Origin of the sequence: uncultured Alsobacter sp., from assembly GCF_945952055.1 — a bacterium.
GTDB lineage: Bacteria > Pseudomonadota > Alphaproteobacteria > Rhizobiales > Beijerinckiaceae > Alsobacter.
This window is the reverse complement of record NZ_CAMFHB010000010.1, coordinates 57672-114437: the sequence shown is the minus strand read 5'-3', so window position 1 is coordinate 114437 and position 56766 is coordinate 57672. Positions and strand designations below refer to the sequence as shown.

General features: G+C 69.2%; 51 protein-coding genes and 1 tRNA gene (2 of these 52 running past the window's edge). 26 read left to right on the top strand and 26 right to left on the bottom strand.

What is annotated here, in order from left to right; all coding sequences use genetic code 11:
* The 5 genes from Q0Q47_RS10245 to glmU form a co-directional block, all read right to left on the bottom strand.
* Positions 1-350 carry the start of an ABC transporter permease gene (locus tag Q0Q47_RS10245; RefSeq protein ID WP_293858406.1) on the bottom strand. Its footprint begins 592 nt before the window's first position, so the window shows 350 of its 942 coding nt (coding positions 1-350); it begins with the start codon at positions 348-350; its stop codon lies beyond the left edge, outside the window.
* Positions 350-1129 carry an SDR family NAD(P)-dependent oxidoreductase gene (locus Q0Q47_RS10240; RefSeq protein WP_293858403.1) on the bottom strand — a complete coding sequence of 260 codons (780 nt, stop codon included), beginning with the start codon at positions 1127-1129 and terminating at the stop codon, positions 350-352. The genes Q0Q47_RS10245 and Q0Q47_RS10240 overlap by 1 nt, the downstream gene beginning before the upstream one ends.
* A 34-nt stretch (positions 1130-1163) precedes the next feature.
* Complete coding sequence (locus tag Q0Q47_RS10235; protein ID WP_293858400.1) at positions 1164-2708, bottom strand: FGGY-family carbohydrate kinase; 1545 nt, start codon at positions 2706-2708, stop codon at positions 1164-1166.
* 282 nt (positions 2709-2990) lie between these two features.
* Complete coding sequence (gene glmS / locus Q0Q47_RS10230; RefSeq protein ID WP_293858397.1) at positions 2991-4817, bottom strand: glutamine--fructose-6-phosphate transaminase (isomerizing); 1827 nt, start codon at positions 4815-4817, stop codon at positions 2991-2993.
* 167 nt (positions 4818-4984) lie between these two features.
* The gene (glmU, locus tag Q0Q47_RS10225) at positions 4985-6361 is read right to left on the bottom strand and encodes a bifunctional UDP-N-acetylglucosamine diphosphorylase/glucosamine-1-phosphate N-acetyltransferase GlmU (RefSeq protein ID WP_293858394.1); all 1377 of its coding nucleotides are present in this window, start codon (positions 6359-6361) and stop codon (positions 4985-4987) included.
* A gap of 389 nt (positions 6362-6750) precedes the next feature.
* Between glmU and Q0Q47_RS10220 the strand changes: the two genes are divergently transcribed.
* From Q0Q47_RS10220 to Q0Q47_RS10210, 3 genes are all read left to right on the top strand, one after another.
* Entirely contained in the window at positions 6751-8391 is a 1641-nt protein-coding gene (locus Q0Q47_RS10220) for a glucan biosynthesis protein (RefSeq protein ID WP_293858391.1), read from the top strand.
* Positions 8367-10547 carry a glucans biosynthesis glucosyltransferase MdoH gene (gene mdoH / locus Q0Q47_RS10215; protein ID WP_293858388.1) on the top strand — a complete coding sequence of 727 codons (2181 nt, stop codon included), beginning with the start codon at positions 8367-8369 and terminating at the stop codon, positions 10545-10547. Before Q0Q47_RS10220 ends, mdoH begins: the two co-directional genes overlap by 25 nt.
* Before the next feature lie 200 nt (positions 10548-10747).
* A tRNA-Lys gene (locus Q0Q47_RS10210) sits at positions 10748-10822 on the top strand.
* A gap of 57 nt (positions 10823-10879) precedes the next feature.
* Here the strand turns inward: Q0Q47_RS10210 and Q0Q47_RS10205 are convergent.
* The gene (locus Q0Q47_RS10205; protein ID WP_293858385.1) at positions 10880-11080 is read right to left on the bottom strand and encodes a hypothetical protein; all 201 of its coding nucleotides are present in this window, start codon (positions 11078-11080) and stop codon (positions 10880-10882) included.
* Positions 11081-11302: 222 nt separating this feature from the next.
* Here Q0Q47_RS10205 and Q0Q47_RS10200 point away from each other — a divergent pair, with 222 nt between their 5' ends.
* On the top strand, positions 11303-11521 hold the full coding sequence (locus Q0Q47_RS10200) for a hypothetical protein (RefSeq protein ID WP_293858382.1): 219 nt from the start codon (positions 11303-11305) through the stop codon (positions 11519-11521).
* A gap of 30 nt (positions 11522-11551) precedes the next feature.
* Positions 11552-11776 (top strand): DUF6719 family protein, encoded by a 225-nt coding sequence (locus tag Q0Q47_RS10195; RefSeq protein ID WP_293858379.1) that lies wholly within the window; start codon positions 11552-11554, stop codon positions 11774-11776.
* 41 nt (positions 11777-11817) lie between these two features.
* Here Q0Q47_RS10195 and Q0Q47_RS10190 read toward each other — a convergent pair whose 3' ends face one another.
* From Q0Q47_RS10190 to Q0Q47_RS10150, 9 genes are all read right to left on the bottom strand, one after another.
* Positions 11818-13104, bottom strand: coding sequence for a TadE/TadG family type IV pilus assembly protein (locus tag Q0Q47_RS10190; protein WP_293858376.1), 1287 nt, complete (start codon positions 13102-13104; stop codon positions 11818-11820).
* A 348-nt stretch (positions 13105-13452) separates the two neighbouring features.
* A complete protein-coding gene (locus Q0Q47_RS10185) occupies positions 13453-14514 on the bottom strand; it encodes an adenylate/guanylate cyclase domain-containing protein (protein ID WP_293858373.1) in 1062 nt (353 codons plus the stop codon).
* 19 nt (positions 14515-14533) lie between these two features.
* A complete protein-coding gene (locus tag Q0Q47_RS10180; protein ID WP_293858370.1) occupies positions 14534-15253 on the bottom strand; it encodes a dienelactone hydrolase family protein in 720 nt (239 codons plus the stop codon).
* 72 nt (positions 15254-15325) lie between these two features.
* Positions 15326-15772: a peptidoglycan-binding protein LysM gene (lysM, locus tag Q0Q47_RS10175; RefSeq protein ID WP_293858367.1), complete on the bottom strand. Its 447-nt coding sequence runs from the start codon at positions 15770-15772 to the stop codon at positions 15326-15328.
* 277 nt (positions 15773-16049) lie between these two features.
* Positions 16050-17333 carry a peptidoglycan-binding domain-containing protein gene (locus Q0Q47_RS10170; RefSeq protein ID WP_293858364.1) on the bottom strand — a complete coding sequence of 428 codons (1284 nt, stop codon included), beginning with the start codon at positions 17331-17333 and terminating at the stop codon, positions 16050-16052.
* A gap of 102 nt (positions 17334-17435) precedes the next feature.
* On the bottom strand, positions 17436-19049 hold the full coding sequence (locus Q0Q47_RS10165) for an ABC transporter ATP-binding protein (protein ID WP_293858361.1): 1614 nt from the start codon (positions 19047-19049) through the stop codon (positions 17436-17438).
* 1 nt (position 19050) lies between these two features.
* A complete protein-coding gene (locus tag Q0Q47_RS10160) occupies positions 19051-20199 on the bottom strand; it encodes an ABC transporter permease subunit (RefSeq protein ID WP_293858358.1) in 1149 nt (382 codons plus the stop codon).
* Positions 20192-21112, bottom strand: coding sequence for an oligopeptide ABC transporter permease OppB (gene oppB, locus Q0Q47_RS10155; protein WP_293858355.1), 921 nt, complete (start codon positions 21110-21112; stop codon positions 20192-20194). Before oppB ends, Q0Q47_RS10160 begins: the two co-directional genes overlap by 8 nt.
* A 237-nt stretch (positions 21113-21349) precedes the next feature.
* On the bottom strand, positions 21350-22939 hold the full coding sequence (locus Q0Q47_RS10150; RefSeq protein WP_293858352.1) for a peptide ABC transporter substrate-binding protein: 1590 nt from the start codon (positions 22937-22939) through the stop codon (positions 21350-21352).
* A 135-nt stretch (positions 22940-23074) separates the two neighbouring features.
* Between Q0Q47_RS10150 and Q0Q47_RS10145 the strand changes: the two genes are divergently transcribed.
* From Q0Q47_RS10145 to Q0Q47_RS10090, 12 genes are all read left to right on the top strand, one after another.
* Positions 23075-23494, top strand: coding sequence for a DUF4864 domain-containing protein (locus Q0Q47_RS10145; protein WP_293858349.1), 420 nt, complete (start codon positions 23075-23077; stop codon positions 23492-23494).
* 214 nt (positions 23495-23708) lie between these two features.
* Positions 23709-24338 (top strand): GntR family transcriptional regulator, encoded by a 630-nt coding sequence (locus Q0Q47_RS10140; protein ID WP_293858346.1) that lies wholly within the window; start codon positions 23709-23711, stop codon positions 24336-24338.
* Complete coding sequence (locus tag Q0Q47_RS10135; protein ID WP_293858343.1) at positions 24335-25288, top strand: alpha/beta hydrolase; 954 nt, start codon at positions 24335-24337, stop codon at positions 25286-25288. Before Q0Q47_RS10140 ends, Q0Q47_RS10135 begins: the two co-directional genes overlap by 4 nt.
* A gap of 18 nt (positions 25289-25306) precedes the next feature.
* Positions 25307-26512 carry a sugar ABC transporter substrate-binding protein gene (locus tag Q0Q47_RS10130; RefSeq protein ID WP_293858340.1) on the top strand — a complete coding sequence of 402 codons (1206 nt, stop codon included), beginning with the start codon at positions 25307-25309 and terminating at the stop codon, positions 26510-26512.
* 174 nt (positions 26513-26686) lie between these two features.
* A complete protein-coding gene (locus Q0Q47_RS10125) occupies positions 26687-27589 on the top strand; it encodes a carbohydrate ABC transporter permease (protein ID WP_293858337.1) in 903 nt (300 codons plus the stop codon).
* A complete protein-coding gene (locus tag Q0Q47_RS10120) occupies positions 27586-28422 on the top strand; it encodes a carbohydrate ABC transporter permease (protein WP_293858334.1) in 837 nt (278 codons plus the stop codon). Before Q0Q47_RS10125 ends, Q0Q47_RS10120 begins: the two co-directional genes overlap by 4 nt.
* Complete coding sequence (locus tag Q0Q47_RS10115; RefSeq protein ID WP_293858331.1) at positions 28419-29306, top strand: sugar phosphate isomerase/epimerase; 888 nt, start codon at positions 28419-28421, stop codon at positions 29304-29306. The genes Q0Q47_RS10120 and Q0Q47_RS10115 overlap by 4 nt, the downstream gene beginning before the upstream one ends.
* Positions 29307-29308: 2 nt before the next feature.
* The gene (locus Q0Q47_RS10110) at positions 29309-30307 is read left to right on the top strand and encodes a Gfo/Idh/MocA family oxidoreductase (protein ID WP_293858328.1); all 999 of its coding nucleotides are present in this window, start codon (positions 29309-29311) and stop codon (positions 30305-30307) included.
* 129 nt (positions 30308-30436) lie between these two features.
* On the top strand, positions 30437-31420 hold the full coding sequence (locus Q0Q47_RS10105) for a response regulator (protein WP_293858325.1): 984 nt from the start codon (positions 30437-30439) through the stop codon (positions 31418-31420).
* A gap of 36 nt (positions 31421-31456) precedes the next feature.
* Positions 31457-31960, top strand: a complete 504-nt coding sequence (locus tag Q0Q47_RS10100; protein ID WP_293858322.1) for a hypothetical protein — start codon at positions 31457-31459, stop codon at positions 31958-31960.
* A gap of 27 nt (positions 31961-31987) precedes the next feature.
* The gene (locus tag Q0Q47_RS10095; RefSeq protein ID WP_293858319.1) at positions 31988-34213 is read left to right on the top strand and encodes an ATP-binding protein; all 2226 of its coding nucleotides are present in this window, start codon (positions 31988-31990) and stop codon (positions 34211-34213) included.
* 622 nt (positions 34214-34835) lie between these two features.
* Entirely contained in the window at positions 34836-35276 is a 441-nt protein-coding gene (locus Q0Q47_RS10090) for a hypothetical protein (RefSeq protein WP_293858316.1), read from the top strand.
* 103 nt (positions 35277-35379) lie between these two features.
* Here the strand turns inward: Q0Q47_RS10090 and Q0Q47_RS10085 are convergent, their stop codons facing one another.
* Positions 35380-37305 carry a hypothetical protein gene (locus tag Q0Q47_RS10085; protein ID WP_293858313.1) on the bottom strand — a complete coding sequence of 642 codons (1926 nt, stop codon included), beginning with the start codon at positions 37303-37305 and terminating at the stop codon, positions 35380-35382.
* 324 nt (positions 37306-37629) lie between these two features.
* Between Q0Q47_RS10085 and Q0Q47_RS10080 the strand changes: the two genes are divergently transcribed.
* The 4 genes from Q0Q47_RS10080 to Q0Q47_RS10065 all read left to right on the top strand — a co-directional run bounded on the left by Q0Q47_RS10080 (position 37630) and on the right by Q0Q47_RS10065 (position 42437).
* Positions 37630-38235 (top strand): transglutaminase-like cysteine peptidase, encoded by a 606-nt coding sequence (locus Q0Q47_RS10080; protein ID WP_293858310.1) that lies wholly within the window; start codon positions 37630-37632, stop codon positions 38233-38235.
* Positions 38236-38425: 190 nt separating this feature from the next.
* Positions 38426-40132 (top strand): cation:proton antiporter, encoded by a 1707-nt coding sequence (locus Q0Q47_RS10075; RefSeq protein ID WP_293858307.1) that lies wholly within the window; start codon positions 38426-38428, stop codon positions 40130-40132.
* A 186-nt stretch (positions 40133-40318) separates the two neighbouring features.
* Positions 40319-41215, top strand: coding sequence for a DMT family transporter (locus Q0Q47_RS10070; protein WP_293858304.1), 897 nt, complete (start codon positions 40319-40321; stop codon positions 41213-41215).
* Positions 41216-41294: 79 nt separating this feature from the next.
* Positions 41295-42437, top strand: a complete 1143-nt coding sequence (locus Q0Q47_RS10065; RefSeq protein WP_293858301.1) for an MFS transporter — start codon at positions 41295-41297, stop codon at positions 42435-42437.
* Between the two features lie 15 nt (positions 42438-42452).
* Here the strand turns inward: Q0Q47_RS10065 and Q0Q47_RS10060 are convergent, their stop codons facing one another.
* Complete coding sequence (locus Q0Q47_RS10060; RefSeq protein WP_293858298.1) at positions 42453-42752, bottom strand: hypothetical protein; 300 nt, start codon at positions 42750-42752, stop codon at positions 42453-42455.
* A 369-nt stretch (positions 42753-43121) separates the two neighbouring features.
* Here Q0Q47_RS10060 and Q0Q47_RS10055 point away from each other — a divergent pair, with 369 nt between their 5' ends.
* The 3 genes from Q0Q47_RS10055 (at position 43122) to Q0Q47_RS10045 (ending at position 45765) form a co-directional block, all read left to right on the top strand.
* A complete protein-coding gene (locus Q0Q47_RS10055; protein WP_293858295.1) occupies positions 43122-43991 on the top strand; it encodes an HD domain-containing protein in 870 nt (289 codons plus the stop codon).
* Between the two features lie 175 nt (positions 43992-44166).
* Complete coding sequence (locus Q0Q47_RS10050; protein WP_293858292.1) at positions 44167-44856, top strand: helix-turn-helix domain-containing protein; 690 nt, start codon at positions 44167-44169, stop codon at positions 44854-44856.
* Positions 44857-44991: 135 nt separating this feature from the next.
* Positions 44992-45765, top strand: a complete 774-nt coding sequence (locus Q0Q47_RS10045; protein ID WP_293858289.1) for a hypothetical protein — start codon at positions 44992-44994, stop codon at positions 45763-45765.
* Between the two features lie 9 nt (positions 45766-45774).
* Here the strand turns inward: Q0Q47_RS10045 and Q0Q47_RS10040 are convergent, their stop codons facing one another.
* The 8 genes from Q0Q47_RS10040 to Q0Q47_RS10005 all read right to left on the bottom strand — a co-directional run bounded on the left by Q0Q47_RS10040 (position 45775) and on the right by Q0Q47_RS10005 (position 54201).
* Positions 45775-47655: an ABC transporter ATP-binding protein/permease gene (locus Q0Q47_RS10040; protein ID WP_293858286.1), complete on the bottom strand. Its 1881-nt coding sequence runs from the start codon at positions 47653-47655 to the stop codon at positions 45775-45777.
* A gap of 81 nt (positions 47656-47736) precedes the next feature.
* Positions 47737-48423, bottom strand: a complete 687-nt coding sequence (locus Q0Q47_RS10035; RefSeq protein ID WP_293858283.1) for a helix-turn-helix domain-containing protein — start codon at positions 48421-48423, stop codon at positions 47737-47739.
* Positions 48424-48718: 295 nt separating this feature from the next.
* The gene (locus tag Q0Q47_RS10030) at positions 48719-49522 is read right to left on the bottom strand and encodes an isochorismatase family protein (RefSeq protein WP_293858280.1); all 804 of its coding nucleotides are present in this window, start codon (positions 49520-49522) and stop codon (positions 48719-48721) included.
* 13 nt (positions 49523-49535) lie between these two features.
* Positions 49536-50300 (bottom strand): isochorismatase family protein, encoded by a 765-nt coding sequence (locus tag Q0Q47_RS10025; RefSeq protein ID WP_293858277.1) that lies wholly within the window; start codon positions 50298-50300, stop codon positions 49536-49538.
* A 32-nt stretch (positions 50301-50332) separates the two neighbouring features.
* A complete protein-coding gene (locus Q0Q47_RS10020) occupies positions 50333-51571 on the bottom strand; it encodes an MFS transporter (protein WP_293858274.1) in 1239 nt (412 codons plus the stop codon).
* Between the two features lie 443 nt (positions 51572-52014).
* On the bottom strand, positions 52015-52971 hold the full coding sequence (locus Q0Q47_RS10015; protein ID WP_293858271.1) for a LysR family transcriptional regulator: 957 nt from the start codon (positions 52969-52971) through the stop codon (positions 52015-52017).
* A gap of 70 nt (positions 52972-53041) precedes the next feature.
* Positions 53042-53485: a hypothetical protein gene (locus Q0Q47_RS10010; RefSeq protein ID WP_293858268.1), complete on the bottom strand. Its 444-nt coding sequence runs from the start codon at positions 53483-53485 to the stop codon at positions 53042-53044.
* An 11-nt stretch (positions 53486-53496) separates the two neighbouring features.
* Complete coding sequence (locus tag Q0Q47_RS10005) at positions 53497-54201, bottom strand: M14-type cytosolic carboxypeptidase (RefSeq protein ID WP_293858265.1); 705 nt, start codon at positions 54199-54201, stop codon at positions 53497-53499.
* 124 nt (positions 54202-54325) lie between these two features.
* Between Q0Q47_RS10005 and Q0Q47_RS10000 the strand changes: the two genes are divergently transcribed.
* Positions 54326-55222 carry an alpha/beta hydrolase gene (locus Q0Q47_RS10000; protein ID WP_293858262.1) on the top strand — a complete coding sequence of 299 codons (897 nt, stop codon included), beginning with the start codon at positions 54326-54328 and terminating at the stop codon, positions 55220-55222.
* A gap of 3 nt (positions 55223-55225) precedes the next feature.
* A complete protein-coding gene (locus Q0Q47_RS09995; protein ID WP_293858259.1) occupies positions 55226-56125 on the top strand; it encodes an alpha/beta hydrolase in 900 nt (299 codons plus the stop codon).
* Here Q0Q47_RS09995 and Q0Q47_RS09990 read toward each other — a convergent pair.
* Positions 56113-56766 carry the 3' portion of an aldo/keto reductase gene (locus Q0Q47_RS09990; RefSeq protein ID WP_293858256.1) on the bottom strand. Its footprint extends 348 nt past the window's final position, so the window shows 654 of its 1002 coding nt (coding positions 349-1002); its start codon lies off the right edge, out of view; it ends in the stop codon at positions 56113-56115. The two genes, Q0Q47_RS09995 and Q0Q47_RS09990, sit on opposite strands and share 13 nt — an antisense overlap.

Below are 56766 nucleotides of genomic sequence, written 5' to 3'. Positions count from 1 at the left end.
ATGATCAGCGAGGGAATGCGCAGGCGCGTCACCCCGAAGCCGTTGGCCGCGCCGAAGACGGTGGCGACGCCAAGCGCCGCGGCGACGGCGACCGCCGGCGGATACTGGATCTGCACGAGCCAGCCGCAGACGACGGCCGACAGGCTGGCGACCTCCGCCACCGAGAGGTCGAGCTCGGCCACCGTGAAGGCCAGCGTGAAGCCGAGCGCCAGGATCGCCAGGAAGCTCGTGTCCTTCAGCACGTTCACGATGTTCAGCGGCGTCGCGAAATTGGGGGCGAAGGCGACGAAGAAGGCGACGAGCAGGAAGCCCGCGAGCGCCGTTCCGTAGCGGCCGATCAGCTCGCGCATCAGGCCCCCCTGGCGATGGCGGAGAGCGGCGACAGGATCTCGATGCCGCCGGTGATGGGGATCAGAGCGCCCGTGACGAAGGCCGCCTGCGACGACAGCAGGAAGGCGATGACGCCCGCCACGTCCTCCGGCCGACCGAGCCGCCCCAGCGGCGTGCGCTGCCCGGCGTTCGCGACGAGCCCGTTGAAGCTGTCGCGGAAGCCCTGGCGCACCATGGGCGTGTCGATGATGCCGGGCGCCACCGCGTTCACGCGGATGCCATGCGGCCCGAGCTGCTGGGCCATGCCGGAGGTCAGCGTGACGACGCCGCCCTTGGCCGCGCCATAGGCGAGGTTCGCGCCGCCATTGGCGTGTGCGATGGACGAGATGTGGACCACGGCACCCCCCTGCCCCTGTGCGATCAGCCGGCGCGCCACGGCCTTGGAGAAACGGAACACGGCGGAGAGGTTGATGTCGACGAGCGTCGCCCACTCGTCCTCGTCCATCTCCACCATCGGGCAGGGCCGGGAGGCTCCCGCGCCGGTGACGAGGTTGTCGAGACGCCCGAAGCGCTCCACCGCCAGCGCGACGCAGCGCGCCGGCAAGGCATCGTCCCGGACGTCGCCGGCCAGCGTCACGACGGGGACGCCGCCAGCCTCGAGGTCGGCGGCCAGCAGGTCGAGGCCCTCCTGGTCGAGCGCCGTGAGGACCAGCCGGTGGCCGGCCCGGCCCAGCATGTGGCACAGCGCTGACCCGATGCCTCCGGACGCGCCGGTGACCAGCGTGACGGGCGCATCCATGGTCAGGCACCCTCGATGGCGCGGGACAGGGTCGTCATGACGGTCGATCCTTGGCGGGTGTGACGGGGTGTCCGGTGAGCGGGCCCGTGTCGCGCGACAGGGCGACGAGGCCGGCCGAGATGGGAGAAAGAGCATCCTCGGCTTGGCGGAACAAGGCAAACAGCCGGTCGTAGGCCACGCTCCGCTCGGGCGATGGCGAATGGCGCGCGGCCACGCGCACGAGCCGTTCCTGGGCCTCGCCCAGGGAGGAAAAGTGCCCCAGCGCGCTGAGCGCGATGGCGGCGGCACCCAGGATGCCGGGCTCGCCGGACGCCCCGACCACCACCGGCCGGCCGCAGACGTCGGCCTTGACCTGCCGCCACGCCGGGTTCGACGCCGCGCCGCCGCCGAAACGGATCTCGCGGACCGGGGCTCCGGCGGCGGCCTCGGCGCGCTCCAGCACGATCCGGTTCAGGAAGGCGATGCCCTCCATCATCGCCCAAAGCAGGTCCTGCGCGCCGTGCTGCCGGTTCAGCCCGACAAAGGCCCCCCGCAGCGACGGGTTCCAGTAGGGCACGCGCTCGCCCTGCAGATACGGCAGGAACAGGACGGGCTGGGGGTGGCGCGGCGGGCCGAGCAGGTCCGCCACGACCGGACCGACGTCGCCCGTCTCCCCGCCCGGCCGCAGCAGGCCGGCAAGCCAGGCGATCGTGTCCGCACCGTTCTGGCTGGGGCCGCCGATCTGGTGCAGGCCGCGCCAGTCCACCGTGAGCAGGCCCTCGGCGCGGTGGGGCTCCTCGCCGACGACGCCGAGCACCTCCGTCGTGCCGGAGAGGTTGTAGCAGAAGCCCGGCCGCATGGCGCCGAGCCCGACGACGCCGACCCAGGTGTCGTTGGAGGAGCAGGCGACGGGCACGCCCGCGAGGCCGGAGAGCGGCCCGGGAAGCCCAGGTTGCACCGGGCCGACGACCTGCCAGGGCTCCCGCAGCGGGGGGATCACGTCCGCCGGCAGACCGAGGGCGGTCAGGAGATCGGGCTCGCCGGACGGACCGGGCCGCGCGGCGGCCAGCAGCCTGGCGACCGACACGGGGTCGGCCGCGCGCACGCCGGTCAGTCGGAAATTGAGGTAGTCCTTCGGCTCCAGCACGCAGGCGAGGTCGCCGAAGACGGCCATCTCCTCCTGCTTCAGCCAGGCGAGCCGGGCCACGGGGTGGAAGGCATTGACCTGCGCGGTTTCCGGATGGGTTGGCGGCAGCGCCGCACCCAGGCTGGCGAGCAGGTCCTCGGCCCGGACGTCCTTCCAGGTCATCGCGTTGCGCAGCGGCCGGCCGTCACGGCCGAGGAAGACCTGCGTGCGCGTGACCCCGCAGATGGCGATGGCGCTCACCCGGCCGAAGGCTCCGGGGTCCTCCGCCGCGAGCCGGGACGCCGCCTCGACCAGCAGGGTCCACCAGTGCCCGGCGTCGACCTCCGACCAGCCGAGCCGGTCGATCAGCGTCGGCCCGAGGATGCGGGCCTCGGCGAGCGTCGCGCCGGTCTCGTCGACGAGGGCGGCGCGAAAGCTCGTGCCCCCCAGGTCGCAGGCGAGGACGACGGTCACGCCGGCCTTCCCGGCAATGGGCGCTGGATGCCGAGGCTACGGGCGCACGGCGTGGAGGGCCGAGCCGAGCCCGGCCAGGACGCGGAGAGGCAAGACGCGGAAAAGGACGTGCAAGCGGGAGTGGCCAAACGATTCACAAGCTCTGGAAAGCCTGCGAAGCAGGCGGGCCGCGCGGCCTGCCCAGAATGAGGAAGATCGAAGCGTTTGCAAGGACAGGTTTAAGCCCGGAAGGCTTGCCCCTTGCGGTCAGGGGCGCTCACCGGAGCGCCCCTCCTCCCCGGCTCATTCGACGGTGACGGACTTCGCCAGGTTGCGCGGCTGGTCCACGTCCTTGCCCAGGTGCACGGCCGTGTAATAGGCGAGCAGCTGGATCGGGACCGAGTAGACGATCGGCGCGAAGTGATGCGCCATCGCCGCCATGGCGATGGTGTCCATGCCCTCGATCGCCGCCTCGCGGATGCCCGCCTCGTCGGAGATCAGCAGGATCCGGCCGCCGCGCGCCGCGACCTCCTGCATGTTGGACACGGTCTTCTCGAAGACCGGATCGTGCGGGGCGATGACGATGACGGGCATCGTCTCGTCGATGAGCGCGATGGGGCCGTGCTTGAGTTCGCCCGCCGCGTAGGCTTCGGCGTGGATGTAGCTGATTTCCTTGAGCTTCAGCGCGCCCTCGAGGGCCAGCGGGTAGCTCGTGCCGCGCCCCAGGTACAAGACGTCCTCGACCTTGGCGAGGCGCGTGGCCACCTGCTCGATGGCGCCCTCGCGCTTCAGCGCCTCGGCGATCTGCCCGGGCACCGCGATGAGCTGGGTCGCCAGCGCGGCGCCCTCCTCCTTCGACAGCGTGCCGCGCGCCAGGCCCGCCGCGATGGCCAGGCAGGCCAGCACGGTGAGCTGGCAGGTGAACGCCTTCGTCGACGCCACGCCGATCTCGGGCCCGGCCAGCGTGGGGGCGACCACGTGGCTTTCGCGGGCGATCGAGGAGGTCGGCACGTTGACCACGGACAGCACGTGCTGGCCGTGCTCCTTGGCGTAGCGCAGGCCGGCCAGCGTGTCGGCCGTCTCGCCCGACTGCGACACGAAGATCGCCAGGCCCTTCTCCGGCAGCGGCGCGTCGCGGTAGCGGAACTCGGAGGCGATGTCGACCTCGACCGGCAGACGCGCGAAGCGCTCGAACCAGTACTTGGCGACCATGCCAGCGATGAAGGCCGTGCCGCAGGCCGAGATGGTGACGCGGCTCAGCGAGGCCCAGTCGAAGCCCGCCTCGAAGGGCAGGCGCACGGTGCCGTTGGCCATGTCGAGGTAATGGGCGAGCGTGCGCCCGACCACCTCGGGCTGCTCGTGGATCTCCTTCGCCATGAAGTGGCGATGGTTGCCCTTGTCGATGATGAAGGCGTCGGTGGCGCTCTTCTGCTTGCGCCGCGACACCGCGTTGCCCTTCGCATCGAAGAAGCGGGCGCTGGACCGGTCGAGGATGACCCAGTCGCCGTCCTCCAGATAGGTGATGGTGTCGGTGAAGGGCGCGAGCGCGAGCGCGTCGGAGCCCAGGTACATCTCGCCCTCGCCGTAGCCCACGGCCAGCGGCGCGCCCTGGCGGGCCCCGATGAGCAGGTTGTCCTCGCCCTCGAACAGGAAGGCGAGCGCGAAGGCGCCGCGCAGCTGCGGCAGCGCCGCCTGGACGGCGCGGGCGGGATCGTTCACCCGGGCAAGCTCCCGCGAGACCAGCTGCGCCACGACCTCCGTGTCGGTCTCGGTCTCGAAATGGGCGCCGTCGGCCTCGAGCGCCTGACGCAGCTCGCGGAAATTCTCGATGATGCCGTTGTGCACGACGGCGAGCCGGTCGGTGGCATGGGGATGGGCATTGCGCTCGGACGGCCGGCCATGCGTGGCCCAGCGGGTGTGGCCGATGCCGATGTGCCCGGACAGCGGCTCATCGACGAGCCGCGCCTGCAGGTTGCGCAGCTTGCCTTCGGCGCGGCGGCGGCGCAGGCGGCCCTGCTCCAGCGTCGCGACCCCCGCGGAGTCGTAGCCGCGGTACTCGAGCCGCTTGAGGGCATCGACGATCAGCGGAGCGACCGGCGTGACACCGAGAATTCCAACGATCCCGCACATCGATTAGGCCTCCTGGTCAAGTCTTGCCCAAGGCCATGATCATGAGCCCAGGACCTGATCGGGTCACTTAGGACGTGAAGGGCCCCGCCGCCAAATCACGTATCTTTACAGATCGTAACGGCAGAGCCGCACTTTGCCCCTAACCAATAGGGGTCAGATTTGCGACGTCAGCGACCGTGTTTCTTATTAACGTTATTCTCACGAAACGTCTTGGCCCAGCCATCCTTGACTGTCTGGCGGCCACGCCCGATCGCCAGCGCGTCCGGCGGCACGTCGTCCGTGACGACCGATCCAGACCCCACGAAAGCCCCTGCCCCGATCGTCACCGGCGCGACCAGCGACGAGTTCGACCCGACGAAGGCGTTGTCGCCGATCACGGTGCGGAACTTGGAAAAACCGTCGTAGTTGCAGGTGATCGTGCCGGCCCCGAGATTGGCCTCGGCGCCCACCGTGGCGTCGCCGACATAGGTCAGGTGGCTGACCTTGGCGCCCTGGCCGATGTCGGCGTTCTTGATCTCGACGAAGTTGCCGACCTTCGCCTTGGCCGCGAGCCGGGCGCCCGGGCGAAGCCGCGCGAAGGGCCCCACCGAGGCCCCCGCCGCGACGTGGGCGCCTTCCAGATGGCTGAACGCGTGGATCACCGCCGGCCCTTCCACCGTCACCCCGGGTCCGAACACCACGTTGGGCTCGATCACGACGTCGGGGCCGAGCACCGTGTCGTAGCTGAGGAAGACGGTCTCGGGCGCCACCATGGTCACCCCCGACCGCATCGCCGCGGTGCGGGCCTTCTCCTGGAACAGGCGCTCGGCGAGCGCGAGCTGGACGCGGTCGTTGACGCCCATGAGCTCCGATTCGGGGGCAACGTCCGCGGCGCAGACGAGCCCCTGCCGGTTGGCGATCTCGACGGCATCGGTGAGGTAGAACTCGTTGGCGGCGTTGCTGCAGCCGATGGCTTCGAGGATGGCGAGGGCGTCGGCGCCGCGCAGCGCCATGATCCCGCCGTTGCACAGGCGGATGGTCCGCTCCTCGTCCGTCGCGTCCTTGTGCTCGCGGATGGCGACGAGCCGCCCGTCGCGTATGATGAAGCGGCCATAGCCCGTGGGATCGGCGGCCTCGAAGCCGAGCGCCACGACGGACGCCGCCGCAAGTCCGGCCCGCATGCGACCGTAGGTCTCGCCCTCCACGAGCGGCGTGTCGCCGAAGGCCACCAGGATCTCGTCGTAGCCGCGCGCGATCGCCTCGCGCGCCGCCAGCACCGCGTGGGCCGTGCCGCGCTGCTCGGCCTGCACGAAGATGTCCGCCTCCGGCAGGATGCGGCGCGCCTCGGCGGCGATGGCCTCGCGCCCGGGGCTCACGACGACGGCGATGGCGTCGGCGCCGGCGGCCGTCACGGAGGCGATGGCATGGGCGAGGAGCGAGCGGCCGGCGACGGGGTGCAGCACCTTGGGAAGGGACGAACGCATCCGTGTCCCGTTGCCGGCGGCGAGCACGACGGCGAGGCAGCGTCCCTTGCGGGATCCCAAAGCGGCGGCGGCAGTGGTCATTGGCTCTGGGCCCCTCGTGACGTGTGGTCTCGGCTCATGGCGTATCGCTATACGCGAAAATTCTTGATCGCTCGCTTCGCCTCATAGCGTAGGCGCCCGTGGGCCGTCGACACGCCTCCTGCCGGGGCGCGCGCCGGTTCCGGATCGATTCTTGCTGCAATGCCATATTCTTTCGACGGATTCGACTTTCATTGCCTCCATTTTGTGCTACCTCGAAAGCAGTTTCGCCGGACTGTCCGCTGGTTCTCCCTCCGGCGGCGGACGTCCGGCCGGGTTCGGCGCTCCGGAGCGCGCCGGGCCCTCACGGGTGCTTCGGAGTGAACGATTTCGGCCCTGAGTCGATTGGGGACGAGGTTGAAGTGTGTGAGGTCGTGGCCTCAGGCCGGTCCATGTCGCGTGATGAAGACACTCCCCTGCCCGTTTCGACGGCTTCATCCGCCGGCTCCCCGGCGGAACACTCCGGCGCGCCCGTCGTCCGCCCGGGCCTGGATCGCCGCGCGCTCCTGGCGGGGCTCGCCGCCGCCCCCGTCGTCCTGAGCGGCGCACAGGCGCAGAGCCAGTCCTTCACCGCCACGGCCATCCAGTCCGCGCTCGGCGAAGGCCAGCGCTTCACGCCGACGACGTTGCAGGACCTGGCGAGGCTCCTGGCCAAGAAGCCCTACGTGGCTCCGCCGTCCGAGCTTCCCGAGCCGTTCAGCAACCTGAACTACGAGCAGTACATCGGCATCCGCGCGACCCCGTCGGCGGTGCTGTGGGCCAACGAGGGCCGCGGCTTCACCATCGAGCCGCTGCACCGCGGCTATGCCTTCATGAGCGCGGTGTCGCTCTATGCCGTCGAGGACGGGCTCGTCCGCCGCGTCTCCTACGACCGCAGCAAGTTCGACTACGGCAAGATGCAGCCGGCGGCCAACGTGCCGGATCTCGGCTTCTCCGGCTTCCGCGTCTTCGGCGACGGCCAGAGCGGCCGGCAGCGCGAGGTCGCGATCTTCCAGGGCGCCACCTTCTTCCGCTCCTCGGCCCGCGGGCAGAACCTCGGCGTGATGGCGCGCGGCCTGACGCTGAAGGCCGGCGACCCGAAGGGCGAGGAATTCCCGCAGTTCAGGGCCTACTGGATCGAGCAGCCGAGCGCCAAGAGCGACAGCCTGATCATCCACGCGCTGCTGGATTCGGAGAGCGTGTGCGGCGCCTACCGCTTCACGCTGCGGACCGGCGACGTGTCGATCATCGACACCGAGGTGATGCTGTTCCCCCGCGCCGCGGTGGAGAACTACGGCATCGGGGGCATGACCTCGACCTTCTTCTTCGGGCCGAACGACCGGCGCAACGTCGACGACGTGCGCCCGGCCGTGTTCGAGAGCTCGGGCCTGCAGATCCACAACGGCAATGACGAGTGGATCTGGCGCACCGTCTCGAACCCCGAGACGCTGCAGATCTCCTCCTTCGTCGACAACGGCAACCCGCACGGGTTCGGGCTGCTGCAGCGCGAGCGCGACTACAACGCCTTCCTCGACGACGACCAGAACTTCGAGCGCCGCCCGAGCCTGTGGATCGAGCCCATCGGCGAGTGGGCGCCGGGCATGGTGCAGCTGTTCGAGATCCCGTCCGATTCCGAGATCAACGACAACGTGCTCGCCTATTGGCGGCCCAAGCAGCCGCTGGTGGCCGGCGGCGAGGCGAGCTTCGCCTATCGCCAGTTCTGGTGCTGGCAGATGCCGGACCGTCCGGCGCTGGCGATGGTGACGGGGACCCGGGTCGGCCGCGGCCGCACCAACACCCAGCGCCGCTTCGTGGTCGACTTCTCCGGCGACATGCTGAAGTCGAGCCAGACCATGGCCGAACTGAAGCCCGCGCTGTCCGCCAGCCCCGGAACGCTGTCCAACATCAGAATGTGGCCTTATCCCGAACGCAAACTGGTCAGGATCGGATTCGATCTGGAGCCCGGTAGCGACAACCTGAGCGAGCTTCGGCTCGTTCTCGAGGCAGGCGGAAAGCCGGTAAGCGAGACATGGCTGTATCGTTGGACGCCGTAGAACCCGGGAGGGGCACGCGGTCGCCCCAGGCGGGCGACCATGGCGCCCTGCCGCCCGAGCATCCGCTGGCGATGCCGGTTCAATCGCTGTCGCAGTTCCCGCGGTCCCAGCGACGCAAGCCCGTTCGGCCCCGCCGCACGCCGTGGCTGGCGCGCCTCTTCGTGTTCGCCTGCGCCTTCGCCCTCACCTTCTGGGGTGCGAACGAGATGTACCGCGTGGTGTCGATCTCCAAGGTCACGCCGCTGCAGTGGGCCCTGGTGGCCCTGTTCACGATCAACTTCTCGTGGATCGCGCTCGCCTTCACCAGCGCCATCGTCGGCTTCGTGACGCTGCTGCGCCGGCGCGCGCAAAAGCCGCTGCCGACGCGGCTGCAGGCCATGACCGCCGTGGTCATGCCGGTCTACAACGAGGCGACGGCCCGCGTCTTCGCCTCGCTGCAGGCGATGATGGAGGAGATCGACGCCACCGGGCTCGTCGACAACTTCGACTTCTTCATCCTGTCGGATTCGACGCAGCCCGACGCCTGGATCGCAGAGGAGCGCGCCTTCTACGCGCTGCGCGAGCGCATGGGACCGCGCTTCCGCATCTACTACCGGCATCGCAAGCGCAACATCGGCCGCAAGGCCGGCAACATCGAGGATTTCGTCACGCGCTGGGGCGGCGGTTACGAGCACATGCTGGTGCTCGACGCCGACAGCCTGATGACCGGGCCGTGCATCGTGCGCCTCGCCGCCGCGATGGAGGCCGACCCCGACAGCGGCATCATCCAGTCGCTGCCCCTCATCATCAACCGCAACACGCTGTTCGCCCGGCTGCAGCAGTTCGCCGCCCGCATGTATGGCCCGGTGATCGCCACTGGCCTCGCCGTGTGGTCGGGCCGCGAGGGCAACTACTGGGGCCACAACGCGATCATCCGCACGCGGGCCTTCGCCGCCCATTGCGGCATGCCGACGCTCTCGGGCAAGCCGCCCTTCGGCGGCCACATCCTGAGCCACGACTTCGTCGAGGCGGCGCTGATCCGCCGCGCCGGCTGGACGGTCTACATGCTGCCCGAACTCGACGGCAGCTACGAGGAGAGCCCGCCCTCCCTCATCGACCTCGCCACGCGCGACCGGCGCTGGTGCCAGGGCAACCTCCAGCATTCGCGCGTCATCGGCGCGGCCGGCTTCACCTGGCCCACCCGCCAGCACTTCGCGACCGGCATCTTCTCCTACCTCGCCTCCCCCTTCTGGCTCGCCCAGCTGGTGGTCGGCATCATGCTCGTGCTGCAGACGCGCTACGTGCGGCCGGAGTACTTCTCGAAGGACTTTTCGCTGTTCCCGGCCTGGCCGCGATTCGACGCGGAGCGCGCGCTGCAGCTCTTCCTGATCACCATGGGCGTGCTCCTCGCCCCCAAGCTGTTCGGCCTGATCCTGGCGCTGATCGAGGGCGCCGTGCGCCGGGCCAGCGGCGGCGGCTTCAAGCTCGTCGTCTCGTCGATCTTCGAGGTCATCATGTCGGCGCTCATGGCTCCGATCCTGATGCTCATCCAGTCGGGCGCGGTGTTCCAGATCGTCGCCGGCCGCGACACCGGGTGGAACCCGCAGCGCCGCGACGACGGCTCGATCCCCTTCAAGGACATCGTGCGCCGCCACCGCGGCCACACCGCCTTCGGCCTCTTCGCGGGCATCTCGGCCTTCATGATCGCCCCTTCGCTCTTCGGCTGGATGTCTCCGACGATCGTGGGCCTCGTGCTGGCGATCCCGATCTCGGCCGCCTCGGGCCAGCTCTCCCTGGGCCTCGCGCTGAAGCGCGCCGGCCTTCTGCTGACGCCGGAAGAGACCAGCGCGCCGCCCATCGCCTCGCGCGCCAACGCGCTGATGCGCGAGTTCGCGGCCTATGGCTTCGACGACGCCAACGCCATCCGCGCCATCCACGGCGACCCGCTTCTGCGGGCCCGCCACGAGGCCATGCTGCCCGCCGCCGACCGCCGCCGCCGCGGCGAGATCGACCGCGACCGCGTGGTCGCCGAGGCCAAGGTGGAGGACGCCGAGACCATCGAGGACCTGCTCGAGTGGCTCCATCCGAAGGAGACGATGGTGGTGCTGCACGAGCGCGCCCTCCTCGGCCTCCTGGCGAGCCTGCCCGCGCGCGACCAGGCCATGGCGGCGGAATAAGCCACCACGCCTGGACCGGCGTGCTGGCTGGGCGGCCTGAAAGGTCTCGCTTCCGCCATGGCCCGGGCGGCCGCCGGACCCGCTCTCCACCCCAATCCTCCTGCGGCGGCCCGCCTCTCTTGACCGTCCGGTCTGCCACGGGTACGCAAGGCCCGCCGGCAACAGCGGCACCGACCGCGGCCCTGCCGCGCCTCCAGGTCGGGCGGGTAGCTCAGTGGTAGAGCAGCTGACTTTTAATCAGCTGGTCGCGGGTTCGATCCCCGCCCCGCTCACCAACGATTTCATGACTTGAGAGAGCCCGGCGGAGTGTTCCCGGGCATCGGCCGCACCACTCACCGCGGGACGACGATCACCCGCACGACCGCGTCCACGCGGTCGAATGGGACGAGGCGTTCGCCGGTCCCGTCGATGACGAAAAGGCCGGAGGCGGCGTCGAGACGCGTCACCCGGGGCATGTCGTCGATTTGAGCGTAGTGCCCCACTTCGCGCACGCGGTCGCCGGACTGTGCGTCGCGCTTTGGAATGAACTGCACGGCCTGCAAGATTGCCCCCGACGCGCCGTCAGGCGCACAGCGACAATGCTCAAGGGGCCGTAACGTTCCTGCGTACAATTTGACGCAGGCGCACGCCGTCGGCCCGCGCAGGCGTCTCGCGGTGGCTGGTGCTCAGGCGCCGGCCCGTTCCGCGGCCCGGTTCAGGGGCCGACCGTGGATACGCCCGCCCCCGCCGTTTGCACCAGGTGGGTCTCGGCGGCGATGGCGAACAGCACCGTGATTGCGACAGTGATCAAGAGAACCAAGCGCATGCATCAACCTCTTTCGCGCACCAACGCCGACGAGATTGAAAGGTTCGAGCGGTCCCTTGGACGGTCTCGTCGCGAGCTGCGCCAGACGTCGCGGGCCGTCGCGCCGGCCGCACGCGTTGCGCTGGACGCCGCTGAAACATTCGCGCAAATTAATTCAACTTGGACGTGAAGGTCCGCAATGCTCAGGAAGGATTCCGCCATGCGCCTTGCCCTTGTCCTCGCCGGCTGCCTTGCCGTCGCAACGCCTGCCTTCGCGCAGCAGATCCTCAAGAAGGAACCGGAGCGCGGAGAGTTGCGGAAGGGACAGACGGTCTACGTGGACGACGGCACCTGCCCCAAGGGGCAGATCAAGGTGGTGACCGCCGGCAACAACGTGGGCAGCGGCGGTCGCGCCCGGCAGAAGGAGTGCATCAAGCGGCCCTGACGGCTGGCGACAGGCCTCGAGGCAGCGCCAGCCGGTCGCACTCAGTTGGTCAGGTGGGCCATCGCGGTCGCCTTGTCGAACAGGGCGAGCATGGCTTCCGTGATGCCCTGGGACGGCGAGACCTCGAAGAACAGCCCGGGCGAGGCGCAGGCCTGCATGTTGGCCGAGATCGTCGCCTGGAACGGCTTGATCCAGGTGTTGTACCAGGCGTTTGTCGGCAGCGGCAGGTAGGTGGTGTAGAGCACCGCGATCTTGATGCCGCGGTTCTTGATCGTGGTGCATTGCGCGGGGTTGATCGGCATCTGGCAGCGGTTGGCGCCGGAGACGGGCTGGCTGCAGCCGGCGGCCGTGGTCAGGTTCTGGTCGGCCACGCCGTCGGACACGAAGAACAGGATCTTCTGCGGGTTCGCCGCCGTGCTGCCGTCGCCGGGTGCCGCGATCTCGCTATTGATCGACGCGAGCACGTCGTTCATCGGCGTGTCCATATCGTTGTTGTAGTTGTTGTTGGGCACCGTCATCAGGTCGACCGTGCCGGCATTGGTCTTGGCGTTGGGCAGGTTGCTGGTGAGCGGCTGGACCTTCGTCAGCTTCGCCGCGGGCGCCGTCGCCCCGAAGGAATAGACCCCGACCCGATACTGGCCGGCCGTGGCCGTGGCGTTGGCGTTGTCGATGAGCGCCTGGGTCGCCGTGCGCACCACGTCGATGCGCATGGTCACGCCCAGCGTCTTGGCCTTGTTGTAGTAATTGTTGGCGTTGGACGTGTCGTGGCAGGCGAAGGCGCACTGGTCGGGCGTGTTCGCCACCATCTTGTTGATGTCGGCGGTCGTCGCGCCCACGCCCATGGAGGGCGTGTTGTCGAGCAGCATGTAGAAATCGATGTAGGGGAGCTTGGCGGACGAGGCCACCGACGAGCCGGTGAAGCCGATCGAGGAGAAGCCCAGCACCTGCATGAAGGAGGTCTTCACCGAGCCCGAATAGGTGAGCGTGGCGGTCCGGGTCAGGCCCTGGTCGACGACCTGGAGATCCGCGCCGGCGACGGTGGCGTTCTTCACGTCGTCGCTCTGGGCGCTGAAGACCGAGAGCCCCGAGGCCTTGGCCGACGTGGTGTCCCCGCCCGACGCGACCTTGCCGACGGCGGCGAGCACCGCAGCGTCGGCGGCCACGGCCATCTTGGTGCGGGCCGAATAGTAGTAGCCGTAGTCGACCGCCCCGCCGACCATGCCGACGGCCGGCACGAGAAGAATGGCGAACGGCGCGCTGAGCCCCCCACGGCAATCGGTGAGGACGCCCCGCAGGGCGGAGCACACGGCGGCGAGAATGCGGGACATGATCTGAACCTTGAACGTCGGCGGCCACTCCGGCCATCCGGGCCCGCCTGGGTCCGGCCTTGTCATCCGTCGGTCCTGCAGGCCCTCACGACGCATCGCGTGATCATGCAGACAGCAAGCCCGGCTGCGACCGCAACGGTGGCGTCCGCCACGACGATCATCACCGGCACCGACATTTGACCGAAAGAACCCTGTCGCTTTGTAATGAGCTTCGCAATAAATGCCGGAGCGCGTGGACAACGCTTTCCTAGCGCTTCGCAGCACCCGGATGAATCGGGATTCACCATCACGCAGCGTGGGACGGCGCGGGGGGCGTTCATCCTCGGCCGCGTCGCGCGGCGCGCCGGTTCACCGCTCGAAGGCGAGGTCGCAGGGACGCAGCTGGACGCGCCGTGCGCGACCGCTCCGGTCGCCGAACGTGCCCTCGGCGGTGTATTCGTAGAGTGAGCCGACCGACGCGCCGAAGGCGACGTTCGGATTGTTGACCACGCCGCGCGCCGTGAAGCGCGCGGCCCCGCCCGGCGCGATCACCCCCTCGATCTGGAAGGACCCGGGCTGCCCGGGCGTGCCCAGGCCGCCTTGCAGGCGTCCGCCGCTGACCGTGGTCACGAGCCGCAGCACGTACCCGGCCGACCGGGGGCTCTCGACGGCGGCACAGGTGACGGTCAGCCGCCAGGTGCCGTCGAACGCGCCGTCCGCGGCGGGTGACAGGGGCGGCGTCGTGGCCGGTCCGGCGGTCGCCGCCACCATCGCCGGCTGCACCGCGGGAGCGGACCGGCTCCACCACGCCCAGGCGCCCAGCGCGACGACGGCCACGGCGAGCCCGGCTCCGGACGCCACCAGCCAGCCCGGCAAAGATCGGCGCGGCGGCGCGCGAGGATCCAAAGATCGCCCGGGAAACTCGCCCGGGCCGCGGACCGCGAAGACGCGCACCAGTTTGGAGATGTTCTTGACCTGCTTCTCGCCCTGGTCCTCGAAGGACGCGGAGACCTTTCCCTCCACCTCCTCGTAGATCTTGCTGGACACGAGCACGGAGCCCGGTTCGCACAGGGCCTCGAGCCGGGCGGCGACGTTCACGCCCTCCCCGTACACGTCCCCGTCCTCTTCCACGATGATGTCGCCGAGATTGATCCCGACGCGCATCCGCAGGCCGTCGGCGTCCTCGGTCAGCGACCGCTGCAGGTCGATGGCGAAGGCCACGGCGGCGATGGGACTGGCAAATTCGGCGAGGAAGCCGTCGCCCGTCGTCTTGACCAGACGCCCACGATGCTTCGCCAGACCCGGATCGATGAGGTCGTTGCGCAGCGCCTGAACGCGCCGCACGGTGCCCTCCTCGTCCTTCTCCATCAGGCCGGAAAAGCCGACCACGTCGGCAGCGAGGATGGCGGCGAGCCGCCGCGTGCTGATCATGACGGCGCCCGGCGCGACCTCACCGCCCCCTGCCCACGCCGGCGGCGCTCATGTGGGCCGCGGTGCGGCGAACGGCGTCGTTGGCACCGGCGTCGCGATAGCTGTTACCGCCGATGGCGAAGGCGTGGTTGGCCTGGGGATACTCCACGAGCCGGATCGGACGCCGCTGGGCCTGGCCGGCCTTCACGAGGGCGCGCGCCGTGGCGATGAGGCAGCAGTCGCGATAGCTGTCCTGCGTCGCCGCCAGGACGAGCGTCGGCACGCCGACGCGCCTGACGAAGGCGTCCAGGTCGTCGATCCACGCGGTGAACGGATAGACGGCCACCACCGCCGCCACGTCGGGGGCCATCCTGGTGCCGTAGGTCAGCGCGGCTGCGCCGCCCAGCGAGAAGCCCACGACGCCGACCGGTCCCGGCAGCGCGGAGGGCGCGGACTGCGCCGCCTTGACGGCGGCCCGGAAGGGAACCTCGCCGCCGGAGCGGAACAGGTCGTTGCCGTCCGCGAGGACCACGGAGAAGCCCTTGTCCGCGAAGGTCTTGGCGAGATGCGCGTAGCTGGAGGGCCCGCTCTGTCCCGACACCACGAGCAGAGGCGGCCCCTTGCCCTTGGGCGGCGCGATGGTCTGGAAGGACTGGGCCCCGGCGCCCGAGGCGGAGACGAGGACCGCGGCCAGGGCGAGGGCCGGCACGTGCCTGCGGCCGCGTGGCCCGGCGGCACGGGAGAATGCAACGAAGGCCATTCCCCGGTCCTCACGCCGCGGGAAGCAAGGACGGCCGGCAGCACCCCTGCCGGCCGCGGCTCGACGCGGGCGTCAGGCCTTGGGGGGAAGGCGCAGCACCCAGCCCGGCTGGATGAGGTCGGGGTTCTTCACGGGCGGCGAGTTGGCCGCGACGATCTCGGTGTAACGGGCCCCCTGCCCCTTGCCGAAATGATGCTCGGCGATGGCCCAGAGCGTGTCGCCCTTCTTCACCGTGTAGAACTCCGCCGGGGGCGTTTCCTTGGTGATGATGAGGTCCGCCGTGTCCACCGTGGCGACGCCGATGGTGTTGCCCGCCGCCAGGATCAGCCGCTCGGCCTCCTCCTGCGTCATGGCCTTGCCCGAGATCTTCACGGTGTCGCCGTCGACGTGCAGCTGGACGCCGCTCGTGTCGAGGCCGGTCGACTTCACGGTCTCGGTGAGCGTGTCGTTCGTCGCCGCCTGCGCCTTGCCGCCGAAGAGCTTCGCGCCCGCGTCCTTGATGAACTTGAACAGTCCCATGGGGTCCCTCGCATCGATTATGACCGACAGGTTAACGCGCCCACGACGACACACAATCTAAAATTGCATTTATTGTCCCGGTGCGTTCGGGATCGCCCGCTTCGCGAACCTCCAGCTTGCACATCCCTCCCGGCGTCCTGGCCCGGCCCTCCACGACTTCGGGACGGCCCCTGCAAAGTCGTGGGTGCCCGGGCCAGGCCCGAGCATGACGGTGGAGAGGAGGTGCAAGCGCCGGAGGCGCGTTGCGGGGCCGCGCGGGCGAGCAGACCGCGCGCGCTCAGTAGCCGGCGACCTCGGCGAGCTTGGCCTGGGTCAGGGGGCCCGGCACGCCGTCGATCTTGAGCGGCGGATAGGCCTTCTGGAACCGCCGCACGGCACCGTCGGTGATCGGCCCCATGATCCCGTCGACGGGACCGGCCGCAAAGCCCAGCGCGTTAAGGCGGAACTGCACGCCGGTGAGATAGCTCGCCGGCGGCGCCTTCTTTCGGCCGGCCGAAATGTAGATCGGATCGAGCCTTATGACGGTCCGCCCCTTGGCGCGTTCCTTGTAGCTCTCGAAGCTGCCCTGCAGCACGACCGGGTCGTGCTCGGGTGCGATGGGCGGGATCGGCGGCGTGACGACGTTCACGGGCAAGGCGAACTCGACGCCGTTGGGCGTCTGGATCGCGGCCACGCCCTCCAGCGCCAGGAAGGACCCCCGCGCCAGCTTGGCGGCATATTCACCCGTCAGGCGCGCACCGTCGATGATCGCCGCGCCAACCTTGTTCTGCAGCAACTCGACCTGCTGGAAGCGGCCATAGTTGAGATTGTTGACGAGTTCCTCGAGCGAAGCGACATACTTCCCGCCGTAGTCGGCGAACTTGACGACGCCGTTCACGCGCATTGCCACCACGGAATGGAGGAGTTCCTCCGTCGCACCGCCGACCGTCCGGACCGTGGCTCTGATCGCGAAGATGACCGGACCGCTTTCGCGCTTCGCCACCGCCACGACGTCGCCGATCGACTTCAGGCCGTGGACCTCCTTCACCCGGCTGCCCAGCCGCTTGATCGTCGGGATCAGCTCCTCGACCCACGCGCCCAGAACCTTGAGACTCGGATCCTGCGGGTTCGGCTTCAGGTCGGACGCCTTCTTGCCGAGGGCCTCGGCCATGTCCGAGACCGTGACGAACAGGTTCTTGCCCTTGGTGATCGAAACCGCGTTGTTGACGGCCTGGAACGTGCACGGCCCGTCCACGCCGGCCACCTGCACGGCGAAGCGGATGCGGCCCGTCTGCATGAGGGTGCGAAGGTAGCGCGCGGCCATCCCGCCGGCGCGGCCCAGGGGCCCCACGATGACCAGGAGGCGCAGCAGGTCCGATCCGACGCCCTTCACGCCCCCTTCAGCGAAGCCCTCGCCGAAACGAAGGACGTCCACGAGGCCGGATCCCAGGTCGATGACGGTCTGGATCGCGGCGGCTCGTCCCCAGTAGTCCGGGTTCTCCTGGACCCATTCCGTGAGGATCTCCTCGCTTTCCTTCTTCTGCTCGTCCCACCAGTCGGCAATGTCGGAAAGTGCAGCCACGACGCATCCCCGCCCACGTGCTCAGTCGAAGCTCAACGTTGAGCACCGGGTTGAACCCCGTCAAGGCAGTCATGTTCTGGCGTTAACGCGCAGCTTTCGTAGTCATTCGATTGCTTGAGCGGACAGGAACGCCGCCGCCATGAGCGCCTTCGTGTAGGGCTCCTGCGGGTCGGCAAAGATCTGCTCCGTCGTGCCGCGCTCCACGACCTTGCCGGACTTCATCACGAGGATCTCGTCCGAGAGCGCCCGCACCACGGAGAGGTCGTGGCTGATGAAGAGGTAGGACAGGTCGTACTGGCGCTGCAGGCGGCGCAGCAGGTCGACGATGTCCTTCTGCACCGAGCGGTCGAGGGCCGACGTCGGCTCGTCGAGCACGACGAGCCGCGGCTTCAGGATCATGGCCCGGGCGATGGCGATGCGCTGTCGCTGGCCGCCCGAGAACTCGTGCGGGAAGCGGTTGCGGGCGGACGGATCGAGGCTCACCTCCTCGAGCGCCTGGGCGGCGCGCCGGTCGCGCTCCGACCGCGTGACGCCGGGCTCGTGCACCAGCAGGCCCTCGGTGATGATCTCGCCGACGGTCATGCGCGGCGACAGCGAGCCGAACGGGTCCTGGAACACGAGCTGCAGCTGCTTGCGCAGGGGGCGCATGCCGTCGCGCCCCAGCGGCATCAGGTCCCGGTCCTCGTAGCGCACGCTGCCGGCCGCCGGCGTGAGCCTGAGGATGGCCCGGCCGAGCGTCGACTTGCCGGACCCGGATTCGCCGACCACCCCCGTCGTGCCGCCGCGCCGCAGCAGCAGGTCCACCCCGTCCACCGCCTTGAGTTCGCTGGATTGTCCGCCGAAGAAGCCCTTGCGCAGCTGGAACGTGACCCGCACGTCGCGCGCCTCGATGACCGGCGGCGAGTCGTTGGGCGGCGGTTCCTTGCGGCCGGTGGGCTCGGCCGCCAGCAGCATGCGGGTATAGGCCTCCCGCGGCTGGCTGAAGACCTCGGCGGTGGCGCCGGTCTCGACGATCTCGCCGCCCTTCATCACGACCACGCGATCGGCGAAGCGCCGGACGATGCCGAGATCATGGGTGATGAACACGATCGCCATGCCGAAGCGGCGCTTCAGGTCGGCCAGCAGCTCGAGGATCTGCGCCTGGATGGTCACGTCGAGCGCCGTGGTGGGCTCGTCGGCGATCAGGACTTCCGGGCGGTTGGCCAGCGCCATGGCGATCATGACGCGCTGGCGCTGGCCGCCGGAGAGCTCGTGCGGATAGGAATCGAGCCGCTCCTGCGGACGCGGAATGCCCACGAGCGTCAGCAGCTCCAGGGCGCGCGCCCGCGCCGCGCCCTTGGACATCTTGCCGTGGGCGCGCAACGGTTCGCTGATCTGGTCCCCGATCCGGTAGAGCGGATCGAGCGAGGTCATCGGCTCCTGGAAGATCATGCCGAGCCGGCTGCCGCGGAAGCGGTTCAGCTCGCGCGGGGAGAGCCCCAGGATCTCCTCGCCGGCCACCTTCACGGAGCCGGTGGCGAAACCGTTGGAGGCGAGCAGGCCCATAACGGCCATCATCGTCTGGCTCTTGCCCGAGCCGCTCTCGCCGACGATGGCGAGCGTCTCGCCTGGCGCCACGTCGAGGCTGACGCCGCGCACGGCCCGCAGCTCGCCGTCGGTGGTGCGGAAGCGGACGTCGAGCGCGCGCAGGCTGAGGATCGGGGCTTCGGCCGACATCTCAGCGGTCCTTCGGGTCGAGGGCGTCGCGCAAGCCGTCGCCGATGAAGTTGAGGCAGAACAGCGTGCCGGTCAGGAAGATGGACGGGAACACCAGCATCCAGGTCGAGCCCTGGATGTTCTTGGCGCCCTCGGCGATCAGCACGCCCCAGCTCGTCATCGGCTCCTGGACGCCGAGGCCCAGGAACGACAGGAAGCTCTCCAAAAGGATCACCTTGGGCACCAGCAGCGTCATGTAGACGACCACGGGCCCCAGCGTGTTCGGGATCACGTGCCGGCGCAGGATGCCGCCCGTCGTGACGCCCAGCGCCTCGGCGGCCTGCACGTATTCCTGCCGCTTGATGGAGAGCGTCTGGCCGCGGACGATGCGGGCCATGTCGAGCCATTCGACCGCGCCCACCGCCAGGAACATCAGCACGAAGTTGCGGCCGAAGAACACGACCAGCAGGATGACGAAGAAGATGAACGGCAGCGAGTAGAGCACGTCGACCGCGCGCATCATCAGGTTGTCGATGCGCCCGCCGAGATAGCCGGCGGTGGCGCCCCACAGCACGCCGATGAGGATGGCGACGGTCGTCGCCAGCACGCCGATGGCCAGCGAGATCCGCCCCGCGAAGAGCGTGCGGGTGAGAAGGTCTCTTCCGTTGGAATCCGTGCCGAACAGGAAGTGGTTGCGCTTGATCGGCACGTCGGCGACCAGCTTCTTCCCCTCGTCGGCCTTCTCGACGACCTTCGCGGTGCGAAACAGGTCCGACCGCTCGAAATAGACCAGCAGCCGCTCGTCAATGGCCCGCGGCGCGGTCAGCGTCACCCGCAGCGTGTCGCCGGTGACCTGCTGGCTCTCCACCTTGGCGCGCATGCGCGAGGCGATCCGGTCGACCGCGGGACCGATCTGGTCCGGCGTCGGGTAGGCCTGCCACTGCGCCGGCACGCGGACATAGTCCTGGTAGACCTGGTCGTAGTCGTGCCCGGTGACCAGCGGCCCGACGATGCAGGCGATGGCCACGAAGGTCAGCACCACGATGCTGGCCAGGGCGGCGCGGTTGCGCACGAGCCTCGTCCGGGCGTCGGCCCAGAGCGAGCGCCCCTTGACCGGCGCCGAGGTCGAGAGCGCGGCGGCCACGGTGTCGGGCGTGCTCACGTCACTCATAGCGCACCCGCGGGTCGATGAGCGCGTAGACCAGATCCACGAGCAGGTTGAACACGAGCACGAAGATCGCGATGACGATCACCGTGCCCATCACGAGCGTGTAGTCGCGGTTGAGGGCGCCCTCGACGAAGTAGCGTCCGATGCCCGGGATGCCGAAGATCGTCTCCACCACCACCGAGCCGGTCAGGAGCGCCGCCGCCGCCGGCCCAAGATAGGACACGACCGGCAGCGCGGCCCCGCGCAGCGCGTGGCGCACGATCACCGGCAGCGGCAGGCCGTTGGCGCGCAGCGTGCGCACGTGGTTGGACCGCAGCACCTCGATCATGGCGGCCCGCGTCATGCGCGCGACGACGGCCACCTGCGGCAAGGCGAGCGTGAGGATGGGCAAGACGGTGTTGCGCACCGCCCCGTCGTTCCAGCCCCCCACGGGAAACCAGGACAGCGTCAGGCCGAACACGATCTGCAGGATGGGAGCGACCACGAAGGTGGGCACGGTGATGCCGAAGGTCGCGAGCCCCACGACCGCGTAGTCGGTCGGCTGGTTCTGCCGGAAGGCGGCGATGACGCCCAGCGTGCCGCCGACGACGACGGCCAGCAGCAGCGCCGTGAACCCGAGCCGCATGGAGATCGGCAGCCCGCGGGCGAAGAGCTCGCCGATGGTGAAGTCGCGGAAATAGAACGATGGCCCCAGGTCGCCGCGCATCAGGGCGGAGAGGTAGAGCCAGTACTGGTACCAGAGCGGCTGATCGAGCTGGTAGATCTTGCGCAGGTTCTCCATGACCTTCGCCTCGAGCGGCCGCTCGAGGTCGAAGGGTCCGCCCGGGGCCACCCGGATCAGGAAGAACGAGATGGTGACGATCAGGAACAGCGTCGGAATGGCCGACAAGAGCCGCCTGATGACATAAAGCCCCATCCCACCCGCTCCGAACGCCTTGGATCACGCCAACTGAATATGAACGACGTCGCCAAGGCCCCAATCGGATCCGAATGGCTTCGTGTGTCCGGCCCGCCCCCCTCTCCGCGTCCTGGCCGGGCTTGGCCCGGCCATCCACGAATTGCGGACGGCCCCGCGAAAGTCGTGGATGCCCGGGCCAAGCCCGGGCAGGACGGCTGAGAGGCGGTCGCTGACGCTCGTCCGCTTCAAGAGCTCTCAGTTCTTGATCGACAGGAACCGCGACAGATGGCGATCGAGGGTGTTGGATTCGTAGCCCGACACCTTGTCGGACACGAGGTTCTTCGAGCCGTAGAACATCAGCGGGATGTAGGCCTGGTCGTTCACGAAGATCGCCTCGGCCTGCTTGAGCACCTTGGCGCGCTCGGTGAGGTCCTTCGTGCCCGCCGCCTTCTTCATCAGCGCGTCGTAGTCCTTGTTGGCGTAGTTGGCGTAGTTCAGGCCCTTGTTGTCGCTCTCGCCCAGGAACAGGAAGTTCTGCGGGTCGGAATAGTCGGCGATCCAGCCGGCACGCGCCACGTCGAAGTCACCCTTGTCGCGCAGGAGCGCGTAGTGGGTCTTCAGGTCGGTGTTGACCAGCTTCACCTCGACGTTGAAGGGCTTCCACTGGTTGGCCATCGCCACCGAGGTGTTCTTGTGGTTCTCGGAGGTGTTGTAGCGGATCTCGACGGTCATCTTCTTGCCGCCGGGGCCGTAGCCCGCCTCCTTCAGGAGCGCCTTGGCCTTGTCCTCGCGCTCGATCGGCGAAAGGTCCTTCCACGACACAGTCGCCGGCTCGCCGTAGTTGCCGATGCCGGGCGGCACGAAGGAATAGGCCGGGATCATCGTCCCGCCCCAGATCTCCTCGGCCAGGAACTCGCGGTCGAGCACCATGGAGAGGGCCTGGCGCACGCGCACGTCGGTGAAGGGCTCCTTCTTCGTGTTGAACACGAAGTAGTAGGTGCCAAGATACGGCGCGAGCTTGAACTTGTCCTTCAGGTTCTCGCGAATGAACTTGATCTGGTCGGTGGGAACGTCGTTGTAGGTGTGGATCTCGCCGGCCTGGAAGCGGCGCAGGCCCGCGGCGCGGTCCTCGATCGGGAAGACGTTGACCTGGTCGACCTTGACCGACGCGGCGTCACGGTAGCTCGGGTTCTTCACCATCACGATCTTGTCGTTCGGGACGAAGGACTTGAGCATGTAGGCGCCGTTCGACACCCAGTTCTCCGGCTTGATGAAGTCCTTGCCGAACTTCTTCACCGAGGCGGCGTGGACCGGGAAGCCGGTCTGGTGCGCGAGCTGCGCGATGAAGTAGGGAGCCGGGTTCTCGAGCGCGATCTCCAGCGTCTTGTCGTCGATCGCCTTGACGCCGAGCTCCTCGACCTTGGCCTGGCCCTTGTTGACCTTCTCGCCGTTCTTGATGGTGTAGAGGATGTTGGCGTACTTCGCGCCGGTCTCCGGGTTCATCAGGCGCTGGAACGAGAACACGAAGTCGCTGGCCGTCACCGGGTCGCCGTTCGACCATTTGGCGTTGGCGCGCAGCTTGAAGGTGTAGACGGACCCGTCGTCGTTGGCCGACCAGGACTCCGCCACGCCCGGCACGATGTTGGCCTTGGCGTCGTAGGTCACGAGGCCCTCGAACATGTCGAGGAGGACGTCGCTTTCCACCACGGTGGAGGTCTTCTGCGGGTCAAGCGTCTCCGGATCGCCCGGGTTGCCGCGGTTGTAGACCATCTGCGCGCTGGCGGCGCTGAGGCCCAGGCCGAGCGCGAGCGCGGCGACGGTCGTTCGGAGCGTGACGTGATACATGCAGTCCTCCTTCGGCAAGGATTGTTCTGGTGTGAACCTGCGACAGAACCGGCATGCGTGCAACCGGAGTCGCACATCCGCCCACTGGCCTTTGAACGGTCCAGCGCTAGCTCCTCGCACAGGAGGGTCGAGACGATGAGAAGACGCAGCTTCCTGGCCGGTCTGGCCGCCGCATCGCTCGCCGCCGGGCCGACCTGGGCCCAGGCCGCGCCGGACGCGGCCGCCATTCGCGACGTCATCGGCTCGCAGCTCGATGCTTTCCTCGCCGACGACGGCCAGCGCGCCTGGTTCTATGCTTCGCCCGGCATTCAGCAGATGTTCCGGACCGAGGACATCTTCATGGGCATGGTTCGCAATGGCTACCAACCCGTGTACCGGCCGAAGTCGCGCGCCTTCGAGGCCCTGCGGGACACGGCGACCGGCCCGGAACAGGACGTGCGCCTGACCGATGCCGCCGGCGAGGAGTGGATCGCGATCTACAGCATGGAGCAGCAGCCGGACGGCTCCTGGAAGATCGCCGGATGCCGGCTGGTCAAGGCGCCGCCCTCGGTGTGACGCGCGGCTGAGGGGTCCTGCGTCCTTCGACACGCCGCCTCCGGCGGCTGCTCGGGACGAGGACTGTTAGTATCTGCAAAACAACAACAATGGCCCTCATCCTGAGCAGGCCGCGGAGCGGCCGTGTCGAAGGACGCATCATCGTGCCCCCGCCCCCTTGCCAGCCTCCGCCAACCCGAATATCAATATCGATAATCAACACGAGGAAACGCCGGTGCGCCCGCGCGACGCGGTCTACTCCACGCTCAAGCGACGGATCCTGCTCAACGAGCTGAAGCCCGAGACGGGCCTCACCGAGCTCGGGGTGGCGCAGGAGCTCGGCTGCAGCCAGGGGACCGTGCGCGAGGCCTTGCTGCGGCTGCAGGAGGATGGGCTGGTTCTCCGCAACGGCCACCGCGGCACCATGGTCACGCCGCTCGAGGCCGACGAGGCCGAGGAGATGCTGGCGCTGCGCCGGCGCCTCGAGACCCGCGGAGCGATGCGCGCGGCGGCCCGGTGTCAGCGCGACGACGTCACCCGCCTGCAGGCGCTCCTCGCGGACATGGAAGAGGCCGCTCGCGCCGGTGACGACTATGGCCTGATCGAGATCGACACCGCCTTCCACATGGCGATCTTCCGCATCGCCGGCCTGCGTTCGCTCGACCAGATCCTGCAGCGCTGCATCCTGCACTCGCACCGCCAGAAGCTGTGGGAGCCGCGCCACCAGCGCCCGCTCGTCGAGACCGCCCGCCGCCACCAGCCGCTCATCGCCGCCCTGGACAAAGGCGGCGAGAGCCTGGCCCAGGCGCTCGGCCACCACATCGACACCATCGTCGCCATCGCCCCGGAGCGTCTTGCCGTATGAGTGCCTTCGATCCCGACCAGGCCGCCGTCGTCGCCCGCATCAAGGCAGGACCGCAGGTGGATCTGCGCACCCTGCCGATGGAGGAGGCCCGCAAGGTCTTCATGGAGAACCAGAAGGCCTGGCTCTTCGACCTCCATCCCGTCGCTGAGATCCGCGATTTCGAGGTCCCCGGCGCCACCGGCCCGCAGCGCGCCCGCCTCTATCGGCCCGCGGTGCAGGGCGCCCTCCCCGTCATCCTCTTCGTCCATGGCGGCGGCTGGACCTTCGGCTCCATCGACAGCCACGGCCCCGTGATGCAGTCGCTCGCCGCGCTGTCGGGCTGCGCCGTGCTCGGCATCGACTATCGGCTGGCGCCCGAATGCCCCTTCCCCGGCCCGCTCGACGACGTTCTCGCCGCGCTCGCCCACGTCGAGAGCGGCGGATTGGGGGCCGGATACGACGGCTCGCGCACGGCGCTCGCGGGCGACTCCGCCGGCGCCAACCTCGCGCTCGGCGCCATCGTCGCCCGCCGCGACGCCGGCGGCCCCCTGCCCCGCACGGCGGCACTGTTCTACGGCTGCTTCGCGCCGATCTTCGACACCGACAGCCACAAGCGCAACGGCGATGGCTCGTTCCTGCTCTCCACCGCCTCCATGCAGTGGTATTGGCGCAATTTCCTGGGCAGCCAGCACGACGCGCCACCGCCGGCGGCCGCCCCGCTGAACGCGGACCTGAAGGGGCTGCCACCGCTCTACCTCAACGCGGCGGCGCTCGACCCGCTGCTCGACGACACGCTGCTGATCTGCGGCCGACTGGCCGCCGCGGGCGTGCGCTACCGCTTCGACCTCTGGCCAGGCGTCGTCCACGGCTTCCTGCGCTTCGCGGGGGCCATCAAGGCCTCGCGCGACGCCATCGCCGCGGCCGCCGCCTACCTGAACGCCGAACTCACCGACAAACCCGGGAGGACATAAATCATGGGGGAAACGCACATGAAGCGCCGCACATTCCTGAAGCTCGCGGGCGGCACCGCGCTCGCCGGCTCGCTCGCCCGCCCCGCGCTGGCGCAGCAGGTCACCGTCAAGTGGTGGTACCACTTCGACAATCCGCAGAACACGCCGGCTGAACTGGTCGCCAAGTTCGAGAAGGAGAACCCCGGCATCAAGGTGCAGGCCGAGGCGATCCCGTGGGGCGGCGGCAACGACTATTCGACCCGCATGTTCGCCAGCATCGTGGCGGGCAACGCGCCCGACTGCGCCCAGGTGAAGCTCAACAATCAGGCGCGCCTGATGGAGATGGACGCGCTCGCGCCGCTCGACGACTACCTGAAGGGCTGGGCCGGCCGGTCCGACATCGCCGACAACATCTGGACGCTGAACCGCGCCAGCAACGGCAAGCAGTACTATCTGCCGCTGCACTACGTGGTGCTCTACCTCTATTACCGCACCGACATGATGGCGAAGGCGCCGGCCACGACCGAGGAGTTCCTCGCCGCGGCCAAGGCCGCCACCAAGGGTGACGTCTACGGCTTCGGCATGCGCGGCGGTGGCGGCGGCCAGGACAACTGGGGCGCCTTCGTGCTGGGCGGTGGGGCCAACTTCTCCAAGGGCGGCATGGTCTCGGAAAAGGCGCTGGCCGCCAACCGCTGGTACGTGGGCCTCGCCCGCGAGCACAAGGTGGTGCCGCCCTCCGCCCCGGCGGACGGCTTCCGCCAGATCGTCGACGGCTTCAAGGCCGGCCGCTCCGCCATGATCATCCACCACATCGGCTCCTCGGCCGAGATGGTGGCGGCGCTGGGCGACAAGGTCTCGGCCGCCCCGGTGCCCGCGACCCCGGGCGCCAAGGGCTGGACGCAGTTCGGCGACGAGTCGAACGCGGTGTTCGCCAGCTCGAAAAACAAGGACGCGGCCTTCAAGTGGATCTCGTTCCTGTCCACGGGCGAGAACAACGCCGCGCTGGCGAAGCTCAGCGGCCAGCTGCCCATCGCCAATTCGGCGGCTGCCAGCTGGAAGGGCCACGAGAAGCGCTTCGTCGATGCCAGCGTCGCCTCGCTGCCGATCGCCGGCGTGCTCCCCGACAGCCCCAAGACCGCCGACTTCGCCACCACCGTCTGGCCGCAGAACATGCAGCGCGCTCTGCTCGGCCAGATCTCGCCCGACGACATGATGAAAGCCATCGAGACCCACTTCAACGGGTGACGAAGAGGCTTTCACGTCTCCACCTCTCCGCCGTCATGCCCGGGCTTGGCCCGGGCACCCACGACTTTGCTTGGGACATCCCGAAGTCGTGGATGGCCGGGCCAAGCCCGGCCATGACGGCGGAGGGGTTCAGGCATCAGCGTCATCCCGAATGACGCACCGGCGGACCAGTTCATGACCCCGACCAGAACGGCAGGCGGCAACGCCCGCGAGGCCGTGACGCCTTACCTCTTCCTGCTGCCGGCGCTCCTGGTGACGCTGGCGGTCGTGCTCGTGCCCGTGGCGCAGACCATGTGGATGAGCCTGCACGACTACGTGCTGTTCCGGCCGAAGAACGTGCCCTTCATCGGGCTCGGCAACTTCGCGCGGCTCCTCAAGGACGAGGTGTTCTGGATCTCGCTCGCCAACTCCGCCTGGTGGATCGGGCTGGTGGTGAGCCTGCAGTTCGCGCTCGGCCTCGTCACCGCGCTGCTCCTCAACCAGAGCTTTTGGTGGCGGGGGCTGGCCCGCGGGCTCATCATCATCCCGTGGGCGCTGCCGAGCGTCATCATCGGGCTCACCTGGACGTGGATGTACGATTTCAACGTCGGCGTCCTGAACGACGTCCTGCTGCGCTTCGGCATCGTCGAGAAGCCGGTCGCCTGGCTCGCCCAGCCGGGCACGGCGTTCTACTCCATTGTCCTGGCGCTGATCTGGCAGGGATTTCCGTTCTTCGCCGTGACCATCCTGGCCGGCCTGCAGACCATCCCCGACGAGCTCCTGGAGGCCGCCGAGATCGACGGCGCCACGCGCTTCCAGCGCCTGCGCTCCGTGATCCTGCCCTCGATCGCGGGCGTCATCGGCACGGCGCTGCTCCTGCGCACCATCTGGGTCGCCAACTCACTCGACGTCATCCTGGTGATGACCGGCGGCGGTCCCGGCTTCGCCACCCACACCCTGCCCCTCTATGCCTTCCTCAAGGCCTATAGCGGCATGGAATTCGGCTACGGCTCGGCGCTCGCGCTCGTCCTGACGCTGCTGCTTCTCGCCGTGGTGTTCGTCTACGTGCGCCGCCAGTCCCGGGAGCTCGGCCGATGATCGACCGCCGCTCCCGCCTGCAGAAATTCGTCGAGGTCGAGATCCCGGTGCTGCTGATCGCGCTCTTCGCGATCGGTCCCTACGTCTGGATGATGCTCACCTCGATCAAGACGGATGCCGACATCGCGGCCTTCCCGGTGCGCTACCTACCGACGCAGGTCACCTTCGAGCACTACCGGATGCTGCTGGAGCGCACAACCTTCTCCGGCAACCTGCTGAACAGCTTCATCGTGGCGCTCGGCGCCTGCACGCTGGGGCTCGGCGTCAGCATCCCGGCCGCCTACGGCTTCTCGCGGTTCCGCTTTCCCGGCCGGCGGGTGCTGATGACGCAGTTCCTCGTCATCAACATGTTCCCCATCGTGCTCATCATCATCCCGCTCTTCGTGCTGATGCGGCAGATGGGACTGCTGGACACGGTGCTCGGCATCGTGCTCGGCCACTCCACCTTCGCGATCCCGTTCTCGATCTGGATGCTGACGAGCTACATGAACGCCATTCCCGGCGAGCTCGACGAGGCCGCGCGCATCGACGGCGCCAGCCGGCTGCAGACGCTGCGGCTCGTGATCCTGCCGGTGGTGCTGCCCGGCATCGTCACGACCGGCATCTACATCTTCGTGACCTCCTGGAACGAATATCTCTTCGCCATGATGCTGTCCGGCCAGAACGTGCGGACGGTCACCGTGGCGCTGCAGCTCTTCATCGGCGAATTCACCGTGCAATGGGGCCTGCTCACGGCTGGCGGCACGCTGATCGCCATTCCCGTCACCATCCTCTTCCTTCTCGTCCAGAAACGGCTCGTGGGCGGACTCACGGCCGGCGCGGTGAAATCATGACCAGACCCAATCCCATCGGCGTCATCTCCATGTTCTATGCCCGGCCCTTCGGCCGGGAGCACTTTTCTCTGTTTGCCCGCATGAGGAAGGCCGGCTGCGACTTCGTCGAGCTTCTCGTGCCGGAACCGGGCGAACTCGACCTCGGAGAGACGCGCAAGGCGCTGGCCGACAACGGCCTGGCCGTGGCGCTCGCCGCCCGCGTCAACCTCACACGCGACCTGTCGAGCGCGGATCCGGAGGCGGCCGAAGCGGGCATCCGGTACCTGGAGACCTGCGTGGACGTCGCGGCCGACCTCGGCGCCGGCATCGTAGGCGGACCGCTCTACGGGGCGCCCCTCGTCTTCGCGGGCCGTCCCCCGGCCCCCGTCGACGAAACGGAACGCAAGCGGCGCATCGACCAGATCGTGGGCGGCCTCAAGGTCGCCGGGCGGCGGGCCGCCGACAAGGGCGTGACGCTGGCCATCGAGTCGCTGAACCGCTTCGAGACCGACATCGCCAACACCACGGGTCACGCCCTGGCGCTCGCTGAGGCCGTCGACATGGACAGCGTCGGGGTCATGCTCGACACCTTCCACATGAACATGGAAGACCCGGACATCCCGTCCGCGATCCGCCGCGCGGGCCGCCGCATGGTTCATTTCCAGGCCAACGAGAACAACCGCGGGTTCGTCGGCTCGGGCCACATCGACTGGCCGGCCGTCGCCCGCGCGCTCGTCGCCGTCAACTACACCGGCCCGATCACCCTGGAGCCCTTCCGCCGCGACGACGAGCGGCCCGGCGTGCCGCTGGCCCAGTGGCGCGCGCCGCAGAAGGACGAGGACGCCGCGCTCTCGGCGAGCATCGCCTATCTCGACGCCGCGCTCACCTTCGCCCGGAGGGTCTGACCATGACCATGCGCATCGGATGGATCGGCTGCGGCACCCACGCCAACGAGATGCTGCTGCCCCAGATCACGCGCTACGACGTGTCGCTGGTGGGGATGTGCGACACCGACGAGGAGAGGCTCGGCCGCACGGCGCAGCGCTTCGGCGTGCCGGAGGCGGGCCGGACCCGCGACTGGAAGGCGCTGCTGGCGCGCGACGACCTCGACGCCGTGGCCATCGCCGCCGGCCCGGCCGCGCACCACGCCATGGGCATCGCGGCGCTGGATCGGGGCCTGCCGGTGTTCCTGGAGAAGCCGCCTGCCCCCACGGCCGCCGCCGCCGACCAGCTGGCGCGCGCCGCCAAGCGCTCGGGCAAGCCCTGCGTGCTGGGCTTCATGAAGCGCTATTCGACCGCCAACCGCATCGGCGGCAATATCGTGCGGGGCGACGGCTTCGGCATGCCGGCGAGTTTCCTCGGCGAGTACATGACCGCGCCGACTTATTTCGAAAAGGATCCCGACTACACGGGCTTCTACCTGCACCACTGCGTCCACTATTTCGACCTCGTGCCCTGGCTGATGGGCGAGGTCGCCGACATCGGCGTGCGGCATCACCAGCTGGCCCCGGGCAAGCTCCTGCTCCATGTCGATTTCCGCTTCGCCAGCGGCGGCATCGGCACGTTGGTGATGGGAACCCACCAGTCCCGCGGCACGCCGATGGAGTGGTGGCAGGTCATGGCCGACCACCAGAGGGTCGAGGTCCGCAACGTCCACGAGGTCCGCCACTATCGTCACCCGCCCTTCAAGGTCTCGCGCACCGACGCGACGCTGGACGGCGCCGTCGACACGCTGGTCTGGGAGCCCAACCTGACGGTCGCCGCCAACGAGGACCACAAGGGCTACCATTCCCTGATGGGAGACTTCCTGAAGGCCGTCAGGGGCGAGATGGTCGACGTGCCGGATGCTTCGGACGGAGCAAGGGCCATGCATCTGCTGGAGCGTGTTGTAGCAAAAATCAAATAACAGGGCGGTTCTTCACCCACCGTTCATCCTGACCGTTCCTTTCCGGGCAGGACAGAATAAGACGGAACAGTTCCAGCGTCTTGTTCACTTTTCGCGCGCAAACATCGGCCCAGTTGCAAAGGGCCTGTTATGCGCATTTTGATTGTAGACGACAGCCCCATCAACCTGATGGTCCTCAAGGGGATCGTCATGAAGTTCGATGGGGTGGACGTCTCCACCTTCAGCGATCCCCTCGCCGCCATCCACGCGTGCGAGGAGACGCAATACGACGTCATCGTCGCCGACTACATGATGCCGGGCATCGACGGGATCGCCCTGGTGGCGCGCCTGCGGGCCATGCCGGCCTATGCCAGCCTGCCCATCGTCATGATCACGACCGAGGACGAGAAGCGCACCTGCATCCGCGCGCTCGAGGCCGGTGCCACCGACTACGTGACGAAGCCGATCGAGCCGGTCGAATTGAAGGCGCGCCTGCGCAACCTCATGCTGCTGCGCGACGCGCAGATCCTCGCCGAGGACAAGGCCACCTGGCTCACCCAGCAGATCGAGACGGCCACCACGCTGCTCAAGGCCCGCGAGCGCGAGATGATGGCGCGGCTCAACCGGGTGATCGACGAGCGCGACTGGGAGGACGCCGACGCCGCCGACCGGATGGCGGAGATCGCCTCCCTGATCGCGGCGGAACTGGGCGTCGGCACGGACGCGGTCCGTGACCTGCGCCTGGGATGCACCCTTTTCGCCAGCGGCTCGCTCGACCTGCGCGAGCCGGCACCGCAGCCCTCCGCCATTCCCGACAGCCTGACGCCCGTGCGCATCGCGCGCTCCATCGCCGCCGGCCGCGACGAGCGGTTCGACGGCACCGGCCTGCCCGCCCGGCTTGCGGGCGCCGCCATTCCCCCCGAAGCCCGCATCGCGGCCATTGCGCTCGCCTATGGGGGCCTCGTCTCGGACCGCGTCTATGGCCGGGGCCTCGCCCCGGAGGAGGCCAGGTCCATCATCCTCGCCGGCAGCGGCAGCCAGTTCGATCCGGAGTGCATCCGGGCCTTCGAGCGCTGCTGGCCGGCGATCTCCGCCTACGTGCCGGGGCGTCACGACGACGTCCGGGTCGCCTGACCTTCAACCCGTTTCTTGCCTTCAGGAGCCCGTTCCATGTTGAAGACCATCGCCGGGGCCGCCGTCGCCCTCATCGCCTTCACCGCCGCCGCCGCCGCCGGCGACCTCGCCAAGCCCGCCGGAAAGGTCGTCCTGACGGTCTCCGGCAAGATCGAGAACCGCAACAGCGAAGGCGGCGCCATGTTCGACATGGCCATGCTCGAGGCCCTGCCCTCGCGCAAGTCGGCCGTGAACACGCCCTGGTACACGAACAAGACCACCTTCGAGGGCCCGCTCGGATCGGCGGTGCTCGACGCCGTCGGCGCGAAGGGCGAGAAGCTGCGCGTCGTCGCCCTCAACGACTACGCCGCGGAAATCCCGCTCGAGGACTTCAAGAAGTGGCCGGTGATCCTCGCCACCAAGCTCGACGGCAACGCCATGTCGGTGCGCGAGAAGGGCCCGATCTTCGTCATCTATCCGTTCGACGCGGACCCCTCGCTGTTCAACGAGAAGTACTTCAACCGCTCGGTCTGGCAGGTGAAGTCGATCGACGTCCAGTAATCGGATCTCGTCGATCGAGGCCCTCCGGTGCCCGCACGCAGCAGACTGCTGAATCTGGTCGGCTTGCCCGCGCTCGTCGCGGCAAGCCTTTTTCTGCTCGCCACCGTGCTGGCCACCTTCCTGACCATCAACGAGCGCAACCGGGTCATGGCCGACAGCGTCCGCGAGGACGCGCTGTGGGCCGCCTACCAGCTCGACCGGGAAACGCAGAAGCTCATCCTCGCCATCCATGAATACGAGGAAACGCGGAGCCAGAGCTTCCGCGACGGGATGCTCCAGCGCTTCGACATCCTGTTCAGCCGGGCGAGCCTGCTGGCAAACGGGGAATACGTCGGCCGGTTCGCCGGCGTCCTGCAGCTGAAGGACGTCATCGACACGGCCAAGGCGGCCATCGGCGACATGGCGCCGCGCTTCGACGCGATCGCCGAGGCCGGAACCGCGGAAACGGCGGCGCTGGTCACGCTGCGGGCCAAGGCCGAGATCCTCAAGACCAACACCGAGCGCCTGCTCACCGAATCCAACGCCCGGCAATCGACGCTGCGGGTGGAGGAGCGCGACGAGGCCGAACGGTCCTATTTCCGTCTGGGGCTGGCCGTGGCCGCCCTGACGCTGGCGATGGGCGCGGTCATCGTCATCCTGTGGGTGCAGCTGCGCCACATCCGCATCTCGGAAGCCTCGCTGCGCGACCTCAGCCGCCGCCATGCGGAAGCGGCCGAACTCGCCGAGGCCGGAAACCGGGCGAAGTCCGCCTTCCTGGCGGCGATGAGCCACGAGATCCGCACGCCGCTCAACGGCGTGATCGGCATGGTCGAGCTCCTGGCGGACAGCCCGCTCTCGCCCGACCAGACCCGGAAACTCGCCACGATCGGGGAATGCTCCAACGCGCTCCTCGACATCATCAACGACGTGCTCGACTTCTCGAAGCTGGAGTCGGGCGCCATCGACCTGGAGGAGCGGGCCTTCGACCTGCGCCCGCTCGTCGACGGCGTCGTGGACATCGTGCGGACGCGGGCCACGGAGAAAGGCCTGGCGCTCACCGTCACCTGCCCCGCCGTCTCGGTGACGGGCGATCAGGCCCGCGTGCGGCAGATCCTGCTGAATCTCGTCTCCAACGCCGTCAAGTTCACGCAGAGCGGCGGCGTCGACGTGAAGATGGCGGTGCGCGGCAATGTCGACGGGCCGGGCCATCTCACCGCGCAGGTCTCCGACACCGGCATCGGCATGTCGGCTCAGGCCCAGGCCAGGCTTTTCAAGGAGTTCACCCAGGTCGACGCCAGCATTCGCCGTCGCTTCGGGGGGACCGGCCTGGGGCTCGTCATCTGCAAGCGCATCACGGAGGCCATGGGCGGAACCATCGCGGTGGCCAGCGAGGAAGGCAAGGGAAGCCGCTTCACGGTGGACATCCCGGTCTCAAACATCGCGCTGCCCACGGCGGCGCCGGCCTCTTCGGCGCCGGAACGGGCCGAACCCATCAAGACGGGCCGCATCCTCGTCGTCGAGGACAATCCCACGAACCAGCGCGTGGCCTCCGAACTCCTCGCCCGCCTCGGCTGCAGCGCCGAATGCGCGGAAAACGGCGAGGAAGCCCTCGCCAGGATGGCCACCGGCCAGTTCGACCTCATTCTCATGGACATGCAGATGCCCGTCATGGACGGCCTGGAGGCGACACGGCGCCTGCGGGCCACCGGGCACGCGCAGATCCCCATCATCGGCCTGACGGCGAACGCCTTCGTCTCCGACCGAGAAACCTGTCTGGCAGCCGGCATGAACGACTTTCTCCCCAAGCCCGCCACCAAGAGCAAGCTCCAGTCCATGCTGCGGACCTGGCTGGGCCGCGGCCTGGGCCCGCAGGACCATCCGCAGCCGGCTCCCGTGCCGGAACAGGAGATGCCGGCGCCGACCGAAGTCCTGCTCGACGCCGAACAGTTCGCCTCCCTGCGGGACGAACTCGGCGACGAGATCATGGACGCGCTGTTCGAGAGCTTCTGGCGCGACGCACGCACCATCGTCACGGAAATCGCCGGCGCCGGCGCCGAGAGCGACGAGACGGTCGTGATCCGGGGCCTGCACACGCTCAAGGGCATCGCCCAGACGGTCGGGTTCGCCGCCATCGCCAAGGCCGCCGCCGAAGCCAAGCGGCGCTACGAGGCCGGCGAAGGACTGCACATGGCCGCCGTGCTCGCCGCGCTGGAACGCACCCGCCAGATCGCCCCCAAGGGCGCCCCGACCTCCCCCATCGACCTCGCGGCCTGACCGCCCGCGGCGGATCCGGAGCCTCTTGGGCCGCCTCTCGGGCCGGGAATCCCGGGGCAGAGTCTCGCGCGGTTCAGCCCCCTTCGTCCTTCTCCTGAAGCAAACCCATCTCTCAGCCGTCCTCCCCGGGCCTGGCCCGGGGACCCACGACTTTGCCGGTGCCAGTCTCATGTCGTGGGTGGCCGGGCCACGCCCGGCCATGACGCGGAGAGGGTGAGGCTAGCAGGACTGGCCAACGATTCAGAGGCTCGGCCCCGACCACGCGTGCCCGCCCACGTCGGCACGCCGGCCGTGTCACGCCCACGGCAATCACTGCAACCTTGACGTTTTCAAAGTCACGTCTTCAGTAATCGAATGGCGAATTGCTTCTTCTTTTTGTTCATCGGTCCGGTCAATACCGTACGGGAACACTACCCATCCCGGAACGGCGGCTATTCGACGATCGGCTTAACGCGCCATTGAGAGTCAAAACCGAACACTCCACGGGTCTTCACTTCGCGGCTTGCTCACATTCAAGAATAGGCGGATGACAAGACATCCTTGAAGCACCAGCTCCCGCTGGTCGGCGCATAGCAGGTCCACCATGGTCTTGACCCTGTCCCGTTCCGCGCCGACTTGCGTGGTGACCCTTCCCACCCTCGTCGTCGCCGGCCGACCGGACCTCGGACGCCGTGTCGTTGAGCTGCTCGAGCAGCTCACGATCCTGGACGTCGACGTGGCCTGCGACTACGTCGAGGGCCATCAGCGCGCGACGGAGCGGGACTACAGCGCGGTCGTGCTCGCGGGACGCCCGAACCGCAGCTTCGGCTTTCATCGCTTCTGTGCCGGCTTCGGGGGCGTCGTCGCGCCGCCGCCCGGTCTCATCGACATCACCGACGGCGAACCCGAACCCCTGCCCTGCGCCGCCATGAAGCCCTTCAGGCTCGAGCCCGATTTCGGCCGCGAGGACCTTCGGCACGCGGTGTGGACGGCGATCGGCATGGCCGGCAGGTCCTGCAAGTCGGCCGGTCTGTGCGGCGTTCCCACCTGCCGGTTCGAGCCGGGCCGGCGCGCGGCCCATTGAAGGTCGCACAGGCTCGCGGCAGGGCCTCACGACCTTCGCCCCTTTGAAAACGAAAAGGGCGCGCCGAAGCGCGCCCTCGTAGCCTGAGAGACCGAGGCGGGTCTCAGCGGTGGCTTCCACCGCCGCCGGCGCTGCTGCCCGAGTTGCCGCTACCGGAGTTGCCGCCGCCCGAGTTGCCGCCGCCGGAATTGCCGCCGCCGAAGCTGCCGCCGGTGTTTCCGCCGGTGTTCCCACCAGCCGAGCTGCCGCCGGCCGAGCTGCCGCCGGCCGAGCTGCCGCCACCCGACTTGCCGCCACCGGAGTTGCTGCCGCCAGAGTTGCCGCCAGCCGAGTTGCTGCCACCCGAGGTGCCACCGGCCGAGTTGCTGCCACCCGACTTTCCGCCGTCAGAGTTGCTGCCGCCCGGGTTGCCGCCAGCCGAGTTGCTGCCACCAGCGTTGCCGCCGGCCGAATTGCTGCCGCCCGAGGTGCCGCCAGCCGCGTTGCTGCCACCCGACTTTCCGCCATCCGAGTTGTTGCCGCCCGGGGCGCCGCCCGAGGTCCCGCCAGAGGTGCCGCCACCGGGGTTACCGCCAGCCGCGTTGCCGTTCCCGGTCGGTCCGTTGTTGCCGGCCGGCGTTCCGGAGCCGCTCTTCTCGCTGCCGGGAGTGCTCGCGGGCGGGCCGGACGGGACACCGCCGCCGGCATGCGTGTCGCCAAGGCCCGCGGGAGCGTTGCCACCCGCAGGAGCGTTGCCACCCGTCGGGGCATTGCCACCGGTGGGGGCGCCGTTGCCGGGCACGGAGCCGCCGGTGGACGGAGCGCCGGGGCCACTCTTGTCGCCGCCCTTGCCGCCGTCCTTCTCGCCTTCCTTGCCGCCGCGGCCACCCTGGGAACCGGAAGGTCCACCGAAGCCGGCGCCGCCGTTGCGGCCGTCCTGCGACAGGCCGGGGGCTTCGCCGCGACCGCCGGTGCGACCCTGTCCGGGAGCGCCCTGGCCCATGTCCGGCGAACCCTGGGGTCCGCGCGCTTCGCCACCCTGGCGGCCCTGGTTCTCGGAACGGCCACCGAAGAGGGCTCCGAGGATGCCGAAGTCCGCGCCGCCCTTGACGCCGCCACCCGCATGCCCCTCGCCCGGCGCCGGACGATCCGTGTCACGGCTGTCCGGGCGGCCGCCCATGCCGCCTTCCCATCCGAGCCGGCCCTGGGCCTCGCCCCGGGTCCCGCCGAAGTCGTTCGAGTCGCCCTTGCGGCCCTCGTTGCGGCCCGACTGCTCGCGCCCCTTGTCCTGACCGCCGCCCATCTCGCGGTTCTGGTCGGGCTTGCCGCCGGACTTCTGCTCCTGGTTCAGGCCGGCATGCTCGCGACCCTTGTCCCGGCCGCCGAAGTCGCGGCCCTGCTCGCCCTTGCCGGCGCCCTTGGTCTCGTCGTTGCGACCGCCATGCTCGTGGCCCTTCGAGGACTCGAAGGACGGCTTGCCCTGCTCGGACTTGCCATGCTCGGACTTGCCCTGCTCGGACTTGCCCGGCCCGCGGTGATCGTCGCCGCGGCCGGCGTGCTCGCGGCCCTTGTCCTTGCCGTCGGACGGCTTCTCGGAGCCCGGCTTGCCGGCCGACTTGTGACCCTCGTGCTCACGGCCCTTGTCGTGGCCATCCCGGCCCTTCTCACCCTTGGCGTGGTCCTTGTGCCCGTCGGGACGACCGGCGTGGCCATGGCCCTTGTCCTTGTCCTTGTCACGGCCGTGGTGGCCATGGCCGCCCTTGCCGGGCTTGGACGGCTTCGGCTTGTCGGCCGGCGGCACCTCGTCCTCGACCTGATCGTCGGCCGGCGGGGCGAACTGGCGGGGGGCCTCGAACTGGGTCGACAGGATGCCGTTCCCGTTCGGGAGGAACCCGAACAGCGGGGCGGCCGGAACCGTGCCGATGAACGTCGTGGTGCAGTGGTCGGCGTTGTCGCCGGTGAAGATCCCGTTGCACTCCGCCAGCGCGGACGTGGTGCTCAGCGCCGTACCGGCTGCGAGCATGAGGGCGAGAGTCGTGAGATGCCGCATGACAATAGATCCCTGTTGGGCGGGACGCAGTGCGTCGCCGCCGAGTGGCCTGCTCGGGGTCATTGGGGTGGGCCGGAGCCCGGGATCGCAGGTGGAGGCGACCGCCTCACTGCAATTAAGAGTTGAGTAACATTTGAGCCGAAGACTTGAAACGAATACGATCTTTTAACATTAATCGGCGGGCTTTGAGCCAAAATTACTTAAAACTACATCGTCCGATCGTACCGGTGTGAAACCACGCCGGCCAGCGGACGTCTCGAAACGGAACGCTCGACAGGGCAGGCACAGGCTTTACAGTGCGGGCGATCCGAAACGGGACAGTCGATGAGAGTGCAAGACCGAACACGCCCCCGCAGGCTCCTGCCCTTTCTGGCGGCAGCGATCGCCGTCGCACTGGGCGCGCCCGACGCGCGCGCGGTGGACGGGCCCCATCTCACCACCGTCGGGCCCGCCCAGTCGCCTCCCGGCAGCACCAGGCTCTGCCGCGACGTGGCGGGCGCCTGCGGCCGGCGTCCCGTCGGCACGTCCCTCGCCCCGGATGCGGAGCGCGAGCTGGCGGCCGAGATCAACACCGCCGTCAACCGGCGGATGATGCCGCGGATCGATCCCCAGGGCATCGGAGCCTCATGGGTGCCGCCCCCGGGCTCCGTCGGAGACTGCAAGCACTACGCGGTGAGCAAGAAGGCGGAACTGGTCAGGGCGGGCGTGGACCCGCGCCACCTGCTGCTCGCCATCGTGGCCCGCGCCGACGCCGAGCTCCACGCGGTGCTCGTCTACCGGACCGCGGCCGGGGACGTGGTCCTGGACAGCCTCACGAACCGCATCCTCGGCTGGCGCGAGAGCGGCTACACATTCATCAAGATGCAGGCTCCCTCCGATCCGTCCCGCTGGGCGCTCGTGCTGGAAGGCCCCCGCGCCCGCCGCAGCTGAGAGCGTGTGAATCGATCCCACTCGCTGGACGCCGAAAGGTTCGCAAGCTCCGGGGACACGTCGCCTCACTCACGCTGCGCAGCCTCCCCCCGTTTGAGGACATGACCCTCCGGCAGCCGTGCAGGCCTCGACGGTTGTCGCGCCGCTCATTTCTTGCTTTGTCGAGCGCACGTGCTTCGGGAGCCAATTCGTGGACCACCACGCGTCACTGATCGCCACGGTCGCCGTCTGCTTCGCGCTGGCGGCCGTGCTGGGCTTCGCGGCGCACCGCGTGCGGCTGCCGCCGCTGGTCGGCTATCTGCTGGCGGGCGTGCTGGTGGGCCCCTTCACGCCCGGATTCCGGGCGGACGCGGACCTGGCGGGCCAGCTCGCCGAGATGGGCGTGATCCTGCTGATGTTCGGCGTGGGCCTGCACTTCTCGCCGGCCGACCTCACGGCCGTGCGCGGCATCGCGGTGCCCGGCGCGCTCGGCCTCATCACGGTGGCGACGCTCCTGGGAACGGCCCTCGCCCTGGCCTGGGGCTGGTCGATCGGCGCCGGCGTCGTCTTCGGCCTCTGCCTGTCCGTGGCGAGCACCGTGGTCGTGCTGCGGGCACTGGAGGAGCGCAACGCCGTCTCGAGCACCGCGGGGCGGGTGGCCATCGGCTGGCTGCTGGTCGAAGACATGGTCATGGTCCTGGTCCTCGTGCTGCTGCCGGGGCTCGCGGGCGCGGCGGGAGGCAAGTCGGGCGATGCCGGCTCGCTGAAGGATCTCGCCTTGTCGGTCGCGTTGACCCTGGGCCAGGTCGCGGGCTTCGTGGTGCTCGCCATCGTGCTCGGGCCGCGCGTGGTGCCGAACCTGCTGAAGCAGGTGGCGCGCACAGGTTCGCGCGAGCTCTTCACCCTCGCGGTCCTGGGCGTAGCGCTCGGCATCGCCTACGGCTCCGCCGTGGTGTTCGGCGTCTCCTTCGCGCTCGGCGCCTTCTTTGCCGGCGTCGTCCTCAACGAATCGCCCTTCGGCCATCGGGCCGCCGCCCAGTCGCTGCCGATGCAGGATGCCTTCGCGGTCCTGTTCTTCGTGTCGGTGGGCATGCTGTTCGACCCGACGATCATCATCCGCGAGCCGGGGGCGGTCCTCGCCGTCCTCGGGCTGGTGATCCTGGGCAAGGCGGTCGCCGCCGTCGTCATCGTGATGGCCCTGGGCTATCCGCTCGGGCTGGGCCTGACGCTGGGGGCGGCGCTGGCGCGCATCGGCGAGTTCTCGTTCATCCTGGCCGGCCTCGGCGCCTCGCTCGGCGTCATGCCCGCCGAGGCCCGGGACCTCGTCATCGCCGCCGCCCTGCTGTCGATCACCCTCAGCTCGGCCGTATACGCCCTGATCGATAGGCTGCAGAAGGCGCTTCCCGGCGGCGGCCCACTCCAGGCCTGGGGCGAGAAGACGGCCGCGGCGCTCGAACAGCGCCTCGAGGCCGCCCGCCTGCGCGCCGAGGCCCGCGAGGCGGAGCACAGCCTCAAGATCCAGACCGTGCTCGGCCTGTTTCCCATGTTCGCGGACCTCGACCACCATGCCCGCGAGGATCTGCTACTCCTGTTCCGGCCGCAGTCCGCCGCGCCCGGGGATAGGGTGATCCGGATCGGCGACAAGCCGGACGCGGCCTATTTCATCTCGGAGGGGACGGTGCAGGTGGATGTCGCCGGCCGCGAGATCCTGCTCTCGGCCGGTGACGTCTTCGGCGAGATGGCGCTGCTCAGCGGCGACAGGCGCAGCGCCACCGTCACCGCGCTCGACTTCTGCCAGTTCTACGCGCTGGGCCGGCGCGACTTCCTCCAATTCCTGTCGCGTCATCCCGAATTGCGGGCCCGGTTGTCCGAGATCGCGGTCCGACGCAGGCAGATGAACGCCGCGCCGGAAGGCTAGCCCACGCGGGAGTGGCGCTGTGCCCGGCCTGCCAGCCCGGCGGGCACGAGCCATTCCACAAGATCGGTGGCGCGGAAGCGATTCTGCCGGCTATTCTCGCAGCCATGGGGCTGGAACGCACAGGAGCGGCCGAAGGGCACGCCGTCCCCGCGCCTGCGCGCCCGCAGGCCGGGTGAGGTCGGTCGCATGCTCCGGATCGCTGCCACGCTCCTCATCACCGCGGCCTTCTTCGGCACCATCGAGGCGACCTTCATCCGCCTGATCGGGGACAGGCTCGGGCTCGGCCAGATGCTCGTCTTCCGGTCGGGCGCGCAGGTTCTGCTCGTCTGCGCGCTGGGCGGCATGTTCACCGGCAAGGGCGTCGGCATGCTGCGGACCCACCGCCTGAAGGGGCACCTGGCCCGCGGCAGCCTGGCGGCGATCGTCTGGTACTGCACGTTCATGAACTTCCGCTCGCTCGACATGCCGCTGGCGACGACGCTGAGCTTTTCCAGCCAGCTCTTCATCCTCCTCCTGGCCTGGCCCGTGATCGGCGAGCGGATCACGCGGGAGAAGGCCGCGATGGCGGGCATCGGCTTCCTCGGCGTCGTCGTCGCAGTGGAGCTGTGGAACCCCTCCGGCCTCGACTGGCGCATCTCCTACGGGCTCACCGGCTCCTGCCTCGGCGCCCTGATGATCCTCATCACGCGCTCGCTGTCGCTGACCGAGAAGACCGAGACGATCATGTTCTACATGGCCTTCATCGTCTTCCTCAGCGCGGTGCCCCAGGCGGCCCTCGACTGGCGGCCGATCGACTCCACCCTCCTGGCCGAGCTCGTGATGCTGTCGGTCTTCGGAACGACAGGCACCTTCTTCATGGTGGAGGCCTACCGGCGGGCCGAGGCCTCCGCGCTGGCGCCCTTTCCCTATTCGCGCTTCATCTTCGCGGTCGCGTTCGGGCACATGGTGTTCGGCGATCCCATCAAGACCGCCACCATCGCGGGCGCCGCGCTGATCGCGCTGAGCAACGTTCTGCCCGTGCTCAGGGCCCGCCGGGCCGCGGCGCGGCGCCGGGTCGAAAAGGCTCCCGGCGCGGCCGAATGACCGCGGGACCCGCGGTTGCCTTCGCGGGCCGAACATGCGAGGCACGGCCCCCGCGCCCGTGCCGCCTTCCGGAGACCGCATGAACGCCCCGACCGCCCTGCCGACGACGGGCCGCGCCGAACAGTGGTCCACCCGGCTCTCCTTCCTGCTGCTCGGCCTGTCCGCCGGGGCGTGGGCGCCGCTGGTGCCCTTCGCCAAGGAGAGGCTGGGCGCCGGCGACGCGCTGCTCGGGATGCTGCTTCTGTGCATCGGCATCGGCTCGCTGCTCACCATGCCGCTGACGGGGTCCGTGGTCGCGCGCTTCGGCTGCAAGCGGGTGATCATCGTGGCGTCCATCGTGCTCGCCGCCGCGGTCCCGCCGCTGGCCTATGCCAGCTCGCCCGTCACACTGGCCATCGCGCTCGCCGTCTTCGGCGCGGCGCTGGGGGCCAACGACGTCGCCATGAACGTCCAGGCCGTCCAGGTCGAGAAGGATGCCGGCCGGCCGCTGATGTCGGGCTTCCACGGACAGTGGAGCGCGGGCGGCATTCTCGGCCCCGCCGTGGTGACCGGCATGCTCTGGCTGGGCGCCACGCCCTTCGTCGCCGCCCTCGCCGTGTCGGCGGTGCTGGCGGTCCTGCTCGCCGTGGCCGCGCCGTCGCTCATTCCCTTCGCGAGCCGCGACGGCGGCGGGCACGGCTTCGTTCGCCCCAGGGGCTTCATCGTCTGGATCGGGATCCTGTGCGGCATCATCTTCCTGACGGAAGGCGTGGTGCTGGACTGGAGCGCGCTGTTCCTGCGCGAACGGGGCATGGACCCGGCGACGGCGGGCCTCGGCTTTGCCGCCTTCTCCGCCGCCATGACGATCTGCCGCCTGCTCGGCGACAAGGTGGTGGCGCGGCTGGGCGGCCCGAGGATCCTGCTGTTCGGCGGCCTGCTGGTCGCCGCGGGCTACACGCTGGCCGTGACGATCCCCTGGCCGCCGGCCATCGTCGCGGCGCTCGTGCTCATCGGCATCGGCGCCTCCAACATCGTCCCGGTGCTGTTCACCGCCGCCGGCCGGCAGAAGGTGATGCCGCAAGGCCCGGCGATCGCGGCCGTCACCACGATCGCCTATGCGGGGATCCTGCTGGGTCCCGCCATGGTGGGCTTCGTGGCCGAGGCCACGAGCCTCGGCACCGCCTTCATGGGCATCGCCGCCCTGATGGCGTTCATCGTGGGAAGCGCGCGCCTGTTCCGGTGAACGGCCGCGCCTGTCTCAGGGCCAGTTCCCGAGACGGTCGTAGCGCGTCATGAACCAGGGCTGGTTCGAATGCTTCATGCCCGCCGTGACGTAGTCGGGAGCGCCCCTGCCCTCCTTCGGTCCGCTGAGGAACAGATAGCTCTGGTCCTGCGCGGGCGCCTGGGGCCTGGCCAACGGCGCGGGGGCCTTCTGCGCGGGGGCTTTCTGCGTGACCGCCTTGGAGCGGGTGGTGCTGCCCGCGGCCGCAGCCGGCTGGGACAAGCTGACGACGGCCAGCACGAGGGCGGCGCCGAACGAGAACGGTGAGAGTGTCATGCGAAGTCTCCGGTTGATGGAGACGTTACGGGATCACTCTTGTTCGCGCGACCGAATTCCGCCCCGCGCGGGGCCGTTCGTCCTCACAGCCGCGCCAGCTGCACCAGCGAGGACAGGACGCAGCCGAAAAACCCCGCCACCAGGCAGATGGTCGTGATGGCGGTGATGCGGCGTTGCCTCTTCAGGTGGTCCAGTTCCGACATGTCCGTGCCCTCCGTCGATGACAGACGGTAAAAACAACGCACGAGATGCCGATGTGTCGTTTCACACACTCTAAACCAATAGGGTTAGCCGGCAGGACTACACGCGGAGCTTGCAGGGCCCGCGGGGCTCGGCTTCACTGGCGTACCGCTCCTGGGGACGCTTGGCATGTTCACGGTATCCGAGCTGGCCGCCGACGCCGTCGGCCCCTTCCTGGCCGAAGATTTCCGCCGCACCTTCGGCCGGTCGGAGCGCCCCCTGGCAGAGGTCCTCGAGACGTCGGCGCGCCTCGCGCTCGAATGCATCGGCCTGACCGACGCCCCCTACCACAACGTCGAGCACACGATGATGGTAACGCTCGTCGCGCGCGACATCATGCGGGGCCGCTACCTGCTGAAGCGCACCACGCCAGAGGACTGGGTGCACTCGCTGATTGCCTGCCTCTACCACGACATCGGCTACGTGCGCGGCGTTCTCGACGACGACAGGCCACCGCGCTACGTGGCGTCGCAGGCCGGCGACACGGTGGAACTTCCCCGCGGGGCCTCCGACGCCTGGCTCACGCCCCACCACGTCGACCGCGGCAAGATGTTCGTCCTGGAGCGCCTGTCGGGCCAGGAAGGCATCATCGATGCCGGCCGCATCGCCAACCTCATCGAGTACACGCGCTTCCCGCCGTCCCCGGACAGCCCACAGGAGGAGTTCGGCACGCTGGTGCGGGCGGCCGACCTGATCGGCCAGCTCGGCGACCCGTCCTACCTGCGCAAGGCCTTCGCCCTGTTTTGCGAGTTCCGCGAGATCGGCGTCGACCAGACGCTCGGCTACACCTCGGCCGCCGACGTCATCGAGCGCTATCCCGACTTCTTCTGGAAGTCCGTGCAGCCGCACCTGGGCCTGGCGCTGCGCTATCTCAGCGTCACCGGCGACGGCCGAGCCTGGATCGCGCGCCTCGACAGCAACGTCTTCGCGGCGGAACGGGGCCGGACGGTCCTGCAGTCCGGTGCCGCCGTCGACGACCCGCGACAGTTCGGCATCTGACCTCGTCCTGCAAACGACGATGCCCTAGGTATCAATCCTGAGGGCGTAACTTACCACCGTCGGCTTGATATCAGTATAGCTGCGGATTGGATTGAGTCCAGAATTCACCAGATGAGCATTGGAACGACGCAGCAGATTGGCCGCGTCGCACGCAACTGGAGATTGCGAGACCACCATGCGGCATGAGGACACCTCTGCCGTCAGGGAGCTGCGCGCTTTTCGCACCCTTGACGAGTCGACCTTCACCTGGCTGTCCGGCGTCAGCTTCGTCCAAAGCTTCCCGGCCGGGATGACCATCCACAACCAGGGCCAGGACGCCGACTTCCTCTTCATCAACCTGGCGGGAACCGTCGAACTGGCGACCCGCCACGGCGACACCGAGGGAGCCGTGGCGATGCTCGGCGTGGGACGGCTGTTCCCGCTCGCCAGCGTCGTCCTCGACACGCAGTCCCTGTACTTCGCGCGGACGACGAACGCCTGCCGGATCGCGATGATCCCGGCCCCCATCATCCGCGAGTCGATGGACCGTTCGCCGGACTTCACCCGCGCGCTCCTGGACGAACTCGCCCGGGAAAACCTCGAGCATGTCCGCGAGATCAACAATCAGAAGCTGCGCGGCTCCATCGAGCGTTTGGCCAACTGGCTGCTCGCCGCGGCGGCGGAACAGGGTCCGCAGATCAAGCTGCCCTACAGCAAGCGCACGCTGGCGTCCCTGCTCGGCATGTCGCCGGAGAACCTGTCGCGCACGCTCGTGCAGATCCGCAACCACGGCGTCGAGGTGCACGGGGCGCAGTTCAAGGTCAACGACCCCGAACAGCTGCGCGGCGTGGCCAAGCCGACGAAGCTCATCGACCTCGTGGCCTGAGCGGGAGCGCATCCTTCTCCACCGACCGGCGTTGACCGGCCGGTGAGATCCCACGCGCGGGAATGCGGACCGGGCGAAGCCTTTCCGGGACCGGGTTGTGGCGAGCTTGCCGGCCCCTGGACCGGAGACGCCCCGATGAAGCTCGCGAGCCTTGACGACGGATCGCCCGAAGGACTGCCCGTCGTTGTGTCGCGGGACCTGTCGCGCTGCACCCCCGCCACCTCCATCGTCACGAGCCTTCTGGACGCACTGTGCACCTGGGAGGACGTCGCCGACCGGCTGCGCTCCCTGGCGGCCCGGCTCGAGGCCGGGCGAAGCGAGGCGTGGCGGTTCCACGAGGCCCAGGCGGTCGCCCCGGTGCCGGAGGTGTCGATCGGCCGCGGGATCCTTCGCCCTCTCGGCGCGGCGCGCTCGGCGCTGGCGCAGTCCCGCGGCGCCGGCCCTCTCGTCGCCGACCTCTCGCTGGCGGCCCTGTGCGACCCCACGGGGCGCGCGCGGCTGCTGGTCCCGCTGGTCCGGCTCACGGACGAGCGCGCCCCCGACGCATGGTCGGCGCTAGCGGCTCCCGTCGCCATGACCGCCGACGAACTGGACGATGCTGCGGACGCCAGGCAGCCCGTGCTGGCGACCCTCCAGGTCGTGTCGGACGACGAGGCGCGCCTGAGCCGGCAGCCCCTGCCCGCCCCCATGCTGGTCCGGTCGTCACCCGGTTATCCCGGCGCGTCGCTGGCCTATGCCGCCGACGGCCTCTGCCGGCTCCAGGCACGCACCCGGGACAGGGTGCGGGCCGTGCTCAAGGACCCTCGCGGCCACCCCGTCGCCGGCGTGATCGAGCTGACGCTCGATCCGCCCGCCCCGCGCATGGCGCCACCCGGACTGAGCCGGCCGCCCCTGCGCGAGCGCCCGTGAGAGGGACGGTCAGCGCCGGATGACCTGCTCCTCGCGGCCCGGATCGGGGGTCGGCCGCGGCCGCAGCGCACGGCGAAGCACCTTGCCGAACAGGTTGGAGCGTCGGCTCTTCGCGCCGCCGGCGCCATCGTCGTTGGTGATGACGGCTCCCCGCGGCTGCCGCGACAGTTCGATCGTGCGGTCGTGGTAGTCCTCCAGCCCCGGCCGATGCCCGACGCTGAGCAGCATCGCGTCGCGCAGCTCGTCGCGGAACAGCGACATCATCGAGTCCTGGCTGGCCTCGTCGAGCGCCGACGTGGCCTCGTCCATGATCACCACGGTGGGGCGCTGGATGAGCAGGCGCGCGAAGGCCAGGCGCTGCTGCTCGCCGCCCGACAGGACCTTGTCCCATCGGTCGGTCTCGTCCAGGCGCGTGCCCATGTGCCGCAGGCCGCAGCGGTGCAGCGCATCCAGCAGGTCCTGGTCCGGGACGTTCTCCCGGAGCCCCGGATAGACCAGGGCCTCCCGCAGGGTCCCGTTCGGGACGTATGGCTTCTGCGGCACGAACATCACCGTTCCTCCGCGCGGCAGGAGCACGTGTCCCGATCCCCAGGGCCACAGACCGGCCACCGCGCGGATGAGCGTCGACTTTCCGCTGCCCGACTCGCCGCGCAGCAGCACCTTCTCGCCGGGCTCGAACACCGCCTCGGCCCCGTTCACCACGACACGGCCGTTGTGCTGGGCGACGCTGAGGTCGCGCAGCCTGAGGCACTCGTCGGTGCCTTCCTCGATGGCGATCCGGTCGTCCGACTGCCCCGCGGACGCGAGATCGGTGAAGGTCTGCCACAGCGCCACCACGCGGGTCGCCGAGGCCTCCCATTCCGCGAAGCGGATGTAATTTTCGACGAGCCAGTTGAACGCGATCTGCACCTGCACGAAGGCGGCCGCGATCTGCATGAGCTGGCCGAGGCTCATCTCGCCCGACAGGAACTTCGGCGCGCCCAGCAGCAACGGCACGACCGGCGCCAGGACCGTGTTGCCATGGATGATGAAGGTCATCCGTGCCTGTTGCGCGACCACGTTGCGCCAGCGCGCGAGCACCTCGTCGAGGGTCTCCTCCAGCCCCTTGCGCTCGTCCTCCTCGCCCCCGATCAGCGCGATGCTCTCGGCGTTTTCGCGGACGCGGACGAGTTCGAACCGGATCTGGGCCTCGGCGGCGTTCTTGTCGCCCGTGTAGCGGATCAGGGGACGCCCGAGGATGACCATGGCGCCCGAGGTCAGCAGGGCATAGGCGGCCGCGCAGACCACGAAGTAGCCTGGGATCGTCCAGCCCATGACGGTGATGGAGCCGCCCGCGGTCCACAGCACGCCGACGAAGACGGCCGCCATGAGCACCGCGTTGGACAACCCGATGGCGAAGTCCACCAGGGGTTCGGTGGCGATGCGCACGTCGTCCGTCATGCGGAACTCGGGGCTGTCGACGTCCGGCGCCGCGATGCTCATCTGGTAGAAGCGCCGATCCTTCAGCCAGGCCCCGGCCAGCCTGGAGGTGAGCCAGCGGCGCCAGCGCGCCTGCAGCGCGAGGCGGCAGAACACCTGCGCGACCATGGCGGTCACGGCGGCGACCGCCAGACCTGCGAACATGAGCATCTCGGACGAGACGCGACCCGTGTCCTTGGCGTCGAGTGCATCGAAGAACGTCCGGTTCCAGCGGTTGATGCCGTACTGGATGGCGATGTTCGCGCCGATGAGGGCCAGGATCAGGAGCGTGAACACCCAGGCCTGGGTGGCGGTGGGCCCGCGCCAGAAGCCGGATGACAATCGCCAGAAGGCGCGGTGGAGGCCGCGCGGGGGTTCGCGCTCCTCCTCCTCGGCGGTGAAGAGGGTGTTCGGCTGGGCGGCGTCGGACATGGGGCAGACTCCTCCATGCCTCAACGTGGCAGTGCCCTCGACCGTTCCGTTCACGCTCGCGTGGGTGGACCCCGGATGAGGCTAGGCGGCGTCGATCAGTTCGCTGGGCTTGGCGAGCGCCTGCAGCGCGTCCATGTCGACCACCGTGAAGGTCGATCCGCGGAAGAGCACGCCGTGCTTTTCCACCGTCGCGAAGGCGCGCGAGAGATTCTCGGCCGTCATGCCGAGGAGCGAGGCCAGGGTCCGCTTGCGGAACGGCAGGCGGTTGACGATCCCGGCCGCCCCGGCGTGCTGCAGGATCCAGCTCGCCAGCCGTTCGGATCCGGTGCGGATCTTCTGGTTGGCGATCTCGCGCACGAAGGTGCGGTTCTGGCCGGCGAGATCCTCCATCAGGGCGCGCATCAGGCTCGGCGACTTGCCGATGCTGTCGCGGATGGCGGAGGCCGGCACCATGAGCACGCGCGCCAGCGACGCGGCGCGGGCCATGCCGGGCGTCTTCTCGGACAGGACGACGGCGCCCAGCGGAAAGGCATGGCCGGCCGAGAAGATGGCCACCGTCGCCTCGATCCCGTTGTGGGCGATCGTCATTTCGACCTGGCCGTCGACCACGACGAAGAAGAAGTCCGTCTCCCTGCCCTGGTCGTGCAGGACCGTTCCCTCGGGGAACGTCTGGAGAAAGCCGAGGGCCGCGATCCATTCGAACGTCTCGTCGTCGACGCGTTCGAAGAGCCGCAGCTGGCGAACCACTTGCCTGTGTTCAAGTCGCATAGGGCCCCCGGATCAAACGACCTCCCGTACGCGAATCGTGTCCATTCTGGACCGCACGGTTAACCTTACCTAGGCCGTAAGGCAAATTCCACTACATTCGAATGTGTTAGATTGAATAAATAACATAAGTCTTAACGTGAATTGCGCGGGACAGGCCCGCGCAATTCGTTCGTATTCCTGACGACTTGGCCGTTTTCGCTCGGCTCGGGCGGTTCACACCCTCCCGGACTTGCGCAATCGACGACCCGGCCCGCACCCACGCCAGCGTGTCGCGTGCGCGACCTCTCCTCCGCTCTCAGGCCGAGGAGACCAGGGACAGCCGAGGGGCCTCGCTGCTGCCCGGGCGCCGGCCGGTGGGCAGGTTGGGGAAGAGGTCGTCGGCCAGTGTGGCGACATAGTCGAGCACCTCGCCAGACGGAACCACGTCGGCGTACTTGGCGTGCATGTCGCACAGGTTGATCGCGTGGCTCGCCTGCGACCGGTCGAAGCAGCCGTCTTCCGCCACGGCGACCCGGAAGTTCAGGCTGAACGCGTCGATCACCGTGGCCCGCACGCAGCCCGACGTGGTCGTGCCGGTCACCACCACGCTGTCGGCCCCCAGCAGTTGCAGGTAGCTGTGCAGGTTCGTGCCGAAGAAGCCCGACGGCTTCTGCTTCAGGCAGACGAGATCCTGCGGCTGGGGCTCGATCTCGGCGACGATCGCGTTGGCGTCGAGCGCGTTGGTCGGCCGCGGCAGGGATTCTCCCGTCCGCGTGTTCTTCCAGGCCCACGAGCCGACGTCCCAGCCGTCGGCCCGGTTGACGCCCGTCGTGTAGATCACCGGCAGCTTCTTGGCCCTGAAGCCCTCCGCAAGCGTCTTGATCGCCGCCACGGCGTCCCAGCTCTCCGCCCCGCATGAGTTTGGCCAGCGCTTGATCGAGTCGATGATGGATTCGCCCGGCTTGTCGCCGGCGAAGCCGTAGCTGACGTCGATGACGAGCAAGGCCGGCCGCTTGCCGAAGCCGCCCTTCGCGCCGAAGCCGGAGGCGGTGAAGACCGCCTTGTCGCGCTCGGTGAGATAGGCGTCCCAGATCCGGGTTTCGCTCTTTCCGTCGTTCATGGTCCAGCCCTCCTCAGTAGTTCGCGGCCTTGGCCGGGGCGGGAGCCGCGCCGCGCGGCAGGTCGAACAGCCCGGCCGGCAGGGTGTCGAAGAAGGCGACGATGTCTTGCGTCTTCAGGACGTCGGCGTACTTGGCGTGCATGTCGCAAAGATTGATCGCATGGCTCGCCTGCGAGCGGTCGAAGCAGGCCTCCTCGGCCACCGCGACGCGGAAGTTGAGGCTGAACGCGTCGATCACGGTGGCGCGCACACAGCCCGAGGTGGTGGTGCCGGTCACGATCACGCTGTCGGCGCCGAGCAACTGCAGGTAGCTGGCGAGGTTGGTGCCGAAGAAGCCGCTCGGCTTCTGCTTGTGAATGACGATGTCCTGCGGGCCGGGGGCGATCTCGGCCATGATCTCGTTGCCGTCGATGTTGGTCACCGCGACCTTGGGCCGCTCCGCCCCGCGGTTGTTCTTCCACAGCCAGGAGCCGCCGTCCCAGTTGTCCTCGCGGCGGATGCCCGTGGTGTAGAGCACGGGCAGGCCCTTCTCGTGGCACTTGTCGATGAGTTGGCGCAGATACGGCATCGCCTCCCAGGCGTCCTCGCCGCAGGACGTCCGCCATTTCTTGATCGACTCGACGATCGGCTCCGGCTTGTCGCCGCAGAAGGCGTAGTTGACGTCGATGACGAGCAGCGCGGGCCGCTTGCCGAAGCCGCCGCATGCGCCGTAGCCGGCCGCGGCGAACACGGCCTTGTCGCGCTCGGTGAGGAACTTGGACCAGATGGGTTCTGACATGTCGCTGGATCTCCCGTTTCGACGTCGAGGTTTCAGGATGGAGGGGTTTGCGCCGGCACCGGGCGTCTGGCGGCCACCGCGAAGGCCGCCGACGCCAGGAGCAGCAGGACGATGTTCAGCAGGAGCCCGCCGGCATGGCCGAAGCGGGTCAGGTCGTCGACCAGCCCCACGGCGATCGGGCCGATGATGAAGCCCGCATCCCCGGCCGAGCGCTGGATGCCGAGCGCGGGGCCATAGCTCTCGCGCGGCGCCATCTCGATGACGTAGGTGTTGATGGCAGGCCCGTTGAGCCCGCCCGCAAGCCCGGTCAGCGCCATGGCCACCCAGAAGAAGGTGACGCTGTGCGCCATGACGAGCACCGCCAGGCCGATGCCGAGCGCGATGGTCGAGACGACCACGCAGACCTTGGCGCCGAAGCGGTCGATCAGCCAGCCGGCCGCGGGCAGCGTCACGATGTTGGCGACGGCCGTGACCGTCAGTGCAAGGCCCAGCGTCCCGGCATCGAGCCCGAAACGCTCGTGGCCGACGAGCGGCACGAGCTGCCACTGGGAGGCCGTGCGCGTGAAGAACACGCCGAAATTGATGAACCCTGCCGCCAGGAACGGGGCCGCCAGCAGCGTCGACGTCCCGGCCGCTGCCCCCTCCCCCGTCCTCGGCTTGCGAGGAACCGGCGGCTCCACGTCCCGGTAGGAGATCATGGCCACGCAGGCCGCAGCCGCCGCCATGACGGCGTAGGCCCAGAACGGCGCGGTGAAGCCGAACCAGGTGGCGAGCCAGCCCCCGACACCGGGGCCGAGGCTCGCGCCCAGCAGCATGGCGCCCTGGTACAGCGACATCGTGCGCCCGCGCTCGGACGGGCGCGCCGCCGCAGCCAGCGCCGCGGCCGAACTCGTCATGTAGATGCCCGACCCCAGCCCCTGCACGAAGCGCCACACGAGCAGCACCGTGAAGTCGGTGGCCGTCGCGGCCCCCATCGAGCCGGCCGCGATGACCAGCGGCCCCAGCACCAGCACGGGCCGCAGGCCCAGCCGTTGCCCGGCGATGCCGGCCGGAATGTTGGCGCACAGCCGTCCCACGCCGAACAGCGTGATGAGGGCTCCCACCAGGGTGCTCGTCACCTGGAAGCTTTGCGCGTAGAGCGACAGGATCGGCGCGACGAGCGTGTTCCCGCTCATGACGAAGACGATCATCATCAGGATCGGCGCCAGCCCCTGCGTGCGGCGCAGGACGCCGAAATAGGACGGCCGGTCGGGTGACGCTTCCACCGTCATGGCGACACGGCCCTTCGGCGGGCGGCAGGCAAAGCGTCGTCGTCTCGTGCGGCGGCGCGGGCCGGCACGACCGTGGGCAGGGTCATGAAAGATCCTCTCGCGGCCCCGCACAGATGCCTCGACCGGGCCCGCACCTCGATTTTGCGAGAACCGTGCCAGCGAAAGCGCCCCGGAAAACGTCGTCTGGCGGCCTCCGGACGGCCCCGCGGCCGCACGCGGCAGCCCGCGGACCGGCTCAGCGAGGGTCTCGCGATCGGCCCTGGACGTCAGCCACGCAGCGCCGAGGGGTTCGGAAGCCCGGATTTGCGAGCCTTTTCAATGCTCTGCGTCAAGCCAAAAGCGGTGCTTATAGGCCTTTGCCCGGCGGCGGGCGCGCGCCTGCTCATCGCCTGTGACTCTTTTGGCCAGCCCGGGCGGCGCGACCGGCTCGCGGTCGCAGGCTCTCAGCCCGCGTGCACCACGACGCTGCGCGCAACCTGCGGCCCCAGGGTGGACAGGAGATCCTCGACCGTCCGCGTGATCGTGTGGCGGCAGGCGGTGGCGACGGCCAGCGGCAGCTCGCCGAAGCGTCCGCTCTTCGCGGCGAGCGCGATGGTGCGGGTGGGGACGCGACCCGGCAGGGGATGGACGTCGATGCCCGCGCGGGCCGGGCTGCCGTGCATCAGCACGAAGGGTGTCACCAGAGCCCACGCCTGGCCGTGGCCGACCGCGTCGAGCAGCGTGGTCGTCTGGTCCACCGCGATCGTGCGCGGCACGATGACGGCCTCGTGCATGAGGTAGTGCTCCACCATGCGGCCGATGCGCCGGCGGGTGTTGAAGCGGGCGTGCGGCAACCTGGCGGCAATGTCGTCCAGCGTGATCTCGTCGCCGACCGGATGGCTCTTGGGCACCACCAGCACCAGCGGCTCCGTCGCCAGCTTGTGGATCTCCAGGCCGTCCTGCTCCTCCATGTCGGGCGTGACCACGAGGTCGAGGCTCTCGTCGAAGAGCTGCTCGCGGTAGTGGTAGTTGAGCGAGGTCCGGAGCTCGAGCTGCTCGACTTGCGCGTTCAGCACGTCGATGATGGTCGACGACAGGATCTCGCTCATGCTCTCCATGAGCCCGATCGTGAAGCGCGGCAGGCTGAAGCCGCGAAACCGGGTCATGGCGCGCTCGGTCTGCGCCAGTTCCAGCAGCACGCGCTTGGCGAGGTGCCTCAGGTGGATGCCGGCGGGCGTGAGGCGCAGTTCACGGGCGCCTCGCTCCACCACCTTGAGGCCCAGCGTCTCCTCGAGCTTGGCGATCTGCTGCGAGACGGCAGCCTGGGAGATCCCGAGGATCCGCCCAGCGCCGGACATGCTGAGGGCGTCGCTGACCGCGACGAACACCTCCAGAGCACGCGTATCGAGCAAATGTGCCAAGGCCCACCCTCCTTCCGGGAGCAGGTCGGGGCAAGCAAGGCGCGGACCAGCAGGCCCGCGGGCCGTCTCCTCAGGGCAACTGGTCGACCACGCCGAGCAGGGCGGTCAGGAAACTCGCCCCGAGCCGGGTCGCACGCTGGGGCGACCAGCCCGTCTCCGGCGTCTTGCGCCAGGAGACGTCCTTGAAGGGCTGCTCCAGGAGCACGGAAAGGCTCTGCGGAAAGCGGTTGCCGATCCAGTTCCAGCCCATGGTCAGGTCGGCCACCGGAGGCACGCCGCCCGGATAGGGATGGCCGAGCTCGTAGTCGGGATTGGCCGCGGCCCAGCGGCGCTGGAACGCGTCGAACAGGCCCCAGCGCTCCTCGCGCCACGCCGGCACGTTGGTGGAGGGCCAGATGAAGTTGCAGGTGAGCTCGGCGTCGGCATGGCAGTCGAGGCAGAAGTCGAGGCCGGTCGCCTCCATCCGGTCGCGCACGCACAGGACCTCGGGCGAGCGGTCCTTGCTGGGCGACACCCATTCGCGGTTCAGGTTGGCGCCGACCGCGTTGCCGCGGTTCCAGCCTCCGACCGCCCGTCCGGGTTCATGTTGGGCACGACGTAGAGCACCGCCTTGTCGAGCAGGGCCGTGGACACGGCCTCGTTGCCGTCCAGCAGCCTGTCGAGCATGCCCTCCAGGAAATAGCCGCCCTGCGTCTCGGATGGATGCTGGCGCGCGATGACCCAGCACCGCTTCTTGCCGGGGCCCTCCTCGCCGATGGTCAGCATGTCGATCGGGCGGCCCTCGACGCTGCGGCCGAGCATGTCCAGCCGCACGCGCGGATGCATCTGCGCCTTCGCGATCATGTCGGCATCGCGCTCGGCCGGGAACGGCGCCCAGGTGGCGTAGTAGCAGAGGTCCTTCTCCGGCGTGTGCGCGAAGGAAAAGGCCATCCCGTCGTAGTCGGCCTTGAGGCGGAACCAGTGCTTGCGGTCGTAGCTCGCCACCGGCCCGGTGTTGGTCCACCGGTCCTGGTAGGTCTCACGGTTGGCGAGGCGCACCTTCAGGCTCTCGCCGGCATTGAGCATCGTGAACCGGCACGCGACGCCCCGGGCGCCCGACACCCGGAAATGGTACCAGCCCATGAAGTCGCAGGAGGGATCCTTCGGGATGACGAGGCGGATGTCCGCCGGGTTCTCGGCATTCACGATCTCGATTCGGCCCGACGGGATCCGGGCATCGATGGCAATCACGGGCAGTCTCCTTGGGTGGGAGACGCAGGGTTTCAGCAAGCGCAGGGCAGCGTCAAGGCCACGCCCGTGGACGGGCGCCCCGGCCTCGGTCCACACTGCGCGAACGCCGGCCGGATCCAACGCCATGAGTTTCGACGACCTGAGGCCCCAGCCCCCGATCAACGTCCGGGCCGACGCCTATGCGGAGACGGCGTTGCGCCTGTCGCGCCTGGCGGCGATGACCACCCGCAACGTCATGGACGTGGCCTACGGCGCCGACCCGCTGCAGACGCTCGACGTCTACCTTCCCGACGATGCTGGATTGCGCGGGCTGCCGGTCTACGTGAACATCCACGGCGGCGGCTGGACCCACGGCTACAAGGAGTGGATGGGCCTCAACGCGCCGGCCATCGTCGCCTTCCCGGCGATCTACGTGTCGGTGTCCTACCGCCTCGCCCCGGAGCACACCTATCCCGCGCCCGTGGACGATTGCCTCGCGGCGCTGGCCTGGGTGAGGGACACCATCGCCGACTACGGCGGCGATCCGGACCGCGTCTTCGTCGGCGGGCACTCGGCGGGCGGCCATCTCGCCGCGCTGATCACGCTGCGCGCCGACCTGCAGCACCGCCACGGGCTGCCGCCGGGCTTCGTGAAGGCCTGCTTTCCCTACAGCGGCGTCTACGATCTCACCATGCCGGGCGAAGGCGGCGCCCGCGTGCGCGTTCCCTCGACCCGCACGCTCGTACCGGAGGACCGCCCGCAGGACGTCGGCCCCGCCTCCCCGCTCCTGCACGTCGCCGGCGCGCGCACGCCGTTCCTGGTCACCTGGTCGGAGAACGACAACGCCTACTGCAAGGCCCAGGGCCCGCTGTTCGTGGCGGCCCTGCAGGCGGCAGGCGCGCGCGCCGAGGGGTGGATGTATCCCCTGTTCGACCATTTCTGGATCCACGTGGACCAGCAGCGCCCGGCCAGCACCTGGACGCGCACGCTGCGGGCGTGGATGACCGCGGATCCGGCCACCGCCCCGGTGTTCAAGCCCTGAGGAATGCCTGCCTTGATCTTCTCGAACCTGCCGCCCCGCCCGCCCATGAGCCTGAAGGCCGAGGCCTATGCGCGTGTCTGCGTGAACCTGTCGCGCCTGGCCGCGATGACGACCCGCACCTCGCTCGACGTACCCTACGGGCCCGACCCGTGGCAGGCGGTGGACATCTACCGCCCGCAGGCCGACCACGACCACCTGTTGCCGGTGTTCCTGAACATCCACGGCGGCGCCTGGACCCATGGCCACAAGGAGTGGATGGGCTTCGGCGCGCCCCCCGTCGTGGCGGCGCCGGCGATCTACGTGTCGGTGTCCTACCGGCTCGCGCCCGAGCACAAGTACCCGGTGGCGCTGGACGACTGCCTCGACGCGCTGGCCTGGGTCTGGCGCAACATCGCCTGGTACGGCGGCGACCCGGACAGGATCTTCGTCGGCGGCCACTCGGCCGGCGGCCAGCTCTCGTCGCTCATGGCGCTGCGCCGCGACCTCGTCGCGCGGCGGGGTCTGCCGGCCGGCGTGATCAAGGCCTGCTTCCCCTACAGCGGCGTCTACGACATGACCTACGATGCCGGCGGCGGCCGGCGCGAACTCGTCGACATGTGCGTGGGGCTGATCTCCGGCACGGACCACGCGCGCGAAGCGAGCCCGCTGCACTGGACGGAGGGGAACACGATTCCTTTCCACGTCTCCTGGGGTGACATCGACAACCCCTACTGCCTCGCCCAGGCGCCCGAATTCGTTGCGCGGCTGAAGGCCCAGCCCGGCCGCGTCGAGACGCTCGTGCTGCCGGGCTTCGACCACTTCTGGATTCACCTCGACCAGCAGCGGGCGGAAAACCCGTGGACCCGCACCCTGCTCGCCTGGATGACGGGCGATCCCGAGACCGCCCCCGTCTACGGGATGTGAGAAGCGGCAGACCGGCTCGCGGCGATGGCCTTCGCGAAGGGACCGTCGGCCTGCCTTTCCAGCCAGCCGACGGGTCCAGGAACGCCGGGTGACCTTGCCAGCACGGCGTCGATGCGCGCCTCCGCATCGTCCGGCCACCGCAGCGCGAGGGCTCGCCGCCAGGCCGCCACGCGGGCCGGATCGCTCGCTCCCACCAGCGCGGCCGCGACGCCCGGCCGGTCGAGCACCCAGCGCAGCGCCAGGTCGGGGATGGTCGCCGAACAGGCCGATGCGATCGACGCGAGCGCGGCCAGCAGCTCCTGGTAGAGCGCCCAGCCGCCGAAGGCCTCGACGATCGCCCGATACTCCGCGTGGAACGGCGCGTCCCCCGTGGAGCGCAGGCCCGGATCCGGTCGTCCCAGCCAGCGCCCGTCGAGAAGACCGCCGGCCAGCGTCCCGTAAGCGAGCACGGCGACACCATGCCGGCCGGCCCAGCCCGTCAGGGCCGTCAGCGGCCGCCGGTCGAGGAGCGAGAGCTGCACCTGGACCGAGGCCGGCCTGACGCCTGCGTCCCACAGCACCTGCAGCGTCTCCTCCGACATGTTCATCACCCCGAGGCCGCCGACGAACCCGCGCGCCTGCAGGTCCGAGACCGCGCGGCA

Bases quoted from the DNA above. Each gene is read 5' to 3' on its own strand.
- Q0Q47_RS10165 (WP_293858361.1), bottom strand. From the start codon at position 19,049: ATGTCGGCCGAAGCCCCGATCCTCAGCCTGCGCGCGCTCGACGTCCGC.
- Q0Q47_RS10040 (WP_293858286.1), bottom strand. From the start codon at position 47,655: ATGTCCGACGCCGCCCAGCCGAACACCCTCTTCACCGCCGAGGAGGAG.
- oppB (WP_293858355.1), bottom strand. From the start codon at position 21,112: ATGGGGCTTTATGTCATCAGGCGGCTCTTGTCGGCCATTCCGACGCTG.
- Q0Q47_RS10145 (WP_293858349.1), top strand. From the start codon at position 23,075: ATGAGAAGACGCAGCTTCCTGGCCGGTCTGGCCGCCGCATCGCTCGCC.
- Q0Q47_RS10200 (WP_293858382.1), top strand. From the start codon at position 11,303: ATGGCGAACAGCACCGTGATTGCGACAGTGATCAAGAGAACCAAGCGC.
- Q0Q47_RS10045 (WP_293858289.1), top strand. From the start codon at position 44,992: ATGAAGCTCGCGAGCCTTGACGACGGATCGCCCGAAGGACTGCCCGTC.
- Q0Q47_RS10100 (WP_293858322.1), top strand. From the start codon at position 31,457: ATGTTGAAGACCATCGCCGGGGCCGCCGTCGCCCTCATCGCCTTCACC.
- Q0Q47_RS10080 (WP_293858310.1), top strand. From the start codon at position 37,630: ATGAGAGTGCAAGACCGAACACGCCCCCGCAGGCTCCTGCCCTTTCTG.
- lysM (WP_293858367.1), bottom strand. From the start codon at position 15,772: ATGGGACTGTTCAAGTTCATCAAGGACGCGGGCGCGAAGCTCTTCGGC.
- Q0Q47_RS10030 (WP_293858280.1), bottom strand. From the start codon at position 49,522: ATGAACGACGGAAAGAGCGAAACCCGGATCTGGGACGCCTATCTCACC.
- Q0Q47_RS10105 (WP_293858325.1), top strand. From the start codon at position 30,437: ATGCGCATTTTGATTGTAGACGACAGCCCCATCAACCTGATGGTCCTC.
- Q0Q47_RS10150 (WP_293858352.1), bottom strand. From the start codon at position 22,939: ATGTATCACGTCACGCTCCGAACGACCGTCGCCGCGCTCGCGCTCGGC.
- Q0Q47_RS10160 (WP_293858358.1), bottom strand. From the start codon at position 20,199: ATGAGTGACGTGAGCACGCCCGACACCGTGGCCGCCGCGCTCTCGACC.
- Q0Q47_RS10070 (WP_293858304.1), top strand. From the start codon at position 40,319: ATGCTCCGGATCGCTGCCACGCTCCTCATCACCGCGGCCTTCTTCGGC.
- glmU (WP_293858394.1), bottom strand. From the start codon at position 6,361: ATGACCACTGCCGCCGCCGCTTTGGGATCCCGCAAGGGACGCTGCCTC.
- Q0Q47_RS10000 (WP_293858262.1), top strand. From the start codon at position 54,326: ATGAGTTTCGACGACCTGAGGCCCCAGCCCCCGATCAACGTCCGGGCC.
- Q0Q47_RS10220 (WP_293858391.1), top strand. From the start codon at position 6,751: ATGTCGCGTGATGAAGACACTCCCCTGCCCGTTTCGACGGCTTCATCC.
- Q0Q47_RS10190 (WP_293858376.1), bottom strand. From the start codon at position 13,104: ATGTCCCGCATTCTCGCCGCCGTGTGCTCCGCCCTGCGGGGCGTCCTC.
- Q0Q47_RS10180 (WP_293858370.1), bottom strand. From the start codon at position 15,253: ATGGCCTTCGTTGCATTCTCCCGTGCCGCCGGGCCACGCGGCCGCAGG.
- Q0Q47_RS10035 (WP_293858283.1), bottom strand. From the start codon at position 48,423: ATGCGACTTGAACACAGGCAAGTGGTTCGCCAGCTGCGGCTCTTCGAA.
- Q0Q47_RS10120 (WP_293858334.1), top strand. From the start codon at position 27,586: ATGATCGACCGCCGCTCCCGCCTGCAGAAATTCGTCGAGGTCGAGATC.
- glmS (WP_293858397.1), bottom strand. From the start codon at position 4,817: ATGTGCGGGATCGTTGGAATTCTCGGTGTCACGCCGGTCGCTCCGCTG.
- Q0Q47_RS10065 (WP_293858301.1), top strand. From the start codon at position 41,295: ATGAACGCCCCGACCGCCCTGCCGACGACGGGCCGCGCCGAACAGTGG.
- Q0Q47_RS10195 (WP_293858379.1), top strand. From the start codon at position 11,552: ATGCGCCTTGCCCTTGTCCTCGCCGGCTGCCTTGCCGTCGCAACGCCT.
- Q0Q47_RS10020 (WP_293858274.1), bottom strand. From the start codon at position 51,571: ATGACGGTGGAAGCGTCACCCGACCGGCCGTCCTATTTCGGCGTCCTG.
- Q0Q47_RS10135 (WP_293858343.1), top strand. From the start codon at position 24,335: ATGAGTGCCTTCGATCCCGACCAGGCCGCCGTCGTCGCCCGCATCAAG.
- Q0Q47_RS10240 (WP_293858403.1), bottom strand. From the start codon at position 1,129: ATGGATGCGCCCGTCACGCTGGTCACCGGCGCGTCCGGAGGCATCGGG.
- Q0Q47_RS10055 (WP_293858295.1), top strand. From the start codon at position 43,122: ATGTTCACGGTATCCGAGCTGGCCGCCGACGCCGTCGGCCCCTTCCTG.
- Q0Q47_RS10085 (WP_293858313.1), bottom strand. From the start codon at position 37,305: ATGCGGCATCTCACGACTCTCGCCCTCATGCTCGCAGCCGGTACGGCG.
- Q0Q47_RS10130 (WP_293858340.1), top strand. From the start codon at position 25,307: ATGAAGCGCCGCACATTCCTGAAGCTCGCGGGCGGCACCGCGCTCGCC.
- mdoH (WP_293858388.1), top strand. From the start codon at position 8,367: ATGGCTGTATCGTTGGACGCCGTAGAACCCGGGAGGGGCACGCGGTCG.
- Q0Q47_RS10185 (WP_293858373.1), bottom strand. From the start codon at position 14,514: ATGATCAGCACGCGGCGGCTCGCCGCCATCCTCGCTGCCGACGTGGTC.
- Q0Q47_RS09995 (WP_293858259.1), top strand. From the start codon at position 55,226: ATGCCTGCCTTGATCTTCTCGAACCTGCCGCCCCGCCCGCCCATGAGC.
- Q0Q47_RS10115 (WP_293858331.1), top strand. From the start codon at position 28,419: ATGACCAGACCCAATCCCATCGGCGTCATCTCCATGTTCTATGCCCGG.
- Q0Q47_RS10025 (WP_293858277.1), bottom strand. From the start codon at position 50,300: ATGTCAGAACCCATCTGGTCCAAGTTCCTCACCGAGCGCGACAAGGCC.
- Q0Q47_RS10050 (WP_293858292.1), top strand. From the start codon at position 44,167: ATGCGGCATGAGGACACCTCTGCCGTCAGGGAGCTGCGCGCTTTTCGC.
- Q0Q47_RS10060 (WP_293858298.1), bottom strand. From the start codon at position 42,752: ATGACACTCTCACCGTTCTCGTTCGGCGCCGCCCTCGTGCTGGCCGTC.
- Q0Q47_RS10110 (WP_293858328.1), top strand. From the start codon at position 29,309: ATGACCATGCGCATCGGATGGATCGGCTGCGGCACCCACGCCAACGAG.
- Q0Q47_RS10125 (WP_293858337.1), top strand. From the start codon at position 26,687: ATGACCCCGACCAGAACGGCAGGCGGCAACGCCCGCGAGGCCGTGACG.